Source organism: Faecalibacterium faecis, from assembly GCF_040096475.1.
GTDB lineage: Bacteria > Bacillota > Clostridia > Oscillospirales > Ruminococcaceae > Faecalibacterium > Faecalibacterium taiwanense.
The window spans coordinates 1-54236 of record NZ_JBBMEP010000019.1; the positions used below are offsets into that span (position 1 = coordinate 1).

General features: G+C 58.1%; 45 protein-coding genes and 3 tRNA genes. 21 read left to right on the plus strand and 27 right to left on the minus strand.

The features are described 5' to 3' along the window. Positions 1-224: 224 nt before the first annotated feature. The 3 genes from WMO17_RS10135 to WMO17_RS10145 form a co-directional block, all read right to left on the minus strand. The gene (locus WMO17_RS10135; RefSeq protein WP_112122115.1) at positions 225-476 is read right to left on the minus strand and encodes a DUF6061 family protein; all 252 of its coding nucleotides are present in this window, start codon (positions 474-476) and stop codon (positions 225-227) included. Between the two features lie 153 nt (positions 477-629). Further along, positions 630-705 (minus strand) — tRNA-Pro (locus tag WMO17_RS10140). Positions 706-791: 86 nt separating this feature from the next. Next, complete coding sequence (locus WMO17_RS10145; RefSeq protein ID WP_097781295.1) at positions 792-1676, minus strand: YitT family protein; 885 nt, start codon at positions 1674-1676, stop codon at positions 792-794. Positions 1677-2083: 407 nt separating this feature from the next. Here WMO17_RS10145 and WMO17_RS10150 point away from each other — a divergent pair, with 407 nt between their 5' ends. The 3 genes from WMO17_RS10150 to WMO17_RS10160 all read left to right on the plus strand — a co-directional run bounded on the left by WMO17_RS10150 (position 2084) and on the right by WMO17_RS10160 (position 5693). Beyond that, complete coding sequence (locus tag WMO17_RS10150) at positions 2084-3742, plus strand: glutamine--tRNA ligase/YqeY domain fusion protein (RefSeq protein WP_005942643.1); 1659 nt, start codon at positions 2084-2086, stop codon at positions 3740-3742. Positions 3743-3778: 36 nt separating this feature from the next. Next, positions 3779-4165 (plus strand): FMN-binding protein, encoded by a 387-nt coding sequence (locus WMO17_RS10155; RefSeq protein ID WP_154259546.1) that lies wholly within the window; start codon positions 3779-3781, stop codon positions 4163-4165. A gap of 76 nt (positions 4166-4241) precedes the next feature. Beyond that, on the plus strand, positions 4242-5693 hold the full coding sequence (locus WMO17_RS10160; protein WP_349138004.1) for an aminoacyl-histidine dipeptidase: 1452 nt from the start codon (positions 4242-4244) through the stop codon (positions 5691-5693). 191 nt (positions 5694-5884) lie between these two features. On the opposite strand, the gene WMO17_RS10165 is transcribed toward WMO17_RS10160, so the two are convergent. Beyond that, positions 5885-6982 (minus strand): dipeptide epimerase, encoded by a 1098-nt coding sequence (locus tag WMO17_RS10165; protein WP_337679198.1) that lies wholly within the window; start codon positions 6980-6982, stop codon positions 5885-5887. Positions 6983-7115: 133 nt separating this feature from the next. Here WMO17_RS10165 and WMO17_RS10170 point away from each other — a divergent pair, with 133 nt between their 5' ends. Beyond that, on the plus strand, positions 7116-8279 hold the full coding sequence (locus WMO17_RS10170; RefSeq protein ID WP_298638682.1) for a DUF819 family protein: 1164 nt from the start codon (positions 7116-7118) through the stop codon (positions 8277-8279). Positions 8280-8342: 63 nt separating this feature from the next. Here the strand turns inward: WMO17_RS10170 and WMO17_RS10175 are convergent, their stop codons facing one another. The 6 genes from WMO17_RS10175 to WMO17_RS10200 form a co-directional block, all read right to left on the minus strand. Next, positions 8343-9056: an ABC transporter ATP-binding protein gene (locus tag WMO17_RS10175; RefSeq protein WP_005942657.1), complete on the minus strand. Its 714-nt coding sequence runs from the start codon at positions 9054-9056 to the stop codon at positions 8343-8345. Positions 9057-9059: 3 nt separating this feature from the next. Then, complete coding sequence (locus tag WMO17_RS10180; protein WP_097774466.1) at positions 9060-9899, minus strand: ABC transporter ATP-binding protein; 840 nt, start codon at positions 9897-9899, stop codon at positions 9060-9062. Next, entirely contained in the window at positions 9892-10917 is a 1026-nt protein-coding gene (locus WMO17_RS10185) for a branched-chain amino acid ABC transporter permease (RefSeq protein ID WP_097774467.1), read from the minus strand. The genes WMO17_RS10180 and WMO17_RS10185 overlap by 8 nt, the downstream gene beginning before the upstream one ends. A 13-nt stretch (positions 10918-10930) precedes the next feature. Next, a complete protein-coding gene (locus WMO17_RS10190) occupies positions 10931-11809 on the minus strand; it encodes a branched-chain amino acid ABC transporter permease (protein WP_349138005.1) in 879 nt (292 codons plus the stop codon). 171 nt (positions 11810-11980) lie between these two features. Further along, on the minus strand, positions 11981-13198 hold the full coding sequence (locus WMO17_RS10195) for an ABC transporter substrate-binding protein (protein WP_097781300.1): 1218 nt from the start codon (positions 13196-13198) through the stop codon (positions 11981-11983). A 266-nt stretch (positions 13199-13464) separates the two neighbouring features. Then, positions 13465-14886 carry an MATE family efflux transporter gene (locus WMO17_RS10200; RefSeq protein ID WP_349138006.1) on the minus strand — a complete coding sequence of 474 codons (1422 nt, stop codon included), beginning with the start codon at positions 14884-14886 and terminating at the stop codon, positions 13465-13467. Between the two features lie 388 nt (positions 14887-15274). On the opposite strand from WMO17_RS10200, the gene eno reads away from it, so the two are divergent. Together eno and asnA are read left to right on the plus strand one after the other, a co-directional pair. Then, on the plus strand, positions 15275-16573 hold the full coding sequence (gene eno / locus WMO17_RS10205; protein ID WP_097781302.1) for a phosphopyruvate hydratase: 1299 nt from the start codon (positions 15275-15277) through the stop codon (positions 16571-16573). Positions 16574-17016: 443 nt separating this feature from the next. After that, positions 17017-18030 carry an aspartate--ammonia ligase gene (asnA, locus tag WMO17_RS10210; protein WP_005942692.1) on the plus strand — a complete coding sequence of 338 codons (1014 nt, stop codon included), beginning with the start codon at positions 17017-17019 and terminating at the stop codon, positions 18028-18030. A gap of 155 nt (positions 18031-18185) precedes the next feature. Here the strand turns inward: asnA and WMO17_RS10215 are convergent. Together WMO17_RS10215 and WMO17_RS10220 are read right to left on the minus strand one after the other, a co-directional pair. Beyond that, a tRNA-Val gene (locus tag WMO17_RS10215) sits at positions 18186-18261 on the minus strand. Between the two features lie 67 nt (positions 18262-18328). Further along, the gene (locus tag WMO17_RS10220) at positions 18329-18931 is read right to left on the minus strand and encodes a TetR/AcrR family transcriptional regulator (protein ID WP_349138007.1); all 603 of its coding nucleotides are present in this window, start codon (positions 18929-18931) and stop codon (positions 18329-18331) included. Between the two features lie 249 nt (positions 18932-19180). On the opposite strand from WMO17_RS10220, the gene WMO17_RS10225 reads away from it, so the two are divergent. Both WMO17_RS10225 and WMO17_RS10230 read left to right on the plus strand, forming a co-directional pair. Continuing rightward, a complete protein-coding gene (locus WMO17_RS10225; RefSeq protein WP_044953801.1) occupies positions 19181-21280 on the plus strand; it encodes an efflux RND transporter permease subunit in 2100 nt (699 codons plus the stop codon). 7 nt (positions 21281-21287) lie between these two features. Next, positions 21288-23198: a hypothetical protein gene (locus WMO17_RS10230; protein WP_349138008.1), complete on the plus strand. Its 1911-nt coding sequence runs from the start codon at positions 21288-21290 to the stop codon at positions 23196-23198. 280 nt (positions 23199-23478) lie between these two features. Here the strand turns inward: WMO17_RS10230 and WMO17_RS10235 are convergent, their stop codons facing one another. Together WMO17_RS10235 and WMO17_RS10240 are read right to left on the minus strand one after the other, a co-directional pair. After that, positions 23479-24624, minus strand: a complete 1146-nt coding sequence (locus tag WMO17_RS10235; RefSeq protein ID WP_097777231.1) for a glycoside hydrolase family 88/105 protein — start codon at positions 24622-24624, stop codon at positions 23479-23481. Positions 24625-24628: 4 nt separating this feature from the next. Continuing rightward, on the minus strand, positions 24629-26185 hold the full coding sequence (locus WMO17_RS10240) for a glycoside hydrolase family 28 protein (protein WP_337679186.1): 1557 nt from the start codon (positions 26183-26185) through the stop codon (positions 24629-24631). Between the two features lie 223 nt (positions 26186-26408). On the opposite strand from WMO17_RS10240, the gene WMO17_RS10245 reads away from it, so the two are divergent. After that, positions 26409-27227: an AraC family transcriptional regulator gene (locus WMO17_RS10245; protein WP_154256274.1), complete on the plus strand. Its 819-nt coding sequence runs from the start codon at positions 26409-26411 to the stop codon at positions 27225-27227. Positions 27228-27311: 84 nt separating this feature from the next. Here the strand turns inward: WMO17_RS10245 and WMO17_RS10250 are convergent, their stop codons facing one another. The 5 genes from WMO17_RS10250 to WMO17_RS10270 all read right to left on the minus strand — a co-directional run bounded on the left by WMO17_RS10250 (position 27312) and on the right by WMO17_RS10270 (position 32815). Beyond that, positions 27312-28163, minus strand: coding sequence for a carbohydrate ABC transporter permease (locus WMO17_RS10250; RefSeq protein ID WP_431732975.1), 852 nt, complete (start codon positions 28161-28163; stop codon positions 27312-27314). A gap of 16 nt (positions 28164-28179) precedes the next feature. Then, positions 28180-29109 (minus strand): carbohydrate ABC transporter permease, encoded by a 930-nt coding sequence (locus tag WMO17_RS10255; RefSeq protein ID WP_120079897.1) that lies wholly within the window; start codon positions 29107-29109, stop codon positions 28180-28182. A 204-nt stretch (positions 29110-29313) separates the two neighbouring features. Beyond that, positions 29314-30705 carry an ABC transporter substrate-binding protein gene (locus WMO17_RS10260; RefSeq protein ID WP_097773807.1) on the minus strand — a complete coding sequence of 464 codons (1392 nt, stop codon included), beginning with the start codon at positions 30703-30705 and terminating at the stop codon, positions 29314-29316. A gap of 599 nt (positions 30706-31304) precedes the next feature. Then, positions 31305-31922: a thymidine kinase gene (locus tag WMO17_RS10265; protein ID WP_005942920.1), complete on the minus strand. Its 618-nt coding sequence runs from the start codon at positions 31920-31922 to the stop codon at positions 31305-31307. A 251-nt stretch (positions 31923-32173) separates the two neighbouring features. Continuing rightward, a complete protein-coding gene (locus WMO17_RS10270) occupies positions 32174-32815 on the minus strand; it encodes a redox-sensing transcriptional repressor Rex (RefSeq protein WP_005942917.1) in 642 nt (213 codons plus the stop codon). A 261-nt stretch (positions 32816-33076) separates the two neighbouring features. On the opposite strand from WMO17_RS10270, the gene WMO17_RS10275 reads away from it, so the two are divergent. The 6 genes from WMO17_RS10275 (at position 33077) to WMO17_RS10300 (ending at position 43369) form a co-directional block, all read left to right on the plus strand. Beyond that, positions 33077-33757 (plus strand): ClpP family protease, encoded by a 681-nt coding sequence (locus tag WMO17_RS10275; RefSeq protein WP_223388636.1) that lies wholly within the window; start codon positions 33077-33079, stop codon positions 33755-33757. Positions 33758-33859: 102 nt separating this feature from the next. Further along, positions 33860-36787 carry a DNA translocase FtsK gene (locus tag WMO17_RS10280; protein WP_349138009.1) on the plus strand — a complete coding sequence of 976 codons (2928 nt, stop codon included), beginning with the start codon at positions 33860-33862 and terminating at the stop codon, positions 36785-36787. Between the two features lie 50 nt (positions 36788-36837). Then, a complete protein-coding gene (locus tag WMO17_RS10285; protein ID WP_207698504.1) occupies positions 36838-38904 on the plus strand; it encodes a YgiQ family radical SAM protein in 2067 nt (688 codons plus the stop codon). Further along, a complete protein-coding gene (locus tag WMO17_RS10290) occupies positions 38877-40025 on the plus strand; it encodes a ComEC/Rec2 family competence protein (protein ID WP_349138010.1) in 1149 nt (382 codons plus the stop codon). The genes WMO17_RS10285 and WMO17_RS10290 overlap by 28 nt, the downstream gene beginning before the upstream one ends. A gap of 232 nt (positions 40026-40257) precedes the next feature. Next, positions 40258-40944 (plus strand): methionine synthase, encoded by a 687-nt coding sequence (locus tag WMO17_RS10295; protein WP_097773801.1) that lies wholly within the window; start codon positions 40258-40260, stop codon positions 40942-40944. Continuing rightward, positions 40931-43369, plus strand: a complete 2439-nt coding sequence (locus tag WMO17_RS10300) for a homocysteine S-methyltransferase family protein (RefSeq protein ID WP_349138011.1) — start codon at positions 40931-40933, stop codon at positions 43367-43369. Before WMO17_RS10295 ends, WMO17_RS10300 begins: the two co-directional genes overlap by 14 nt. Positions 43370-43981: 612 nt before the next feature. On the opposite strand, the gene WMO17_RS10305 is transcribed toward WMO17_RS10300, so the two are convergent. Continuing rightward, positions 43982-44530 (minus strand): phosphatase PAP2 family protein, encoded by a 549-nt coding sequence (locus WMO17_RS10305; protein WP_349138012.1) that lies wholly within the window; start codon positions 44528-44530, stop codon positions 43982-43984. A gap of 213 nt (positions 44531-44743) precedes the next feature. Beyond that, positions 44744-45703 carry a carbohydrate kinase family protein gene (locus WMO17_RS10310; RefSeq protein ID WP_349138013.1) on the minus strand — a complete coding sequence of 320 codons (960 nt, stop codon included), beginning with the start codon at positions 45701-45703 and terminating at the stop codon, positions 44744-44746. A gap of 205 nt (positions 45704-45908) precedes the next feature. On the opposite strand from WMO17_RS10310, the gene WMO17_RS10315 reads away from it, so the two are divergent. After that, complete coding sequence (locus WMO17_RS10315) at positions 45909-47210, plus strand: MATE family efflux transporter (RefSeq protein ID WP_349138014.1); 1302 nt, start codon at positions 45909-45911, stop codon at positions 47208-47210. Between the two features lie 3 nt (positions 47211-47213). On the opposite strand, the gene WMO17_RS10320 is transcribed toward WMO17_RS10315, so the two are convergent. Next, positions 47214-48059 (minus strand): helix-turn-helix domain-containing protein, encoded by an 846-nt coding sequence (locus WMO17_RS10320; protein WP_005942868.1) that lies wholly within the window; start codon positions 48057-48059, stop codon positions 47214-47216. Between the two features lie 124 nt (positions 48060-48183). On the opposite strand from WMO17_RS10320, the gene WMO17_RS10325 reads away from it, so the two are divergent. Continuing rightward, a complete protein-coding gene (locus tag WMO17_RS10325; protein WP_097773796.1) occupies positions 48184-49299 on the plus strand; it encodes an ABC transporter ATP-binding protein in 1116 nt (371 codons plus the stop codon). A 116-nt stretch (positions 49300-49415) separates the two neighbouring features. Here the strand turns inward: WMO17_RS10325 and WMO17_RS10330 are convergent, their stop codons facing one another. From WMO17_RS10330 to WMO17_RS10345, 4 genes are read right to left on the minus strand one after another with little or no spacing between them, the layout of a single operon-like run. Beyond that, the gene (locus WMO17_RS10330) at positions 49416-50315 is read right to left on the minus strand and encodes a LysR family transcriptional regulator (RefSeq protein WP_349138015.1); all 900 of its coding nucleotides are present in this window, start codon (positions 50313-50315) and stop codon (positions 49416-49418) included. 12 nt (positions 50316-50327) lie between these two features. Continuing rightward, complete coding sequence (tsaA, locus tag WMO17_RS10335; RefSeq protein WP_294648864.1) at positions 50328-51026, minus strand: tRNA (N6-threonylcarbamoyladenosine(37)-N6)-methyltransferase TrmO; 699 nt, start codon at positions 51024-51026, stop codon at positions 50328-50330. Positions 51027-51038: 12 nt separating this feature from the next. Beyond that, on the minus strand, positions 51039-51257 hold the full coding sequence (locus tag WMO17_RS10340; RefSeq protein WP_005942855.1) for a hypothetical protein: 219 nt from the start codon (positions 51255-51257) through the stop codon (positions 51039-51041). 48 nt (positions 51258-51305) lie between these two features. After that, positions 51306-51923, minus strand: coding sequence for a LexA family protein (locus WMO17_RS10345; RefSeq protein WP_294648863.1), 618 nt, complete (start codon positions 51921-51923; stop codon positions 51306-51308). A 196-nt stretch (positions 51924-52119) separates the two neighbouring features. On the opposite strand from WMO17_RS10345, the gene WMO17_RS10350 reads away from it, so the two are divergent. Beyond that, the gene (locus WMO17_RS10350) at positions 52120-52482 is read left to right on the plus strand and encodes a helix-turn-helix domain-containing protein (RefSeq protein WP_005942847.1); all 363 of its coding nucleotides are present in this window, start codon (positions 52120-52122) and stop codon (positions 52480-52482) included. After that, entirely contained in the window at positions 52454-52690 is a 237-nt protein-coding gene (locus WMO17_RS10355; protein WP_097773792.1) for a hypothetical protein, read from the plus strand. Before WMO17_RS10350 ends, WMO17_RS10355 begins: the two co-directional genes overlap by 29 nt. A gap of 55 nt (positions 52691-52745) precedes the next feature. Here the strand turns inward: WMO17_RS10355 and WMO17_RS10360 are convergent, their stop codons facing one another. Next, positions 52746-52913 carry a FeoB-associated Cys-rich membrane protein gene (locus WMO17_RS10360; RefSeq protein ID WP_044953787.1) on the minus strand — a complete coding sequence of 56 codons (168 nt, stop codon included), beginning with the start codon at positions 52911-52913 and terminating at the stop codon, positions 52746-52748. Between the two features lie 179 nt (positions 52914-53092). Between WMO17_RS10360 and WMO17_RS10365 the strand changes: the two genes are divergently transcribed. Next, positions 53093-53169, plus strand: a tRNA-Val gene (locus tag WMO17_RS10365). Positions 53170-53615: 446 nt separating this feature from the next. Further along, positions 53616-54134, plus strand: a complete 519-nt coding sequence (locus tag WMO17_RS10370; RefSeq protein ID WP_349138016.1) for a ClbS/DfsB family four-helix bundle protein — start codon at positions 53616-53618, stop codon at positions 54132-54134. Positions 54135-54236: the final 102 nt, after the last annotated feature.

Consider the following 54236-nt stretch of genomic DNA (forward strand, 5'->3'; position numbering starts at 1 on the left):
AGCACATCCATATTAAGTATGATGGGCTGGGGTATATCCCTCTGGATGAACTGGAAGCAAAAGAAAAGGCGTGACCGAAGTCACGCCAAATCTGCCCCATTGCGGGAACTTTTGCAAATACTGTTTTATGGGAACTCTGCTACGGGGAACGCCCTGTTGTACATATCGTTGTCGTAGGTGGATTTTTCAGGGTGCGTCCGGGTGGGCGCACCCTGTTTTTACGTTTAGTCCTCTAGTCCGTGACTACCAGCCGCATTCTTCAGATACTCCTCTGGCTCACCGTTCAGAATCAACTCAGCATACGCCAGCGGGTCATTATAGATGAGGTAGTCCAATTCAGTCCGCTGTGCCATAGTGACATCCAGTGCATCCTCGACCCCGGTGCAGTTGATGGAAATTTTTCTCCCATCCCGGAGCAGCAGCTCCACACAGCCGGTGTCCATGTTAAAATGACAGGCTCTTGCATCGTACTTCATAATCGTGTCCTCCTGAAATCACTGTCTGGCTTGTATCGGTCAATCTATGATTTCGGATTTCGTCTTCTGTCGGAAACCGCTATTGAGCTTTCCGAAGAAAACAAATAATCCGAACCCATCTCCTATTGGAAATAAGTTCGGATTATTTTTGTCTGGTCGGAGTGGCGAGACTCGAACTCGCGGCCTCCTGCTCCCAAAGCAGGCGCGCTACCAACTGCGCAACACCCCGGCATCCGGCGGCACTGCTGCACCGCCGGAATATAGTATATCGTTTTTGGAGCGGTTCGTCAATAGCGGCGTGGCCCTGCCGTGCCTTTAATTAAAGGAGCGGAAGCCCTTGCCGATGATCTCACTGGAATTGACGATGGTGATAAAGCTCCGGGGGTCGTTCTCCCGCAGGAAGTTGCGCAGCTGCAGGGCCTGACGGCGGGTCAGCACCGTCACCAGCACGCTCAGCTCGTGGTGGGTGTAAGCGCCGTAAGCCTTTTCCACGGTAGCGGAACGGTTCATTTCCTTGATGATGAAGTCCAGAATGGGCTGCGGGTTGGACGTCACGATGGTGCACACCTTGCGCAGGCGGATGTTCTCGATGGCACCGTCCACCACAAAGCTCTTGCCGATCAGACCAAGGATGCAGTAAAGGCCGGTGCCCATGCCGAACCGCCATGCCGCCGCCAGCACGATGAGGATATCGCTGGCCATCAGGGCTTTGCCGATCTCCATAGAGGTATATTTTGCCAGAATCAGGGCCACAATATCCGTACCGCCGGTGGATGCACCGATGTCGAACACGATCGCCGCACCCAGAGCCGGCAGGAACACGGCGAACACCAGATCCAGCATGGCATCGCCGCTCATGGAAACGTTGACGGGATAGAGCCACTCGCACACCGACACAAAAAAGGACAGCGCAAAGGAAGAATAGATCGTCCAGCCCATGGTCTTGATGCCCAGAAAGACGAAGCCCAGCACCACCAGAATCAGGTTGATGATCCACATAAAGCCGCCCACGTTGATCTTAGGGAACAGGTCTGCCAGCAGAATGGACAGGCCCGAGGTGCCGCCAAATGCAAAATGATTGGGATTTTTAAAGTAAACGATGCCGACCGCCGTCAGGATCAGGCCGAGATTCAGCTCACCGAAGAAATTTAAATTCTTCAGCATATTTTTCCTGCTGAACGCTTCTTTTAAACTGTTCATGGGGTTCCTCCTATTTTAAACACGGCAAAATGCGCTGTATGCCATGCAAAAATATACTCTCCTTGCACGGCGGTGTCAAGGGATAGGGAAAAAGTTGTGGAAAACAACATGAATTGGGGATTTTTCGGATGGGAGAACTCCTTCAGTCAAAGCCTGACGGCTTTGCCAGCTCCCTCGGGGAGGGAGCCTTTGGCAAAGAGGAAAAGCTTTACCGTACTGCCAAGGGCCCCATCTCTGAGGGGGCTGTCACCGAAGGTGACTGGAGGAGTTAAGCTCCCCCTCTCGGGGGAGCTGGCGAGCGTATGCGAGACTGAGAGGGTTTTCTCTTGAAGAAATCGGCAGAATAGTGTATTATATAGTATTATGGAATATATAGGCACTTTGTGCCTTTGACAGGGGGAAAACATATGGCAGATAAAAACTTTCTGACCGACATCATCGACGCTGATCTGGCCGAGGGCAAGATCAGCGAGATCCATACCCGCTTCCCGCCCGAGCCCAACGGCTACCTGCACATCGGCAGTGCCAAGGCCATCTACATCAACTGGTCCATTGCAAACCAGTACGGCGGTAAGTTCAACCTGCGTCTGGACGACACCAACCCTGCCCGCGAGGGTGAGGAGTACGTGAACAGCATCATCGAGGATCTGCACTGGCTGGGTGCCGACCCCAACGGCGGCATCTTCTACGGCAGCGACTACTTTGATAAATGCTACGAGTATGCCGAAAAGCTCATCATGGAGGGCAAGGCCTACGTGGACGACCTGACCCGCGACGAAATGCGCGAGTACCGCGGTGCCGATGCCGGCAAGCCTTCCCGTCCCTCTCCGTGGCGCGACCGCACCCCGGAAGAGAATCTTGACCTGTTCCGCCGGATGCGTGCCGGTGAGTTCCAGGAGGGCGAAAAGACCCTGCGTGCCAAGATCGATCTGGCCAGCCCCAACATGAACATGCGTGACCCGGCTATCTACCGCATCAAGTACGCCGAGCATCACCGTCAGGGCAGCAAGTGGTGCATCTACCCGATGTACGACTTCGCACACCCCATTCAGGATGCCATTGAGGGCATCACCCACAGCATGTGCAGTCTGGAGTTCGAGAACCACCGTCCGCTGTACAACTGGGTCATCGAGAACATTTTCGGCACTGCCTTCCCCAAGCAGCGTGAGTTTGCACGCCTGAACATGACCAACACCGTCATGAGCAAGCGCTATCTGCGTGAGCTGGTGGAAATGGGCATTGTGGACGGCTGGGACGACCCCCGTATGCCCACCCTGTGCGGCCTGCGCCGCCGCGGCTACACCCCCACCTCCATCTTCACCTTCGTGCGGGAGGCCGGTATTTCTAAATCCGACAACCTGATCGACATGCGCCAGCTGGAAGCCTGCATCCGCAGCGAGCTGGACCTGACCGCTCAGCGCCGCATTGCCGTGCTGGACCCCGTAAAGCTGATCGTAGACAACTACCCGGAGGACAAGACCGAGTACTTTGATGTAGCCAACAACCCCAACCGCGAAGCCAACGATACCACCACCCGCAAGGTGGCCTTTACCAAAGAGCTGTGGATCGAGAATGAGGACTTTGCCGAGGTGCCGCCTCCCAAGTTCAAGCGCCTGACCATTGGCGGTGAGGTGCGTCTGATGGGCGCTTACATCGTCAAGTGCACCGGCGTGGAGAAGAATGCCGACGGCAGCATTGCCGCCATCCACTGCACCGCCGACCTTGAGACGGGCAACGGCAATCCCGCCGACGGCCGCAAGGTCAAGGGCACCATCCATTGGGTGAGTGCCGCCCATGCTGTGGATGCCGAGGTGCGCCTGTACGACAAGCTGTTCACCGAGGCCAACATGAACGCCATCCCCGAGGGCAGCGATTACAAGGACTACCTGAACCCGGAAAGCGTTGTTGTGTGCAAGGGCTGCAAGCTGGAAGAAAGCCTGAAGGACGCAAAGCCCGGTGAGAAGTTCCAGTTCGTGCGCACCGGCTTCTTTACGCCGGACTCCAAGAACCCCGGCGTTTACAACCGCGTCGTCACCCTGCGCGACAGTTTCAAACCCGCAAAGTAAAAATATATCACGTCAAAAGGGAGCATTTGATCTTTTATGAAGAAACTCACCCGGAATGTTATCATCATGGCTGTTGTCACTGTCATTATGGCAGTTGTGCTCGGCCTGTACATCAAGTACACCGGCACTGTGCCCGCTGCCGACAACGCCGCCAGCCTGACGGATGGCATCTATACGTCCAGCGCTCAGGGCTGCCTGAGTGATGTGACCGTGACCGTCACCGTCACCGGCGGCCGGGTGACCGGTGTGGAGATCGATGCATCCGGCGAGACTCCCGAACTGGGCGGAATCGCTGCTGAAACTCTGGCAGACCAGCTGACCAAGGCTGGTTCCACCAGCGGTGTGGACGCTGTTGCCGGTGCTACCATGACCAGCGACGCTGTGTTCACCGCCATGGACGACTGCCTGAGTCAGGCAGAGTAAAGACCCGAAAGACCGGCATGGTTCACAGCTTTGCCGGTCTTTTTTCTTAAAATACAGCACAAGGAGAGGGAACATTATGGGCGTATTATCCAATCTGGAACCAGCTTCGGTTTTTTATTACTTTGAGGAGATCTGCAGCATTCCGCACACCTCCCACCACGAAAAGGCACTGAGCGACTACTGCGTGCAGTTCGCCAAGGCCCACGGCCTTGCCTGCCGTCAGGACGAGATGGGCAATGTGCTCATCAAGGCACCGGCCACACCCGGATACGAGAAGGAGCCGGGCCTGATCCTGCAGGGCCATCTGGACATGGTGGGCGACAAGACCGCCGACTGCCCGCTGGATCTTGAGAAGGATGCCATCCACCCGGTCGTAGACGGCGGCTATGTGTGCGCCGAGGGCACGACCCTTGGCGGCGACGACGGCATTGCCGTGGCCTATGCGCTGGCTGTTCTGGATGCAAAGGACATTCCCCACCCTGCGCTGGAGGTCGTGCTGACCGTCTGCGAGGAGGTGGGCCTGCTGGGTGCGTCTGCCATGGATTTTTCCGACCTTGAGGGCCGCCTGCTCCTCAACATCGACTCCGAGGAAGAAGGCGTGCTCACCGCAGGCTGTGCGGGCGGACGCCGCGTCGAGTGCCATCTGCCCATCACCCGTGCGGCTGTGACCGGCACCGCCGTGAAGGCGGACATCGCGGGACTTGTGGGAGGGCACTCCGGCACCGAGATTCACAAAGGCCGCGCCAACGCCATCGCTCTGCTGGGGCGCTGGCTGACACTGCTGACCGAAAATGGCGTGGACTACGCCGCTCTGGCACTGTCCGGCGGCGCAAAGGAGAATGTCATTCCCAAAGAAAGCAGCATCACGCTGGTGCTGCCCGCAGGCATCACCGAGGGCGTGCACACTGCTGCCGCTCAGTTCGCCGCACAGGTGCAGGCCGAATATGGCACGGCAGACCCCGCCATCTGCCTGCAGCTCACGGAACAGGGCTGCGGCGCGTTCAGCGCATTAGATGCCGATTCCACCCAGCGCCTGCGCAAGGCCCTGCTGCTGATGCCATGGGGCGTGCAGGCCATGAGCATGGATGTGCCGGGCCTTGTGGAGACCTCGCTGAATCTGGGCGTTGCCGAGATGGACGAGCAGGAAGCCATTCTGCGCTTCTCCCTGCGCAGCTCGGTGCCCTCGGCGAAGGAGCTGCTGAGCTGCAAACTGCAGACCCTGACCGAGCTGCTGGGCGGCAGCGTGCGGTTCCACGGCGACTATCCCGCTTGGACCTACGCCCGCAAAAGCGCCCTGCGCGACCGCTGCGTTGCTGTGTACGAGGCACAGTACGGTGCAAAGCCCCAGATCGTTGCCATTCATGCGGGCCTGGAATGCGGTATCCTCTCGGGCAAGATCGACGGGCTGGACTGCATCTCCTTTGGCCCGAACCTGCTGCATGTCCACACCCCCAATGAGCGCGCCGACATTGCATCGGTGGCCCGTGTGTGGGAATACCTGAAGACTATTCTGGCTTACAAAGCATAACGGCCCAAAACACAAAACGGCACCTGCGGAATTGGCAGGTGCCGTTTTTGCATAACTCCCTCAGGCACGGCTCACGCCGCGCCGGAGGCTCCCTCAATGAGGGAGCCTCCGGCGAAAAGATAAAGTTTTCCGCTCGGCCAAAGCCTCCCTCCTTGAGGGAGGTGGCATTGCGAAGCAATGACGGAAGGAGTTTAGTCCAGATACTTGATCTTGCCCGGCTCAATGCCCTTGATGCCAAGGCCCGGCTCGTTGGAAACCGTGATCTCCTTTTCGTTGAACACTGCACCGCCGAGGATGGGGTCCTCACTGCACAGCACGGGGCCGTCCAGATCCACGCGGGTGATGATCTGCTTTGCGCAGGCCAGATGCACGGCGGCATTCACGCTGATCTTGGCTTCCAGCATACAGCCGATCATGCACTCCACGCCGTACACCTCGGCAGCGGATGCGATCTTGAGGGCGTTGTACAGGCCGCCGCACTTCATCAGCTTGATGTTCACGAGGTCTGCGGCTCCCATCTGCATGATGGTCAGTGCGTCCTGCGGGGAGAACACGCTCTCGTCGGCCAGCACCGGCACATAGGAGCGCTCGGTAACATACTTCAGGCCTTCAAAATCGTGGGCCTTGACCGGCTGCTCCACGAATTCGAGATCAAGGCCCTTCTCCTGCATTCCGTTCAGGATGCGCACGGCTTCCTTAGGAGTCCAGCCCTGATTTGCGTCGATGCGGATGCAGGTCTCCTTGGGCACAGCACCGCGGATGGCGCTCAGGCGTGCGATATCCTTTTCCGGCTCCTTGCCCACCTTGACCTTCAGGCAGTCGTAGCCGCGGTCGATGGCGTTCAGGGCATCGCGCACCATCTCTTCGGGGTCGTTGACGCTGATGGTGATGTCGGTGACGATGGACTTCTTTGCGCCGCCCATCAGCTTGTACACAGGGATTTTGTACAGCTGGCCGTACAGATCCCACAGGGCCATATCCACAGCAGCCTTGGCGCTGGTGTTCTTCTGGATGCAGGCATTCAGTGCGATCATCAGGTCTTCAAAGTCGTCCACATCGCGGCCGATGATGGTCTTTGCGATATGGTCGCGGATGGCACCGATGATGGCACCGGTGGTGTCGCCGGTGATCACACCGGTGGGAGGTGCCTCACCATAACCCACAGCGCCGGTGTCGGTGTGGATCTCTACGATCACATCCTCCACGCTGCTGACCGAGCGCAGAGCCGTCTTAAAAGGCACGCGCAGCGGCACGGAGATCAGACCGAGACGTACTTCCGTGATTTTCATGCAAAAACCTACCCCTTTCGATAAAAAAATATTGCCAGATTATGAAATCTATGGTAGTATTGTATACGAAATTGTCGATATTGTAAAGACAATTGTCCGCAAAAATTGCACAAAAAGAAAGGGGATTGGGTTCATGATCACAAACGGTTTCACCTACATCGCCGTGCTGGTGTTCATTGCCGCACTGCTGGTGTGGCTGCAACGCTACACGAAGTCGAAATTCTTCGACTATGCACCACCTATCGTTCTGCTGTACCTCATTACCATGATTCTCTGCACGCTGGGTGCATGGGACATGGAGGCCACCAAGCCTGCCTACTCCGTGCTGAAAAACAACCTGCTGTATGCAATGATCTTCCTGATGCTGCTGCGCTGCGACATCCGCAAGATCATCAAGCTGGGTCCCAAGATGCTGGGCGGCTTCTTTGCCGCTTCCGTCTCCATCTCGCTGGCCTTCATTGCCACCTTCGCCATCATGAAGGGGCCCCTTGGCTCCGAAGCATGGAAGGCACTGGGCGCTCTGTGCGGCAGCTGGATGGGCGGCTCCGGCAACATGGTCGCCGTGCAGGCTGCGCTGGACATCGGCGAAGCTGACATGGCCTACGCACTGGTGGTGGACTCCATCGACTACTCCATCTGGGTCATGTTCCTGCTGTGGGCCATCAACCTTGCTCCCAAGTTCAACAAGTGGGTCAAGGCCGACACCACCACGCTGGATGAAGTGTCCCGCCGTCTGGAAGAGGACGCAAAGGGCAACGAGGACAAGGCCAGCTTTGTCAACCTGATCTTCCTGCTGGGTCTGGCTCTGGTGATCTCCGCCTTCGGTCAGGACATCGGCGCAGCCCTGAACGGCGCAATGCCCTTCCTGGACAAGGCCACCTGGACCGTCCTGCTCATCACGCTGTCCGGCCTGATCGGCGCTGTCACCCCCGTGGGCCGCATGGCAGGCAGCACCGAGCTGTCCAACCTGCTGCTGTACTCCGTGGTGGCATTGCTTGCCTCCCGCGCAAGCTTCCTGGAGCTGACCGATGCACCCGCATGGATCCTGGCGGGCTTTATGATCCTGGCCATCCACGGCATCATTCTGGTGCTGCTGGCAAAGATCTTCCATCTGGATATGTTCACCTGCGGTGTTGCATCTCTGGCAAACATCGGCGGTTCCGCATCCGCTCCCATTCTGGCTGGTGCCTACAGCGGCGCTCTGGTGCCTGTTGGCGTTCTGATGGCTCTGATGGGCTACGTCATTGGCACGGCAGGCGGCCTGATTACCGCAAATATCATGGCTCTGCTGGCATAACAAATACTGCAAAAAAGGGGCTGTTGCATGTGCAACAGCCCCTTTTCTTATACGATTTTTTGCTTAGCCGCCCAGATATGCGCTGCGCACGCGCTCGTTGGTCAGCAGTTCAGCACCGGTGCCCTCCATGACCACACGGCCCGTCTCAAGGACGTAGGCACGGTCTGCCACGGAAAGAGCCATCTGTGCGTTCTGCTCCACCAGCAGGATGGTCATGCCTTCCTTGTGCACGTTCTGGATGATGTCGAAGATCTCCTGCACCAGCAGCGGCGAAAGGCCCATGGAAGGCTCGTCCAGCATCAGCATGGAAGCGTTGCTCATCAGTGCACGGCCCATAGCCAGCATCTGCTGCTCGCCGCCGGACATGGTACCGGCCAGCTGCTTGCGGCGCTCCTTCAGGCGGGGGAACAGCTCAAACACCTTTTCCTTGTTGGGTGCAATGGTGGAAGCAGGCTGGGTGTATGCACCCATGTCCAGATTTTCTTCCACGGTCATGTGCAGGAACACATGGCGGCCTTCCGGCACATGGGCAAGGCCTGCTTCCACGATCTTGTGGGCGCGCATGCCCTTGATGCTGCTGCCCTTGTACAGGATGTCGCCGGTCTTGGGCTTCAGCAGGCCGGAAATGGTCTTCAGGGTGGTGGATTTGCCAGCACCGTTGGCACCGATCAGGGTGACGATCTCGCCCTGATCCACCTCGAAGGAGATGTCCTTGACGGCGTGGATGTTGCCGTAATAGACGTTGATGTTATCAACTTTCAGTAACGTATCAGCCATGGCTTAGCCCTCCTTCTTGCCCAGATAGGCTTCGATGACCTGCGGGTTGTTGCGGATCTCATCCGGCGTGCCCTTGGCGATGATGCGGCCGAAGTTCAGCACGGCAATGCCCTCGCAGATGCCCATGACCAGGCTCATATCATGCTCGATCAGCAGCACGGCGATGTTGAACTCGTCGCGGATGCGGCGGATGGTCTCGGTTAGTTCTGCAGTCTCAGAGGGATTCATACCGGCAGCAGGCTCGTCCAGCAGCAGCAGCTTCGGGCTGGTGGCCAGTGCACGCATGATCTCCAGACGGCGCTGTGCGCCGTAGGGCAGGCTGCCTGCCTGCACATTGGCGAGGTCTGCCATGTGGAAGATATCCAGCAGCTCCAGAGCACGTTCGGTGCACTTCTTCTCTTCCTTCCAGTAGTTGGGCAGGCGGATCAGCGAAGATGCCAGATTGTACTTCATGGACTCGTGCAGGCCCACCTTGATGTTATCGATGACGCTCAGTTCCTTGAACAGGCGGATGTTCTGGAAGGTACGGGCCACGCCCATGCGGTTGACCTGATAGGTCTTTTTGCCGGCGGTGGGCATACCATCGATCAGGATGGAGCCGCGGGTGGGCTGGTAGACGTTGGTCAGCAGGTTGAACACGGTGGTCTTACCGGCACCGTTGGGGCCGATCAGACCGGTGATCTCGTTGCGGCCGATCATCAGGTTGAAGCCATCCACGGCGGTCAGACCGCCGAAGTCGATGCCCAGCTCACGCACGTCCAGAATGGGCTTTTTGTCCATGTCGCGGTCGGTCAAAAAGCCGCCGGAGGGCACACTGTGCAGCTTAGTCTGGTATTCACTCATGGTCTTTGCCCTCCTTTGCTTTCTTCTGGAACAGTTCGCCGTTCATGATCTTTTCCACAATGCGGCTCATGGAGAAGTCGTAGCTGCCAAGCAGGCCGCCCGGACGGAAGATCATCATGAGGACCAGCACCAGCGAGTAGACTACCATGCGGTAGCTGTCAAAGCTGCGGGTCGCCTCGGGCAGGATGGTAAGCACGGTCGCGGACAGGATAGAGCCCAGCATGGAGCCCATGCCGCCCAGAACCACCATGACCAGAATTTCGATGGACTTCATGAAGCCGAAGGTGGAGGGGTCCAGAACGCCCAGATAGCAGGCGTACAGGCCGCCGGCCAGACCGGCAAAGGCGGCGGAGAATGCAAAGGCCATGACCTTATAATAAGTAGTCTGGATGCCGCAGCTTTCGGCAGCAATCTCGTTATCGCGGATGGCCAGCACGGCACGGCCGTGGCGGCTCTTCATCATGGCGTGGATGGCAAAGCAGGTAATGACCACGCAGATGAACACATTGGCGAAGTTGGAATACTTGGGGATGTTCTTCAGGCCCTTGGCACCGTAGAACAGCTTGAAGCCCAGCACATCATCGATGTTGTTCAGGGTGATGCGGATGATCTCGCCAAAGCCCAGCGTCAGGATGGCCAGATAATCACCGGTCAGGCGCAGAGCAGGAATGCCGATCAGCACGCCGAACAGGCCCGCCACGATGCAGGCCAGCACCAGACCCACGACAAAAGCGACACCGGAGGGCAGATTGCTGTATTTCGTGAACAGGGCACAGGTGTAAGCACCCACGGCCATGAAACCGGCATGGCCCAGCGGCAGCTGGCCCAGATAACCGGTGGCAACGTTCAGCGAGACAGCCAGAATGATGTTGATGCCCACGGTGAGAAGCACCTTGTTCTGGTAGGTGGACAGCACGTTCTGGGTGAGGAAGGACAGGCCCACGAACAGCAGAGCCACCAGCACGGCGTTCATCAGGTAGCGCACGGGCATTTTGAGCGTTTTGCGTTTGGTATTCATCTTCATGCCCTCCTTACACCTTTTCCTGAACCTTGCGGCCAAGGAAGCCGGTGGGCTTGACCAGCAGCACGATGATCAGGATCGCAAACGTGACGGCATCCTTCCATGCGGAAAGGCCGATGGCGGAAACAAAGCACTCGCACAGGCCGATGGCGATGCCGCCGATCATGGCACCGGGAATGGAGCCGATGCCGCCCAGAACGGCTGCAACGAAGGCCTTCAGGCCCAGCATGGAGCCCATGGTGGGGGTCGCCTGCGGGTAGCTGCAGCAGTACAGCACCGAGCCGATACCGGCCAGTGCGGAGCCCACCGCAAAGGTAAAGGAAATGGTGCTGTTGACGTTAATGCCCATCAGACGGGCAGCGTCCATATCCTCAGACACGGCACGCATGGCCTTGCCGAGCTTGGTCTTCTGCACAAGGAAGGTGAGCGCCAGCATGGACAGCACCGTGACCAGCAGGGTGATGACAGAGGTGAGGCCCAGCGGCACAGAGCCGATGTGGAAGGTCTGGTTGGTGTAGTAGGCCGGAATGACCTTTGCACCGGAACCAAGGATCAGCTCTGCAGTGTACTCCAGGAAGAAGGACACGCCGATTGCCGTGATCAGCAGGGAGATACGGGGTGCGTTGCGCAGCGGGGTGTAGGCGATCTTCTCGATCACAACGCCCAGCAGCGTGCAGGTGATGATGGTGGCGCATACAGCAGTGACCGGGCCAAGGCCCAGCTGATTCATCACGAACCAGGACATGTACGCACCAACCATAATGACATCGCCATGGGCAAAGTTCAGCAGCAGGATGATGCCGTACACCATGCTGTAACCCAGTGCGATCAGTGCATAGATGCTGCCAAGGGACAAGCCGTTGATCAGCTGGCTAAAAAACACTGTCATGGACTGATACTTCCTTTCTTTGCGGCGTTTGCACGCCTTTTGGGGAATGCACTTTTTTACCAAAAAAGCGGAGACGGCCGAGCAAAACCTGTTCCGGCGGTCTCCGCAATGGGTCTTTTATTTCTGAGTGCTGCCTTTATGCCGCACACCGGTGCGCAGAATCAAAGCAGATCAGAACATTTCCTTCAGAACGGGGGTTGCACCGTCGAAGCACAGGATAGCGGTCTGCTTGACGGGGTTGTGGTGCTCATCGAAGGTGAAGGTGCCGGTGATGCCATCGATGGTGCCGCCTGCGATAGCATCGATGACGGCCTGCTTATAGTCGTCATCACCGGCGGCCAGACCGGCATCCTCAGCAGCCTGAATGCCGTAGACGACGGTCATGGCAGCATCGTAGCCCAGAGGAGCGAAGCCGTTGGGGTACTCCTCACCGTACTCAGCCTTGTAGGCATCCTCAAAGTCGGGGTTGGAGCCCTTTGCGTAGTTTGCGCAGAAGTAGGCATCCTTCAGCTGGTCGGCAGTTGCGTAGCCTTCCAGACCATCCCAGCCGTCGCCGCCCAGGAAGGGAACTGCCAGACCGATGCTCTCAGCCTGAGCCAGGATCTGACCGACTTCCTGATAGTAGTTGGGGCAGAACACCACTTCGGGAGCCTTGCCCAGAATGGTGGTCAGCTGGGTCTTGTAGTCCACATCGCCCTCAGAGTAGGTCTCCTGATCGACGATGGTGCCGCCCAGGCTCTCGAACTCGTTGACGAAGTTCTCTGCCAGACCCTCGTTGTAGTCAGCGCCCTTCTGGAAGATGACGGCTGCCTTGGTGTAGCCCAACCGCTGGTAAGCGTAGTCAGCCATCTTGATGCCCTGGAACGGGTCGGTGAAGGTTGCGCGGAACACATTCTCGTTCACGGTGTCGGTCTCGGCATCGTAGGTGACAGCCTCAGCGGTAGCGGAAGCGGTGACCATGGGCATGTTGTAGTCTGCGCTCTCGGCAGCAAGTGCCAGAGTCGGGGTGGTGGTAACATCGCCCACCAGAGCGGTGATGCCCTGATCGCACATCTTGGTGAAGCAGGTAACAGCCTGAGTTGCATCGCCCTGCTCATCCATGGCGATGATCTCCAGCTGCTTGCCGTTGATGCCGCCCTTTTCGTTGACCTGCTTCAGGTACAGGGTAGCGCCGTTGACAACGGCCTGACCGTAAACGGAAACATCACCGGTCAGAGGTCCAAGAACGCCCACCTTGATTGTGTCGCCGGAAGCAGCGGCACCAGAAGCTGCGGTAGAGGCGGAAGCAGCAGTGCTGTTGGAAGAACCGCCGCATGCAGTCAGAACGCCGGCTGCAGCAACAACACCTGCAGCGGCCAAGAAATTACGACGAGAAATCATCTTTTTCATAGTGAATATCCTCCTTAGGAGCATTCGTGCTTCAGTATAAAAACGGAAGCAAGGCCCTCTTTCCCTCAAAGCGACCTTGCTTCGTTATCAATATTATAGACCTGTGAGCCAAAATCCGCAATTCACAAACCGTCCATACTTTCAGGGGCATTTTGTGGACTTTGTTGCCAAAATAGCCAAAAGCAGTGGGTCTGTTTTGTGCACTATTTCAATTGCTTCATTTTGTTTGTGTGTCAGGTGAACACAATTCACAAGTTGCAAAAGGGTTACAGGGTCTCCATTTCGGCATCTGCGGCGAACTCGGCCTCTGCACGTGCCTCGGCAGCTTTGCCCTCTGCTTCCGCTTTGGCCGGAGACTCTGCAAGGATCTTGCGGATAGCGGTGAAGTAGAACACCAGCGACAGGCCGGTGCCGATGCACCAGCCCACGGGCCATGCCATCCAGATGCCCGTGCTGCCCAGAGCAGTGCTGCTCAGCACAATGGCGATGCCCACGCGCAGGATCAGGTCGGAGAAGGTGGCGATCATAAAGCGCACCATCATGCCGCAGCCGCGCAGGATGCCGTCAGTGACCAGCTTGAGCGACACCACAAAATAGAAGGGAGACAGGATGCGCAGGAACAGCATACCGGTGTCGATGGCCGGACCCTGCGGGTCATTCATGAACAGCAGCAGCAGGAAGCGGCCGAAGAAGAAGTACAGGAGCACGATGGGCACGCAGATGATCCACACCAGATTGCGGCCTGCTCCAAAGCCCTTGTGCACACGGTCCATCTTGCCCGCGCCCATGTTCTGGGAGGTGTAGTTGGAGATGCCGTTGCCCAGCGTGGTAAAGGAAGTGATGACCATGTTGTTCAGCTTGACGGCTGCAGAGTAGCCTGCAATGACGCTGGCACCAAAGGTGTTGATGACGCTCTGCAGGATGATGTTGCCCACAGAGACGAAGCTCTGCTGCAGGATGCTGGGGATGGCGACCATGGCTACCTTGCCCAGCATGTTCCAGGAGAAGAGCACCACCTTGTGGGTGGACTTGAAGGCGCTGATGCGGCGGAACACCACCACCATGGCCAGCACGCAGCTCACACCCTGACACAGGAAGGTGGCCCATGCCACACCGGCTACGCCCATCTTGAGACCGGCCACGAACAGGATGTCCACGCCGATGTTGGACAGGGACGAGACTGCCAGAAAATAGAAGGGCGTTTTGCTGTCGCCCAGAGCGGAGAAGATGCCGGTGGCGATGTTGTAGAAGAACATGAAGGGCAGGCCCAGCACGTAGATATCCAGATACAGCGAAGAATCCGCAAGAATCTCCTCCGGGGTGTTGATGAGCTCCAGCAGGCTGTGGCAGCCCACAAGGCCGATCAGCATCAGCACGGCGCACAGCACGGCAGAGCCAATCAGGGAAGTGTAGACCGAAGTCTTCATCTCATCGTAGTCCTTTGCGCCAAAGTAGCGGGACACGATGACCGAGCAGCCAATGTTGCAGCCAAAGGCAAATGCAATGAAGATCAGGGTGATCTCGTAGCTGTTGCCCACAGCAGCCAGTGCATTCTCGCCGATGAACTTGCCTGCAACGAGGCTGTCGGCAATGTTGTACAGCTGCTGGAAGATGATGCTGCCGAACATGGGCAGGCAGAACTTCCACAAAACCTGTGACGGCTTGCCGACCGTCAGATCCTTATTCATATAGAAAATCCTCCTCTATCTACCATAAAGAAACATATTAGAACCAAAAACAGTATAGAGTCGTCCTGACAAAAAGTAAAGAAAAATTTTAGTATATCTGCCATATGAAATTAACATGATAGGCATGACGCATCCCCGCTGCTGCCAGTGGGCAGACTGTAAAGACCAGCTGTTTCCTGCTTTGCCGGAATGTTCTGCCCCATCAGCTGCCGTTTTTTGCCCCTTAAAAAGTTTACATCCGCAAACATGCGCATCGGCTCTTGCACCGGGCCGGAAAGCGTGGTAGGATACTGTTGGTTAGTTAGACACAACTATCCTAATTGGCCGTCACCCGTCTGCCCGCCCCGGGCAGCACAGGGATGGAAATGATATTCAGGAGGTTTTCGAGATGAACGATCTGGAAATTGAATCTGTTGTTGGCCGCGAAATTCTGGACTCCCGCGGCAACCCCACCGTGGAAGCGGAGATCACTCTGGCCGACGGCACTGTGGCACGCGGCTGCGCACCTTCCGGCGCATCCACTGGTGAGTTTGAAGCTCTGGAGCTGCGGGACGGCGACAAGGGCCGCTATCTGGGCAAGGGCGTGACCAAGGCTGTTGAGAACATCAACACCGTCATTGCTGATGCTGTTGTGGGCATGGATGCCTCCGACATCTACGCCATCGACGCTGCCATGATCAAGGCCGACGGCACCAAAGATAAATCCAATCTGGGCGCAAACGCCATTCTGGCCGTGTCCATTGCCGCCTGCCGTGCAGCCGCTGCTTCTCTGGATATGCCGCTGTACCGCTTTCTGGGCGGTGTGAACGGCAACCGCCTGCCCGTGCCCATGATGAACATTCTGAACGGCGGCGCACACGCCACCAACACGGTGGATACGCAGGAGTTCATGATTATGCCGGTGGGTGCACCCTCCTTCAAAGAGGCGCTGCGCTGGTGCGCTGAGGTGTTCCATGCTCTGGCTTCCATCCTGAAGGCCAAGGGGCTGGCTACCTCCGTGGGCGATGAAGGCGGCTTTGCCCCCAACCTGTCCAGCGACGAGGAGACCATTGAGACCATTCTGGCCGCCATCGAAAAGGCCGGTTACGTGCCCGGCAAGGACTTCATGCTGGCTATGGATGCCGCGTCCTCCGAGTGGAAGAGCCCCAAGGGCAAGGGCTTCTACAAGCTGCCCAAGGCCGGCACCGAGTTCACCTCCAGCGAGCTGATCGCACACTGGAAGAGTCTGGTGGAAAAATACCCCATCATCTCCATTGAGGACGGTCTGGATGAAGAAGACTGGGAAGGCTGGCAGGAGATGACCCGCGAGCTGGGCGGCAAGGTCCAGCTGGTGGGCGACGACCTCTTTGTGACCAACACCGAGCGTCTGGCCAAGGGCATCGGGCTGGGTGCAGGCAACGCGATCCTGATCAAGCTGAACCAGATCGGCTCTGTTTCCGAGACGCTGGAGGCCATCAAGATGGCTCACAAGGCCGGTTACACCGCCATCAGCTCTCACCGCTCCGGCGAGACCGAGGACACCACCATTGCCGATCTGGCCGTGGCTCTGAACACCTGCCAGATCAAGACCGGTGCTCCCAGCCGTACCGAGCGTGTTGCAAAGTACAACCAGCTGCTGCGCATTGAGGAGCAGCTGGGCGGCAGCGCCGTTTACCCCGGCATGGCAGCTTTCAACGTAAAGCGCTGAAGCTGTTGAAAACCAATTGATCTTCCGGCACCCGTACTGCTTTTGCAGCGGCACGGGTGCCGTTTTGTTTTCTCCCAATTTTTTCCTGCAATCCGCTGCTCTGCCCAGCCGTATTCCATGCATGCCGGGCATTTTGACCCGAAATTGCAAAAAAAGGAGCAAAACATTCATGTTATCTACTCTGATCTCTCTGCACAAGCTGCTGGGCACCGGCGATTTTGTAAAAGTGCTTCTGATCCTGCTAAAGGGGCTTTTCGGCTGATGCAAAGCCGCCCTTCTCACTGCGGAAACGGGACTGCCTTACCGGCGGTCTCTTTTTTTGCCTTCTCACTTTACTTTCTTAAAAAAATATGCCATAATGAAACCAGTATTTTTCGGTTCAAAAGCCGTGCCCTGTACTGGGAAATCAGGGCCAGAATCCAACAGAAGAGGGGTATTTTGATATGAGCAAAACCATCATCCCGGCAAACTATACGCCCGCGCTGAACCTGTACGACACGCAGCGCGCCATTGGTACGGTCAAGCGTCTGTTTGCCGACACCCTGTGCGCCACACTGAACCTGTACCGCGTGTCTGCTCCGCTGTTTCTGGAAGCATCCACCGGTCTGAACGACGACCTGAACGGCGTCGAGCGCAAGGTCACCTTTGATATCAAGGAAAGCGGCATTGAGGCACAGGTGGTGCAGTCACTGGCAAAGTGGAAGCGCAAGGCCCTGAAGGACTACGATTTCCGTGTGGGCAAGGGCCTGTACTGCGATATGAACGCTATCCGCCGCGACGAAGATCTGGACAACCTGCACTCCATCTATGTGGACCAGTGGGACTGGGAAAAGGTGATCCGTCTGGAAGACCGCAACGAGGCTTACCTCAAGAGCGTGGTGCGCTCCATCGTGTCCGCTGTCTGCGCCACCGAGATGAACCTGCACGCCATGTTCCCCCAGCTGCAGGAGCTGCCGCTGCACAGTCCCAACGTCACCTTCATCACCACGCAGGAGCTGGAGGACCAGTACCCGGACCTGACCCCGAAGGAGCGTGAGAACGCCTTTGTGAAGGAGCACGGCACCACCTTCCTGATGAAGATCGGCGCTCCGCTGAAGAGCGGTAAGCCCCATGACGGCCGTGCCCCCGACTATGACGACTGGGATCTGAACGGCGATCTGCTGTTCTGGAACGACCCGCTGCAGTGCAGCTATGAGCTGAGCAGCATGGGCATCCGCGTCAGCCCTGAAAGCATGGACAAGCAGCTGACCATGGCTGGCTGCGACGACCGCCGCGCCCTGCCCTTCCACAAGGCCGTACTGAACGGTGAGCTGCCTTACTCCATCGGCGGCGGCATCGGCCAGAGCCGCCTGTGCATGCTGCTGCTGGGCAGCGCCCACATTGGCGAAGTGCAGGCCAGCGTCTGGGACGCAGCCACCCGCGAAGCCTGCGCCAAGGCAGGCATCCCGCTGCTGTAAGCAGGTTTTCCACACAAAGATTCAAAAGGCAGGATACCACCCTCATGGTGATACCCTGCCTTTGTTCGTTTTCTGCCCGTATCCGGGGAGAAATAGTTCGAGTCCTGTACCGCCCACCACGAAAAAAGTCCCCAGACCAAAGGTCTGGGGACTCGTGGTGGACGGTACAGGACTCGAACCTGTGACCTCCTGCACGTCAAGCAGATGCTCTACCAGCTGAGCTAACCGTCCATAAGTCATATCGACTTGAATAGTTTACCACAGCCTGTGCAAAAAAGCAATACTTTTCTGTGATTTTTTATTTTTCCGCCTTCAGCGACCTGTGGACGATATCGTACAGCACCGGCTTCATGGCTTCAATATCATCGGGTTTGCCCTCCAGCACGCTGGAATAGCACACCGACATGCACATGCTGCCCAGTGCCGTGATGCGCTGGTAGATCTCCCGCTCGGTGCGGCCGGCCATTTCCGGGCTGGTCAGCACCACATTCAGCAGCTTGCGCATCAGAGGCTCGGCTTCGCGGCTGGCCTCGATCTGATCCAGCCCCGGCCATATGAAGTTGTGCTCCAGAAACTTGAGCACCAGCGTATCCTTCCGCAGTGCTTCGATGATGTGGTCGATCACCGCCACCATCTTGTCCGGGAAGTTTTCGAGCTCTGTCTGCTTTTCCACCGCTTCGCACGCATCGCTCAGCAGCTGGTAACTCACCCGGCCCAGCAGCGCCTGCATCACCGCACCTTTATCCTGAAAATACAGATAAAAGGTGCCCTTGGCCACCTTGGCCCGGCTGGTGATATCCTCTACGCTGGTTTTTGCGGCACCTCGCTCCAGAAACAGATCATAGGCTGCTTCCAGCAGCGCCCGGCGCTTCTCCTGCTTTTTGCCCTCCACGGTACCCATATTCCCTGACGATTCCTCTTTTCCGCTCGTTTTCATTCGCTCATTTGTGTTGTCTCAATCATTTTAGCAGTCCTTTTCCGATAGTGCAAGTCAAAAAAGCTATACAATTTCAGGCAGTTGATAAGAAAACTGACTTCTGGTCATTTTTGTACTTGACACCTGGTTTGTCATGGTTATAATAGTGTTTGCTTGGAAATGACCGCCAGTCATTTTACTAAGATTTTTAACCATTTTCTATGGAGGGTTCTCATGAAAAAGATCGCACAGGGCATTGTGCGGCTGCGCAAGCTGATCCTGACAGTAGCATTCCTGCTGTTGATCCCTTCCGCAATCGGCGCAATTGCTACCCGAATCAACTATGACATCCTCACCTACCTGCCGCAGGATCTGGACTCCATGATCGGCGAGGTAGCCCTTGAGGACGATTTCCATCTGGCCTCCACCGGTATGATCACGGTAGAAGGCTTACCCACAAACGAACTGATCGCCATGAAGAAGGACATCGAGGCTGTTCCCGGCGTGACCCAGACCTTCTGGCTCAGCGATGTGATCGACCCCAGCATCCCCACCGAGATGCTGCCCGCCGATGTACAGCAGTTCATGTTCGGCAAAAACGATTCCACCATGCTGATCGTCCGCTTTGACGCCCCCAGCGCCAGCGACGAGACCATGGAAGCCGTCGCTCAGATCGAAAAGCTGCTGCGCAAGGACTGCTTCTTCGGCGGTATGAGCGTTATCCTGCAGGACACCAAGGCACTGGTCAATCAGGAAATGCCCATGTACATCCTGATCGCCGTAGGTGCCAGCCTTCTGGTGCTGTTCCTTTCGCTGGAAAGCACCATCACCCCGCTGCTGTTCATGCTGGGTCTTTTGTTCCCCATTGCGTACAACTTCGGCACCAACATCTTTCTGGGCCAGATCAGCTACATCACCGAAGCACTGGCCACCGTGCTGCAGCTGGGTGTCACGATGGACTTCTCCATCTTCCTGCTGCACCGCTATCAGGAAGAGAAGGAGCTGCGCTCTTCCAACGAGGAGGCCATGACCAGCGCCATCTGCAAGACCATGACCTCCATCTCCGCTTCCAGCCTGACCACCATTGCAGGCTTCCTGGCACTGTGTGCCATGCGTCTGACGCTGGGCCGCGATATCGGCCTTGTCATGGCAAAGGGCGTTGCCCTCGGCGTCATCTGCACCGTGGTCATCCTGCCCTCCCTGATCCTTACCTTTGATAAATGGGTGGAAAAGTACAAGCACCGCACCGTGATCCCCAAGCTGAAAAAGCTCAGCTACTTTGTTTCCAACCACTCGGTGCCCATCGTGGTTATCTTTATCCTCATCCTCATCCCCTTTGCCATCGCGCAGAACAAGACCGAGGTGTACTACACTCTGTTCGACTCCCTGCCGCAGGACCTGACCGGCATCGTGGGCACCAACAAGCTGGGCGAGGACTTCGGCATGACCACCAGCCACTTCATTCTGGTGCATGACGACCTGACTGCCACCGAGGTGAGCGACCTGTGCGATGAACTCAAGGACGTGGATGGCATTACGCAGGTGGTAAGTCTGGATTCCATCACCGGCCCGGGCTTCCAGACCGAGCTGCTTCCCGACAGCATCATGGAGATCCTGCAGTCCGGCGGCTACAAGCTGATCCTTGCCAACAGCTCTTATAAGACTGGCACGGACGCCATCAACAACCAGCTGGACGAGATGATTTCCCTCATCAAGACCGTTGACCCCGAGGGCGTCATCACCGGCGAGGGTGCCATGACGAAAGACCTGATCGAAGTGGCAGATGTGGACTTCAAGAACGTCAACGTCTGGTCCATCATGGCCGTTCTGGTCATCATCGCCGTTTCCTTCAAGAGCATTTCCATCCCGGCGCTGCTGGTGGCCAGCATTGAAGCCGCCATCGCCATCAACATGGGCATCCCGTACTTCACCGGTACGCAGCTGCCCTTCATTGCAAGCATCGTCATTGGCACCATCCAGCTGGGTGCTACCGTGGACTACTCCATCCTGATGACCACCCGTTACCACGAGGAGCGCGCCTTTGGGCGCACCCCGAAGGAAGCCGCCCAGCAGTCGCTGGAGCACTGCAGCCAGTCCATCCTGACCAGCGGCCTGACCTTCTTTGCCGCCACCGTCGGTGTGGCTGCCATCAGTAAGATGGAGCTGCTGAAGAGCATCTGCCTGCTGATCTCCCGCGGCGCACTGATCAGCATGGTGGTCATTCTGGTGATGCTGCCCGCAGCCCTGATGCTGTGCGACTGGATCATCCGCCACACCACCCTCAAGTGGATGGTACCCGAATCCGCCAACGCCAAGAAGTCTGAAAAGGAGTAATTACGTTATGAAAAAATCGCTTCGTTTCGCCAGTGCGGCGCTGGCTCTCACCCTCGCCGCAGGCTGTGCAATGCCCGCATTTGCAGCTGGTAAGAGCAGCTTTTCCAAATCCGAGACCGTCTATGCTGTGATGAACGGCGACGGCTCCATCAAGAGCACCACCGTCAGCGAGCACCTGTACAGCGCCTCCGGCCTTGCAAACGTCACCGACAAGACCACCCTGACCGACATCCAGAACACTGAGAGCGATGCCGAGTTCACCCAGAACGGGGAAGAGCTGGTGTGGAACACCAACGACACCGATGTTTATTACAAGGGCAATACCGACAAGGCCCTGCCCATCGATGTGAAGGTGACCTACGCTCTGGACGGTCAGGAAGCCGCCCTTGAGGACATCATTGGCAAGAGCGGCCACCTGACTGTGACCGTCAACCTGAAGAACAACGAGACCGGCACCGTGAACGTGAACGGCAAGGACCGCACCATCGTCACTCCGCTGATCACCGCTGTGGGTGTCATTCTGGGCGGGGATGCTTCCAACGTGACCGCAGAACACGGTATGATCGAAAGCGCCGCCAAAAGCAGCGTTGCCGCCTTTGTTACCCTGCCGGGCGTGAAGGATTCCCTGTCCGGCCTGCTGCCCGATGAGGTGAACAGCATCGAAGACTATCTGCAGGACACCGTGACGGTGGAAGCCGATGTGGAAGACTTTACCTGCCCGCAGGTCATGGTGGCCTGCGCTACCAGCACGGCCGCTCTGGGTACGGACAATGTGTTCGACCTGAGCAGCATTAACGACCTGACCGACGGCATCAACCAGCTGAACGATGCCATGAGCCAGCTCATGGACGGCGCTTCCCAGCTGGTGGACGGCACCTCTCAGCTGGCAGGCGGTGTTCTGGCTCTGCTGGACGGTGCCAACACCCTGAACAACGGCGCTGCCGCTCTGGACGACGGCCTTGGCCAGCTGACCAACGGTCTGGACACCCTGAGCGCCAACAATGCAGCACTGAACGCCGGTGCGCAGCAGGTGGCTGACGGTGTGCTGGCTTCTGCCAACAAGACCCTGAAGGAAGGCGGCCTGATCGACGAGGACATGACATGGTCGAACTACGAGGCTGTGATCGACAACATCCTCACCATGAACGATAAGACCCTTGCTGCCGGACGCCGCAAGATCGTGCGCACCATCTGGGAGCAGGCTCCCAGCTTCAAGGACAGTCAGCTGGATCTGGCCCTGTATCTGTCCGCGACCAAGACGAACCACGATCTGGAAGCAGCCCTGAAGCTGATGCAGAACTTTGACGCTTCCATGCTGACCGGCGCTCTGGAGATGGTGACCAATGCCGATGCAAAGAACACCGCCAAGGCCGAGCTGAAGTATCAGGTGGAGAACAGTCAGGATATGGCCGATGTCCGCGCCCTGAAGACCAGCCTTTCTCAGATCCAGTTCTTTGTTTCCAGCGTGAACCAGTACACCGCAGGCGTGCAGACCGCTGCGGACGGTGCCCACTCCGCAAAGGATGGCAGCGCACAGCTGGCTGCAGGCACCAAGACCCTGTATGACGGCGTGAACACCCTGAACACCGGTGCAGGTCAGTTGAATGACGGCGCAGGCCAGTTGAACGACGGCCTGAACCAGTTCAACGAGGAAGGCATCTCCAAGCTGACCGGCGCGCTGGATCAGGATCAGCTCCATGGCCTGAAGACCGTGCTGGACGAGATGACCGACCGCCTGAACGACTACACCAGCTTTGCCGGTGCACCGGACGATGCCGAGAGCAGCGTGAAGTTCGTCTATAAGACCGCTGAAACCGTGGCTGCTGCCGACACCACTGCAGCCGAGACTGAGACGGTGGAGGAAGGCAACATCTTCACCCGTCTGTGGCAGCGCATCATGAACCTGTTCAAGTTCTGATAAGACATCTTCGAGAATTCATGTTGAACCTCTTTCCATAGAGAAGGGGCTGTTGCAAAACAGCCCCAACGAAAAAATGAGATAGACTTCCCCGAAAGGGGCTGCCTATCTCATTTTTTTTTGAGATCTGCCTTTGAGTTTTCAGCGTTCTGCCCGTTTTGTACGGTGAATGCGGCTGTTTTCAACATTTTAAAGAGACGCTGTTTTGCAACAGCCCTGCGGGCGATGGAATGGCCCGACTCGTGTCCGGCAAGAAAGCTGCCCGCCCACGATATGCAGGTTACTTGCGTGCGATCATTTCGGTGTAAGCCAGCACCAGCGGGCCGACACCCTTGGCATCGTTGCAGACCACCGGCTCGCTGAAGTAGTAGGCCAGAGAGCCGTCGCGGTGATCCTTGCCGCCAAGACCCGCCACCAGGCAGATGCCGTCCAGCTGCAGACTGCCATCCGGGTTCTTGGAGAGGTACTTGTCGCAGGTGCCGTAGAAGGCCTTTTCGGCCCATGCGGCCATGCGTTTCGGCAGGTAGCCCAGACGCACGCCTTTGAGCACCGCGTAGGCAAACAGAGCGGTGCCGCTGGTCTCGAGGTAGTTGCCCTCCACGCCGGGGTGATCCATCACCTGCCAGAACATGCCGGTCTCCTCGTCCTGGAATTTATGCACATCCTCAATGGTCTGCTTGAGCATTGCCATGATGCCGCGGTACTCGTTGTACAGCTGCTCGTCCATCCGCTCCAGCACGTCCACCATGGCTACCATGAACCAGCCCATGGCACGCAGCCAGAAGTTGGGGCTGCAGCCGGTGACGGGGTCGGCCCAGTACATCTGGCGGCTCTCATCATAGCCGTGGTAGTACAGGCCGGTCTTTTCGTCCCGCATGTGCTTTTTGATATTCATGAACTGTTTGTAGCTGTCGATGCAGCCCTGCATCTTGTTAAAGCGGGTCTCGTACTCCATGTAGAAGGGCTGGGCCATGTAGGTGCCGTCCAGCCACACCTGCCACGGGTAGATGTCCTTGTGCCAGAAATTACCCTCTTTGGTGCGGGGCTGGGTGGCCAGCTGGCTGCGGATGGTCTCGATGGCCTTGCGGTACTTTTCATCCCCAAAGATATCGTACAGGGTGAACAGGTTCTTGCCCTGATTCACGTTATCCAGATTGTACTCCTTGGGGTCGTAGGTCTTGATGGAGCCATCCTCCTGAACAAAGTAATCAATGAAGCTCTTGGAGAAGTTCAGATACTTCTCGTCGCCGGTGGTCTTGTACAGGCTCAGGCAGGCCGTGATCATGCAGCCGTCGATGTAGTTCCATTTGTTGGGCTTGCCGCTGCGCACCTTCTCGATGTTCCACATGGGTGCTTCGGCGCTGGAATTGGCGATCAGATAGTCCACGTAATCGCCCAGCATGGCAAGAATTTCTTCATGGGTCATGGTATCAGTCCTCCTCAAAATGGCCGACATTTGCAAAGTGCAGGCGTTCGCCCTCGTAGCCCTCGATCTTCACGTTGTGCAGGTCGATCTCTTTGACGTTCTCGGCGTAGATGGCCAGCTTCTTCACCAGAGGGCGGTTATCCGCCATAGCGGCCTGACCGGCCTCGGCATTGGGGTCAAAGGTGATCGTGACGTTCTTCATGGAAACGCGCTCAATGGGCTGCTCCGGCAGGCCGTCGAAGTAGCATCCCGCGAACTGAGCGTCGGTGGCGACGATGTCCTCCATGGTCAGGCTGCCCAGCTTCGGGGTGTACTCGTCCACGGGCATGGCATCGCGGCACTGCACATAGGGGCCGTGGCCGTCCGGGTCGCAGAAGTAGAACATGTTGATGACGAAGGGTGCCTTGACACCGCGCATCTCCACGTTGCGGAACACCAGCCCGTCGATGACGGCGGTGTTGCCGCGGCCACGGCGGGTCTTGACGCGCAGGCCGCGGTCGGTGTGGTCCATCAGGCACTGGGTGACCACCATATCCTTCACACCGCCGCTCATCTCGCTGCCAATGACGATGCCGCCATGGCCTTTGTCCAACAGGCAGTTGCGGATAACGGTGTGCTCACAGCTCTTTTTCAGCTTCATGCCAAGGAATACCTTGCTGGCCTTCATGGCAATGCAGTCGTCGCCCACATGGATGTTCACGCCGATGATGCGGATATACTCGCAGCTTTCGGGGTCGATGCCGTCGGTGTTGGGGGCATTGTAGGGGTTGTTGATGTTGAAGTTCAGCAGGTCAAGGTGCTTGACAAAGATGGGGTGGATCGTCCACGAATAGCTGTTCTGCACCGTGATGCCGTGCAGGCAAATGTTCTCGCTGTCCACAGCAGCCACAGCGCGGGGCCGCCATGCGATGCGCTTGATCTTGGGAGTCACCCACCAGTCGCCGTTCTCGGCATCGCAGTCCAGCGTGCCCTCGCCGGTCACAACGACATCGTGCACCTGCGTGATGTTCAACAGACCCGCAAAGCTGTCCAGCGGGTTGCCCTCCCAGCCGGTCAGGTAGTATTCATCCACTTCGTTCTCGCTGGGGATCACGCCGGGCAGGATGGGGTAGTGGGTGCGGTCATTGTCGCCCAGCAGCACAGCGCCCTTTTCAAGATAGAGGGTGGTGTTGCTTTTCAGGAACAGGCTGCAGGTGCGGTAGCGGCCTGCGGGCACATACACCGTGCCGCCCTTGGGGCAGGTGGAAAGAGCCGCCTGCAGCTTGAGGGTGTTGTCCGTGGTGCCGTCGGCCACCAGACCGTAGCGGGAAGCATCCACAAAGAAGGTCTCGGCCTCGGTGGTAAAGGTGCAGGTCAGGCTTTCGCCCTCGGCCTGCACACCCACCGTGTACTCCGTACCGGGCAGCAGGGAGAACAGGGAGAACACGTTGGTCTGGCAGGCTTCGTAGACGGTCCTTCCGTTCAGGGTAACGGTGAACGGGTGGGCCGGACGATAGCACAGGCCGTTTTCCAGCTCGAAAACAGCGCTGCGCGTCATGGAACGGATAAGCGACAGATTCATGGGAGAACCTCCTGATGGTTTTGTCTTGCCCAAATGCCTTGGGCATGGTATGATGAAAAAGAACCCTCTCAGTCAAACCCTTTGGGTTTGCCAGCTCCCCCGAAGGAGGGAGCTTTTATGGAGCGGAACGGTCAAATGCATAAAACCTCGCCCTTTGGGAGAGGTGGCATCGCGCAGCGATGACGGAGAGGGTTTTCCCTCGGAAGATGATGAGAAGTGTATTATGAGATCAGAACGTGAAAAGATCACCGGCAAGGTGGCCGCTGCCACCCTGCGTCTGAATGCGAACCGCTACGAGCTGCCGCCGGATGAGGACACCTGCTATCTGCTGCTGGTGTCGGAGGGCAGCGTCACGCTGGAATACGAGGGCGGGAATGTGCTGGTAAACCCCGGCAGCGCCGTGCTGCTTGGCCCCGGCGGCTGCCGCTTTGCACAGACCGGCAGCGCCGTGCCGCAGATCGTGGGGTGCCACTTTCCGCTGGGGATGCTGCATGATTTGAAAAACACAGCCGGGCGGGATTTCGGCCGCCTGTTTGCGCCCGGGGAGCGCACAGTGCTGTATGCACCGGTGCAGTGGCAGAGCCGCATCCGTACCCTGCTGGAAATGATGGCCAGCGCCAGCACCGAGCAGGATTACCCCGGCCCGCTGTACCTGCTGCTGATCCTGCACTATGTGGAGCAGGAGTGCATTGCCGAGAGCAGCGCTGTGGCGCGTCCCCACAACGAAACGGTGGAGCAGATCTGCGCCTACCTTGCGGCCAATTACCGGCAGAAGTTTTCCCTCACCGAGGTGGCGGCGCAGTTTTATCTTTCGCCCTACTACCTGAGCCGTTTGTTCCGGCGGGTAACGGGCCAGTCCATCGTGGATTACATCAACAACCGCCGCATCGAAGCGGCCCAGAAGCTGCTGGAAACAACTGAGCTTTCCATCAGTGCGGTGGCCGAGCAGACCGGCTTTGCCAGCGCCGCCCATTTCCGCCGGGTGTTCCGCGAGGTGATGGGTACTGGCCCACTGCAGTACCGCAAAGGACATAAGAAATAAGAAACACCCCCTGCGCCATCTACGGGAACGGCACAGGGGGTGTTTGTTTGTATCAGATAATCTTATGCTGTGCGGGGAAAGGGCTTAGCCCTTGACGGCACCGGCAGAGATACCTTCAACGAACTGGTCCTGTGCACAGAAGAAGACGATCAGCTGCGGCAGGATGGAGATGAGGGACAGAGCAAGGATCTTGTTCCAGGCGAAACCGGTATCACCGTCCATGGACAGCTTGACGAACAGGGACATCGGGTACTTACCGGGAGTGCTGACGTAAAGCAGCGGACCCATGAAGTCGTTGCAGCTCCACATGAACTGGAACAGTGCGCAGGACACCAGAGCGGGGCCAAGCATGGGCACGATGACCTTGTACAGGGTCTGGAAGGAGGAGCAGCCGTCGATGGCAGCGGCTTCGTCCAGATCACGGGGGACATTGCGCATGAACTGCACCAGCTGGTAGACGAAGTAGGTCTCGGTCGCAAATGCGCAGTGCACCCAGATAGCCAGATAGAAGGGGCTGTCCAGCCAGCCGAACTTGTTGTACAGCAGGTACTGCGGCACATTCAGAACGACCTGCGGCAGGAACAGGGTGGCCAGCATGATGTTGAACATCAGCTTACGGCCGGGGAAATCGAAGCGGCCAAAGCCGTAGGCAGCCACACAGGCGGAGACCACCGTGCAGATCACCTTGGGGATGACGTAGCTGTAGGTGTTCAGCATGGCCTGCAGGATGTTGATGGAACCGCCGAAGTTGTTCAGAGCGCCGCGGTAGCCATCCAGAGTGGGGTGCTTGATCCACAGGCTGATGCCTGCAAAGATCTCGCTGTTGTCCTTAAAGGTAGCGCTGATCATCCACAGCAGGGGATAGATCATGATGACGCCGACCAGGATCAGGACGAAATACTTGAAGAAGGTCGCGATTTTGTTCGATGCTTTCATTCCCATACTGGTCACCTTACCTTTCGTCAGAGTAGTAGACCCACTTCTTCTGGCTGGTGAATGCAATGATCGTCAGGATGCAGACGATGATGAACATGATCCATGCCAGAGCGGATGCCATACCCATGTCATAAGACTTGAATGCGTAGTTGTAGACCAGCAGAGAGATCAGCGTGGTGGAACCACGGGGGCCGCCGTTGGTGATGATGTAGGGGCCATTGAACTCCTGGAAAGCCTGGCAGATCTGAGTGACCAGATTGTAGAAGATGATGGGGGTGATCATCGGAACGGTGATGGAGAAGAACTGACGCCACTTGCCGGCACCATCAATGGTAGCGGCTTCGTACAGGTCTGCAGGCACGCCCTTCAGAGCGGCCAGGAACAGCACCATGGCAGAACCGAACTGCCAGATACGCAGGAAGCAGATGATCCACAGCGCGTAGCTGGGGTCAGACAGCCACTCGGGGCCCTGCACCAGACCAAAGGTGACAGCGCGCAGAACGGTGTTGAGCAGGCCGTCCACACTGAATACAGCCTTCCACAGAACGGCGATAGCAACAGAGCCGCCCAGAATGGAGGGGATGTAGTACACAGTACGGAACAGGTTGACGCATGCGATCTTGAAGTTCAGGATGTATGCGATGAACAGCGCAAAGACCAGCTTCAGAGGCACGGTGATGAAAGCGTACTTGAAGGTGATGAGCAGTGCCTTGGTGATCTTGGTGGTGGTAAAGGCCGTGATGTAGTTGGCCAGACCAACGAACTGGGTGCCGCTCTTGAAGAAGTTCATATCGGTGAAGCTGTAGTACAGCGACTGACCGAAGGGAACTGCCTTAAAGACGACGAAGCCGATGATCCAGGGGATCAGATAAAACAGACCCTGATATTTGTCCAGCCATTTCTGGAACGGGGTGCGCCCGATGGCGGGAGCATTGCTTTCTTTCATCTGGGAAATCCTCCTTTTTAAGGAATTTCGGAGCATGAGACGGACGAAGGGGTAACAGACTGGATACAGCTTTGTCAAGATTTTGTAATATATCTCTGACAAAAAAGGGGCATCTGCCGGTCGGGCGGCAGGTGCCCCTCAGGTTCAGTCAAAGGGTGCCCTTTTCTGTGCGTGACCGCACACGGCGGCACTCAAAAATGGAACTTAGCCGATGGTGTAGCCAACAGACTCCATGCCGTCCAGCAGGGTGTCAACAACGTCTGCGCCGGCAACGCCGTCGTAGTCAACGGTATCGAACACTTCCTGATAGATGCCGGTGCCGGAAGCCTTCAGGTCGTTGTTCTCGAACAGGGGATCCAGCTTGTTGGTGGTGAAGGCCATGACCTTGGCGTTTGCCTCAGCCACCAGATCCTTGACAGCGCCGGCAGCCTGAGCAGCAGCCAGACCAGCCTTGGAAGCGGGGATGCCGCACTCGGAACCCATGATGGAAGCGCCCTTCTCCTCGTTCAGCAGGAAGTTGATCAGGGTAGCAGCCTCGGCAACGCACTTGCTGGTCTTGGTGATGGCCAGACCCATGGAGACCTTGGAGAAGCCGCCGTTGTTGTCGCCGAACTTGATCTCTTCGCCAACGGTGAAGCCGTCCTTGTTGGCATCATCCAGAGCGGAGGAGTACTTGGAAGCAGCGGAATCCCACTCGAAGATGCCTGCGATCTTACCGGTGATCCACTCGTTGGACTGGTGGGTAGCGGTATCAGAGTTTGCGGAGTAGTAGGTCTTCAGGTTCATCATGACGTGGCCATCCACCAGGCTCTTGATGAAGTCGATGCCCTCAGCGATCTCGTCCTCGGTGTAGTTCAGGGTAGAGGTGACGGGGTCAGCCCAGTCCTTGCCGTACTTGGACTCGAGGTAGAAGACCATCAGTATCATACGGTCGTATGCGCCCAGATGCATGGGGTAGTAATCGTCGCCCAGCTTCTCCTTGAATGCCTTGCCGGCAGCCATCAGATCATCCAGAGACTTGGGAACTTCGGTGATGCCAGCCTTGTTGAAGGTGGTCATGTTCCAGAAGAAGATACGGCCGGTCATGGAAACGGGCACGCACTGCTGGCTGTTTGCAACGTAGCAGGCGTCCATGGCAGCGTCATCCCACTGGGTCAGATCCAGGAACTTGGAAACAGTGTTCAGGTCCACGAACTTGCTGCCATCAGCAGAGTAGTTGTACAGCCAGTTCCAGTTCACCTGGCACACATCCTGTGCGTTGCCAGCGATGAAGGCAGCTGCCATCTTCTCTTCCCAGCCGGACCATGCGGCGAAGGTGGGCTCGATGGTGATGTTGGTGTGCTCAGCCTGGAACTCCTTGATGGCGTTCTGGTAAGCCTCGTGACGGCTGTCGCCGCCCCACCAGCTGATGGTCATGGAAACAGGGCCGTCAGACAGTGCCAGGCTCTCGTCTGCAGAAGCAGCGGGAGCGGAAGAAGCGGTGGAAGCAGCAGAGCCGGATGCAGCAGAGTTGCCGCCGCAGGCAGCCAGAAGGCCGGCAGCGCCCACAGCGCCGGTGACCTTCATGAAATCACGACGAGAAATTGCCTTGCTCATTTTTGTTCTCCTCCTAAATACAGAAAACATCATCTCGAACGGGGGTCTGCACATACCCCGTTGTATACAATTATGATAACAAAACAACAACCAAAAAGAAAGACGCAAATTGCAGATATCTAAACAAAAAACGTACAAATATTGCTCTTGTTTCCGCGCAAGAATTGACGCCTTCGCTGAAATGAATAAACTTGGCTCGAAAAACTGTGCAACATGTATACTTCGCTATTTTGCATAGAAAACTGGGATGCATCATAGGAGGAACGTCGAATTTTGCAATAATTTTGTAAACATTCCGTTTCAGAACGTGGAAACGTTGCATACATTGTGGACGAACAACAGCTTAAAAAGCCCGGATGGGAGTCTTTGAACTGATATATCAATAGCGCAAAAAATGTGCACTCTGATATATCAATTGTTTGCGGCGGGCATCCGGCACCGGTCTTCGGGCATGGAAATCGGTGCTTTTTCGCCCTTTGGGGGGGTGAAGAAGCACCGACAGCGACATATTTTGCGCTGTTGTGTGGACTGCGCCTGTGGGCCGGGAATAAAAAAGAAAGGCTGCCGTGTCGTTGAACACAGCAGCCTTGTATACAAGTTTATTCAACCCGCGAAGCAGCTTTTTCGGCGTAGAACGCGCGCTTTGCCTTGAAATAGCACTGGGGGCACATGCTCACGTACTGCACATCGTTTTCCAGATCGATGGCCACCTGCTCGCCCTCAAAGACGAATCTGCCGTTCACCCTGCGGCAGTTGCAGATGGCCTTGCGGCCGCAGGTGCAGATGGTCTTCATCTCCTCGATGGTGTGGGCCAGCTCCAGCAGGCGGGTAGAGCCGGGAAAGCCCTTAAGCGAAAAATCTGCCCGCAGGCCGTAGCAGATCACCGGAATGTTCAAATCCACCGTTACCATGAACAGCTGTTCTGCCTGCTGCGCAGTGAAAAACTGGCTCTCGTCGCACAGCACGCAGGCCAGCGGCGCACCGTCAGCGTTGGCCGTGCGCACGGCCTCGAACACGTCCGTCTCCGGCGGGATCAGCAGATCAGCCTTGCGGCGCACGCCCAGACGGCTCACCAGCTCACCGCCGCCCTTGGTGTCCACCTGTGGCTTGAGGATCAGCACCCGCATCCCCTGTTCTTCGTAGTTGTGGGCTACCTGCATCAGGGCGGTGCTCTTGCCGCTGTTCATCGCGCCGTAACGGAAATACAGTTTTGCCATTTGAAAAACTCTCCTTACAGAACGAACCCTCTCAGCCAAAGCCTGACGGCTTTGCCAGCTCCCCCGATGGGGGAGCTTTTCTGTATCTTCCGGGCAGGCTGTCCCTGCGCCGGAGAAGCAGAAACTTTCCCGTCCCCACTCACAAAGCTCCCCTTTCGGGGGAGCTGTCGAGCGTATGCGAGACTGAGAGGGTTCAGCGGCATCTCAGGCTTTAACTGAGAGGGTTCTCTTATTACTTATAATAGGTACGTTCAGTCCTGATTGCGCAGGCGGTAGCCAAGGCTCATCAGGCTGTCGCCCAGATGGACGTTCTCCACCACCACATCGGGATACGGCACAGAGAGGTCATAGTGGGAGAAGTTCCAGAAGCCCTCGATGCCCAGATCCACCAGACGGCCGCTGACCTGTTCCGCACCGTCGCGGGGCACACAGAGCACTGCGACCTTGGGGTGATGCTCGGCACAGAAAGACTCCAGCTCGTCGATATGGCGGATCTGGATGCCGCTGATCTCCTTGCCCACCTCGCTCTGTGCCACATCAAAGGCGGCGATCAGGCGGTAGCCGTTGGTATCGGTGGTGATAAAGCGGCTCACTGCCTTGCCCAGACGGCCGCAGCCGATCAGGATGGTGGGCAGGCGGTCACCGTTGCCGAACAGCAGGCCTTCCAGAATGGAGAGCAGGTTTTCCACCGAGTAGCCAATGCCCTGCCGGCCATTCACATCGCCGATGCAGTTGAAGTCCTGCCGTACCTGCGAAGCGGTGGTGCCCATCTGAGCAGCCAGCTCGCGGGAAGAAATGCTGTTGATGCCGTCCGCCTGCAGAGAGCACAGATAGCGGTAATATTTGGGAAGACGCTTGATAACGGGAAGCGAAGCCCTTGCAGGAGTGTTCATAGAATACTTTCTCCTTTCGCTCTATCGCAGTACTTGCCGCAGCTGCCTGCTTTACAGATGCGGCACAAAGAAACCCCGATCCGTTTACGGGTTCATATTGCAGATATTACAGTCAATTATTTAAAGTATACTGCACCGATGGAGAATGTCAAATCATTCTCAAAAAATTTTTATGAAATGTTACCGCTTTTTTGCTGCAGCGGGTCTGCATAGCCCGGCACAGGCTGGGGAATGCTGACAAAAAACGCAGGAGGAAAGCACATGAATGATGAAACGCAGCAGACCGACGCGCGTCGGCTGGAAAAGGAAGAGATCGAGGATCTGGGCACGGTCACGCTGGCCCGCGGCGGGCATGTGATCCACTGCCTGACCGTCATCGGCCAGATCGAAGGCCATTCGGAAGCGCCGCAGGGCCAGAAGACCACGAAGTATGAGCATGTCATCCCGCAGCTGGTGGCCGCGCAGGAGGACCCCCGCATCGAGGGCCTGCTGGTGTTGCTGAACACGGTAGGCGGGGATGTGGAAGCGGGCCTTGCGCTGGCAGAGCTGATCGCCAGCGTGTCCAAACCCAGTGCAACGCTTGTGCTGGGCGGCGGGCACTCCATCGGTATCCCGCTTGCCGTCAGCGCCCGGCGCAGCTTCATCGTGCCCACGGCCACCATGACCGTGCACCCGGTGCGGCATTCCGGTGTCATTCTGGGGGTGCCGCAGACCATGCGCAGCTTTGAGCAGATGCAGCAGCGCATCACCGGCTTTGTGGCGGCCCACAGCGGCATGACCGAAAAACGCTACACCGACCTGATGCTCCACACCGGCGAGCTGGTGATGGACATGGGCACCGTGCTGGATGGACGCCGGGCCGTGAAGGAAAAGCTCATCGACGAGCTGGGCGGGCTTTCGGATGCGCTGGCGTGGCTGTATAAAGAGATTGAACGCAAATGAAGGCCGATTTTGTACAACAATAGGTTTGCCATTTTCTTCCCTGCGTGGTACAATAATAAAATCAAATAGTGTGTCTACTACAAACGCGGGGAACAAAGAAACATGGCAACAAAAAAACGTAAAACGACAACACGGCGCGCAGCATCGCGCAAAAAACGCGCAGAACAGCGGCTTCCGGCGGGGCTTGGCACCCTGTTTGCAGGCCTTTTGCTGGTGGTGCTGGCCTTTGTGGAGGGAGATTCGGCATGGAAGGCCCTGCACGATGTGCTGTTCGGACTTTTTGGCTGCGGCAGCTTTGTGCTGGGCGCGGCAGTGTGCTGCCTTGCTGTGCAGTATACCCGGGGCGAAGACCTTCTGCCCAAGATCTTCAAGCTGGTTCTTGGGCTGGTGTTTGCCTGCGGCACGATGATCGTTTTTTCCGATATCCAGCCGCAGGGCATGTCGGCATTCCAGATGACAGCTGCCTGCTACGCAAACGGCGTGAATGCATGGATCGGCGGCGGTGCGCTGGGTGCACTGCTGGGCGGCAGCCTGCTGCTGCTGTGCGGACGGCCTGCGGCAACCCTTATCATGATCGTGCTGGCACTGTGTGTCAGCCTGTACATTTTTGATTTGACCCCGGCAGAGGTGTGGCAATGGCTGTGCGCTGCGTTTGGCGGCGTGCACGCAAAGGGTGCGGCCATGGCGCAGCAGAGCGCAGCCCGCCGCGCTGAACGTGCCGCTGCCCGCGCGGCAGAAGCCGAGGCTGAGGAAGACTACGACGAAGCAGAAGATGAATACCGGGATGAGGAAGATGCCGAAGAGGAGATGGAAACTCCGGCTTTCCGCATCGGTGTGCCGGACTGGCTGAACGGCATCCGCCACTGGGGCCACAAGGTGACCGAAGAGATGGAGGCGGAGGAGCCGGAGGCCGCCCCGCAGCCGGAGCCGCCCGCAGATACTTCCGGCCAGCCGCTTGCCCAGCCGGAGCCTGCCGCCCCGGCCATCACGCCGGTGCAGGTACGGGTATCCCGGCCCCGGGCTTCCTTTGACGTAGACCTTGGCCCCGACCACACTGAGGTGAAGGAGGGCGGCAGCGAACCCATCGAGCCGCTCATCGTGGGCCCGGGCGGCACCTTTGGGCAGAACCCGCTGCGCCCGGCCCCCAGACCTGCCCCGCAGCCCATCGTACAGGACGCGGTGGAGACCGATGCATCCGATTTCTTTGCAAAAGCTGCACAGCCGGTGCAGCCTGCGGCAGCGGAAAGCTTTGATACTCCGGTCATGACCCCGGCAATGCCGACGGCCCAGCCGGAAAGCCCGGCAGCGGCAGTCACGCCGGAGATGCCCGCCGTGCCCATCCAGCCCGCAGTCCCGGCGGCACCCGCCCGGGTGAGCGCCGAAAACGCCGTTGCCATGCGCGGCACACCCGACGAGGACGGCTGGATCAGCATTACCAGCGAACCGGTGGAGGAAAAGGATATTAGCACGCTGGTGGCAGCGGCAATGGAAAAGCCTGCCGCTTCCGAGCAGGCCGCGGCAGCGGCCCCTGTGGACGAGACCGAACCGGTGGATACTTATCAGTACCAGTATCCGCCCATTGAGCTGTTTGAAAAATCGCAGGACGAGACCGACCCCGGCGCGCAGGAAGAGCTGAAAGCCAACGCCCAGAAGCTGGTGGACACGCTGGAAAGCTTTGGCGTGCGCACCCGTGTGCTGGATATCTCCCGCGGGCCGTCCGTTACCCGGTACGAGGTGCAGCCCATGGCGGGTGTCAAGATCAGCCGCATCACCTCGCTGGCAGACGATATCGCCCTGAACCTTGCGGTGGCGGACGTGCGTATGGAAGCACCCATCCCCGGCAAGCCTGCCGTGGGCATTGAGGTGCCCAACCACAAAAAGACCCCGGTGTATATTCGCAGCGTGTTCGAGAGCCAGAGCTTTTTGCGCATGACCTCACCTCTGGGCATTGCGCTTGGTAAGGACATTGCCGGTGTGGCACAGGTGGCAGACCTGTGCAAGATGCCCCATCTGCTCATTGCAGGCAGCACCGGCAGCGGTAAATCCGTGTGCGTGAACAGCATCATCATGAGCCTGCTGTTCCGCTCCAGCCCGGAGGACGTGAAGCTGCTGCTGATCGACCCCAAGGTGGTGGAGCTGGCCGAGTACAACGGCATTCCCCACCTGCTGATGCCGGTGGTCACCGAGCCGAAAAAGGCCGCAGGTGCCCTTGGCAGCGCGGTGCAGGAGATGGAGCGCCGCTATCATCTGTTTGCAGAGAACAATGTGCGCGACATCAAGTCTTTCAACAAGCTGGCCGCAGAACGGCCTGATCTGGAAAAGATGCCCTACATCGCCATTATCATCGACGAGCTGGCCGATCTGATGATGGTGGTGGGCAAGGATGTGGAGGACTCCATCTGCCGCATCGCCCAGAAGGCCCGCGCTGCCGGTATGCACCTGATCGTAGCCACCCAGCGCCCCAGCGTGGACGTGATCACCGGCCTGATCAAGGCCAACATCCCCAGCCGCATCGCATTTGCAGTGTCCAGTCAGGTGGACAGCCGCACTATTCTGGACGGCTCCGGTGCCGAAAAGCTGCTGGGCATGGGTGATATGCTGTTCATGCCCGTGGGTGCGCCCAAGCCTACCCGTATTCAGGGCACTTTCGTGCGGGATGAGGAGATCAGCCGTGTGCTGGACTTCATCAAGCAGAGCGGCACCGTGCAGTATGACGAAGCCATGATCGAAGCCATGGAAAAGCACGCCATTCAGGACGGCAAGAAAGGCAGCGGCGGCGCGGACTCCGACGAGGATCCCGATACCGACCCGATGTTCAAGCAGGCCGTGGAGGTGGTCATCGATGCCGGTCAGGCCTCCACCAGCCTGCTGCAACGCCGCTGCAAGCTGGGCTACGCCCGCGCGGCCCGTATCATGGACGAGATGGAACAAAAAGGCATCATCGGACCCTACGAGGGTGCCAAGCCCCGCGCTGTGCTTATCAGCCGCCAGCAGTGGCTGGAAATGCAGATGAACCAACCGGAGGAATAAAAATAAAAGAGCACTCGCCCGTGTTCAACCAAGAATGAGGATATTAGCAAATGGACAACTCTTCCCCTAAGATCTACACCGAATTTCTTCCCATCAGCCGGGCCGATATGGAGGCCCGCGGGTGGGAGCAGCTGGACTTTGTGGTGGTGGGCGGCGATGCCTATGTGGACCACCCCAGCTTTGGCACTGCCATCATCAGCCGTCTGCTGGAAGCCGAGGGCTATAAGATCGGCGTGCTGGCCCAGCCACGCTACACCGACTGCGAGGACTTCAAGCGGTTCGGCAAGCCGAAGTACGGCTTCTTCATCGGCGGCGGCAACGTGGACAGCATGGTCAGCCACTATTCCGTGGCAAAGATCCCCCGCGCCGAGGACGAATACTCCCCCGGCGGCAAGGGCGGCGCACGCCCGGACCGCAGCGCCACCGTGTACACCCGCCTTGCCAAGCAGGCCTATCCCGACCTGCCGGTGATTCTGGGCGGTCTGGAGGCGTCCCTGCGCCGCTTTGCCCACTATGACTACTGGCTGGACACCGTTCTGCCCAGCATCGCCGAGGATTCCGGCGCGGACATCATCAGCTTTGGCATGGGCGAGCACCAGACCGTGGAGATCGCCCGCCGCCTTGCCGCCGGGGAGCCGGTGGAGAGCATCACGGACGTGGACGGCACCTGTTACATGACCGACTTCGACCATCTGCCCGAGCGCTACGTGGAGTGCGCAGGCTTTAAAAAGGTGGCGTCGGATAAGACGGCGTATGCCAAGGCCTGCCGCATCCAGATGGACAATCAGGATGTGGTCAGCGGCCAGATCATCGTGCAGAAGCAGAGCGAAAAGTATCTGGTGCAGAACATCCCCGCAAAGCCGCTGGTGCGCGGGGAGCTGGATAAGGTCTACGCCCTGCCCTACACCCGCCGTTACCACCCCATCTACGAGAGCATGGGCGGCGTGCCCGCCATCCGTGAGGTGCAGTTCTCCATCATCCAGAACCGCGGCTGCTTTGGCGGCTGCAACTTCTGCGCCATCCAGCTGCATCAGGGGCGGCGTGTCACCAGCCGCAGCGCGGACAGCATCGTGGCAGAAGCCGAGCGCATGACCCACGAGCCGGATTTCAAGGGCTACATCCACGATGTGGGCGGCCCCACCGCAAACTTCCGCTTTCCCTCCTGCCGGGAGCAGATGCTGCGGGGCATGTGCACCGGCGGCAAGCACTGTCTTGCCCCCACCACCTGCTCCCACATGATCGTGGACCACAGCGACTACCTGAAGATCCTGCGCCGGGTGCGGGAGCTGCCGGGCGTGAAAAAGGTGTTCATCCGCAGCGGTATCCGGTTCGACTACCTGATGGCCGACCCGGACGACACCTTCTTCAAGGAACTGGTAGAGTACCATGTGTCCGGCCAGCTGAAGGTGGCTCCGGAGCACTGTGCCCCCAACACGCTGGCCTACATGGGCAAGCCGCCCATCGAGACCTTCAACAAGTTCAAGGATAAGTTCTATGAGCTGAGCAAAAAGGCCGGCAAAAAGCAGTATCTGGTGCCCTATCTGATGTCCAGTCACCCGGGCAGCACCCTCAAGGATGCGGTCTATCTGGCAGAATATCTTTATAAAAACCACATGCGCCCGGAACAGGTGCAGGATTTTTACCCCACCCCCGGCACTGTGAGCACCTGCATGTTCTACACCGGCCTTGACCCCTACACCCTGAAGCCGGTGTTTGTGGAAAAGACCCCCGAGGGCAAGGCGCTGCAGCGGGCGCTGCTGCAATACTACGAGCCTCGCAACGCCGAGAAGGTAGTCAAGGCGCTGAAGATGACCCACCGGGAGGACCTGATCCCCCTGCTGGTGCCCGCCGTAGGCCGCCGCGCCGTGCAGCGCTCTGCCCGCCGGGCCGAAGCCGCCGATGTGACGATCCACAATGACGGCACCTATACGGTGCGCCCGAACCAGAAGGGCCATAACGGCAAGCCTGCCCACGGCCAGAGCCGTGCCGCTGCACCGACAGGCCGTGCGCCCAGCCCCGGCGCACGCTTTGCGCCCCATTCGGCACCCGCGCGCAAGCCAAAAAACGATCAACAGAAAGAGAACACAACGTGGAAAACTGGAAAGAAGAAAAAGTAAACGCGCCTAAGAAAGGCCTGTGGCAGCGCCTTGCTGCGCTGGCCGCTGCCGCCGCACTGGTGCTGAGCCTTGCGGGCTGCAGCGGGCTGCCGTCCGTCCCGGGCGGAAGCGCCGATGTAGTGCCGAACCCGTCCGCTTCTGCTGCGGCGGCTGTGGATACGGTGGACGCACCCTTGGAGGTGCATTTCATCGATGTGGGTCAGGCGCTGAGTGTGCTGGTGGAATGCGACGGACAGTTCATGCTCTACGACGGCGGCAATGTGGACGACGGCAGTCTCATCGTCTCTTACCTGCAGAGTCAGGGGGTGGAACAGCTGGAATATGTGTTCTGCTCCCACGCGCATGAGGATCATGTAGGCGGCTTGGCTGCCGCACTGGCCTACTTCCCGGCGTACCATGTGTACAGCCCGGTGACCGATGCCTCCACCAAGTGCTTTCAGGATTTTGTTAAATACACCCAACAGCAGGGCCTGCAGGTAGAGGTGCCCGCCGTGGGCACGATGTGGCCGCTGGGCGGCGCTACCGTGACCATGCTTGGCCCGGTGGCACAGTACAGCGACACCAACGATACCTCCATTGTGCTGCGCATCGACTACGGCTCCACCAGCTTCCTGCTGACCGGCGACATGGAAAAGACTGCGGAGACCGACCTTGTGAACAGCGGCGCGAACCTCAGGGCCGATGTGCTGCAGGTGGGCCACCACGGTTCCAGCACCTCCACCAGCTACCTCTTCCTGAACGCGGTGCTGCCGGAAATGGGCATCATCTCCTGCGGCGTGAACAACAAGTACGGCCACCCGCACGAGGAAACGCTGAGCATCCTGCGGGATGCCGGGGTGGATGTGTACCGCACCGACCTGCAGGGCACCATCACCATTGGCAGTGACGGCCAGAACTACACCGTGGGCACCGAGCACTTTGCGGCAGATTCCGCGCTGAACCCCACCGACCCGGCGGCATCCAGCACGGCCCAGCAGGCGTACATCGGCAATGTGAACAGCAAAAAGTTCCATCTGCCTACCTGCCCGAACCTGCCGGCAGAGAAGAACCAGATCCTCTTCTCCAGCTATCAGGAAGCCGTGGAAGCAGGCTATACGCCCTGTTCCAGCTGCATCAAATAAAGAACGAACTCCCCCAGTCTGCTTCACAGACAGCCCCCTCTGGGATGGGGCCTTTGGCAAAACCGAAAAGCTTACCTTTTCGACAGAGGCTCCCTCCTTGAGGGAGCTGGCACGGCGTGAGCTGTGACTGAGGGAGTTTTCTTTTATCCGCCGCTCTGCGGGATTGATAAAATCCCACAGGTGCGGTATACTTAAGACCACTTTATTTCAAAAAAGCAAGGAGGTGTGGCGGATGATCGGTGCACCGCAGCCGCTGGTGCTGGCAAAACCGGCGGCGATCGATACAGCACAGGCAGCGCGGTATTTCGGGGCCAGAGGGGAACCGGACGACCGCACCATGACCCTGTTGGAAACATGCGCCATGCCGCTGCTGGCGGCGGCAACGCCCCGGGCGGTCTGGCTGGAAGCGGACACGGCTGCCCTTGCCGAAGCAGGCATCCTGCGGGGTGGGGATGTGATGAAGCATCTGGAAAACTGCCCGCAGGCGGTGCTGCTGGCCGTGACCCTTGGCCCCGGCGTGGATGCACAGATCCGCCGTGCCGGTGTGGGAGATATCGCGGCGGGCGTTGCGTCCGACGCACTGGGCAGCGCGCTGGCCGAGCAGGCCGCAGACGCAGCCGAAGCAGAGCTGCGCCAGTGGGCCGCAAAAGAGGGAAAGTATTTGACCGGGCGGTTTTCGCCCGGCTACGGTGACTGGGATATTGCAGTACAGCCGCTGGTGGCAAACGCGCTGGATACGGTGCGCCGGGCGGGCCTGTGTGTGACCGATACCAACCTGATGACCCCGCGCAAGAGCGTGACGGCCATTCTGGGGGTCAGCGGCCACCCGGTAAAGGGAAAACTGGCCGGGTGCGGCCACTGCGTGCTGCGCACCCGGTGTGAGTATAGAAAGAGGGGAAAGACCTGTGCAAGCGAGTGAACTTTTCAAGCAGAGCAATACCGTCCTGCTGGACGGCGGCATGGGCACCATGCTGCAGGCTTCGGGCCTGAAGCTGGGTGCAAAGCCGGAGGAGCTGAACATCACCAATCCGGAGCTGATCGAGAGCATCCATGCCAAGTATGCCGCTGCGGGCAGCCGCATCGTCAACGCCAACACCTTTGGCGCATCGGCCCACAAGCTGGCGGGCAGCGCCTACAGTCTGGAAGAAATCATTGCGGCGGGCATCGCCAACTGCAAGCGCGCCTGTGCGCCCTACGGTGCCCTGACCGCGCTGGATGTCGGCCCGCTGGGAGAACTGCTGGAACCCAGCGGAACGCTGGCCTTTGAGGATGCGGTGAGCGAGTATGCGCGCATCGTCCGGGCAGGCGCTGCCGCCGGGGCCGACCTCATTTTCTTTGAGACCTTTACCGATCTGTACGAGCTGAAAGCCGCTCTGCTGGCAGCAAAGGAAAACAGCGGCCTGCCTATCTTAGCCAGCATGAGCTTTGAAGCCGGCGGGCGCACCTTTACCGGCTGCACGGTGGAAAGCTTCGGCGTGACCGCCCGTGGCCTGGGTGCCAACGCGGTGGGCATCAACTGCTCACTGGGCCCCAAGGAGATCTTTCCCATGGCAAAGCGTCTGGCAGAGGCTGTGCCCGGCGACTTTCCGGTGTTCGTCAAGCCCAATGCGGGCCTGCCCCGGGCCGACGGCAGCGGCTACGATATCACTCCGCAGCTCTTCGCCATGGAAATGAAGCCCTACCGGGACCTGCACCTGTTTGCGGCGGGCGGTTGCTGCGGCACTACGCCGGAGTTCATCAAGCTGCTGAACAGCGTTTTTGCAGGCTGCGTACCCGGCCGTTCGGCCCACAAAATGCCCTCGGTGCTCTGCACGCCGGTGGATTTCGTCAACGTGGACGGCATCACGGTGGTGGGTGAGCGCATCAACCCCACCGGCAAAAAGCGCTTCCAGCAGGCACTGCGGGAAGAGGATATGAACTACGTTCTGGAGCAGGCGGTCAGTCAGGTGGAAGCCGGTGCTCAGGTGCTGGACGTGAACGTGGGTGCACCCGGCGTGGACGAGCCTGCCCTGATGCCCAAGGTGGTCAAGGCCCTGCAGAGCGTCACCAGCCTGCCGCTGCAGCTGGATTCCTCCAATGTGGAGGCGCTGGAAAACGGTCTGCGCGTGTACAACGGCAAGCCCATCGTCAACTCTACCAACGGCGAGCAGGAAAAGCTGGACGCGATCCTGCCCCTGTGCAAAAAGTACGGTGCGGCCATCGTGGGTCTTGCCATCGATGAGCGGGGCATTCTGCCCGCCGCCGAGGACCGGGTGGCCATTGCCCGCCGCATCACGGAGGCGGCCCTTGCCGTCGGCATCCCGCGGGAGGACATCTACATCGACTGCCTGACCCTGACCGCCAGCGCCCAGCAGAAGGACGTTCTGGCCACCGTGCAGGCACTGGAAGCCTGCAAAAAAGAGCTGGGGGTGCGCACCATTCTGGGCGTGTCCAACATCAGCTTCGGCCTGCCCTGCCGCCCCTATCTGAACACCACCTTCCTCACCATGGCGATGTATGCGGGCCTTGACCTCGCCATCATGAACCCTTCCAGCGAGGACATGATGGCGGCAGTGTACGCTTACAATGTGCTGACCAACCGCGACCCGCAGAGCACCAAATACATTGAGCGCTATGCCGACCATGTGCCCGCCTCGGTGGCCCTCAAGCAGGCCGCGCAGGCGGTGCCTGCGGCTTCGGCATCCGCATCCGGTGAGAGCGCAGAGCTTACCGGCCCTTACGCTCCACTGATGAAGGCAGTGGAAAAGGGCCTGAAGGGCGATGCCGCCGCCCAGACCAAGGCACTGCTGGCCGAAAAGCAGCCGCTGGAAGTGGTGGACGAAGCACTGATCCCGGCGCTGGACATCGTGGGTGCCAAGTATGAGAAGGGCACGCTGTTCCTGCCGCAGCTGCTGCAGGCCGCAAGTGCGGCCCAGAGCGCCTTTGAGGAGATCAAGAACGTCATTGCCCAGAAGGGCGAGGGCAGCGCCAGCAAGGGCCGCATCGTGCTGGCCACCGTCAAGGGCGACGTGCACGACATCGGCAAGAACATCGTCAAGGTCATTCTGGAAAACTACGGCTTTGAGGTGATCGACCTGGGCCGTGATGTGCCGGTGGAGACGGTGGTGAACACCGTGCGGGAAAAGAATGTGCATCTGGTGGGCCTTTCCGCCCTGATGACCACTACCCTCAAGAGCATGGAGGAAACCATTGCCGCCCTGCACGAAGCAGGCTTGGACTGCAAGATCATGGTGGGCGGTGCGGTGCTCACGCCGGAATATGCCGAGAAGATCGGCGCGGACTGGTACGCCAAGGATGCCAAGCGCAGCGCGGACATCGCCAAGGAATTTTTCGGGGCGCAGTAAAAGCATGAATGCAGGCCAGTAGGAAGCTTTCTCCGCGAACAGCCCGGGACTCCAGTCCCGCCCCAACGCTTATGCGCGGGGCCTCCTTTGACAACACCTGAAAATCTATTTGCAAATTGTTCAAAAACTCCACAAAGAAATGCCACGATTGTCTGGTAGTATAAGGGTGCAGTCAGGGAGATGCAAAGACACCTCCCAAAAGCCGACAAGGGCTTTCACCTGCGGGGGCTGGTGCATCTTGCACAGCTCAGCAGGTACTTATTAAAACACTGTCCCCCGCCTATGCCAGGCAATCGCCAACGACGGCGGACAGACTACCAAATCCCTCCTGATCCGCCGCAAAGTTCGGGAGTTCTCATACCGCAGCCAGCACCGCTTTATCCTCCTTTCCACGGTGCTGGCTGCTTTTGTTTTTACCTGAATGCAAGAGAACGATTGGGAATAGCCGCCGCGTGCGCTTTGGCTGTTTTAGCGGAAATTCTATTATAATTAGTTGAGCCTCGGAAAAATCTGCGGATTTTTCCGAGGCTCTTTTTCACGAATAGGATCGAAGCGATATACTTCATCTGAATGTAAAAAGCAAAGCGAGAACGAGTGCGAGGCGAAATTGGTTTATACAGTTCGTTTTACTTCACTGCGTTTCGCCCATTTGTTGCTGATCTTATCTGACAGCAGGGAGCCGCAGGCCCCCAATGCAAGGCCCAGTGCCACGCCGCCCAGAATGTCGGTGGGGAAATGCACATACAGGTACATCCGCGTGAAGCCGATGAACCCGGCCAGCACAAGAGCCGGGACGCCGAGCCTGCGGTTCTGTAGCCAGAGCGCAAAGGCAGCGGCAAAGGCGGAGGATGTGTGTCCGGAAGGGAAGGACCAGCCATGGGGCCGAGCCACCAGCGTGAGCATCTCCGGCCGGAGGTCGCAGGGGCGTGGGCGTGCGAACAGCGGCTTTAAGGCGCAGTGGCCCGCCAGCATATAAAGGCCCAGCGCCAGCGCCATGGCCAGCCCGGCCCGGCGGGTGCGCCGGAACGCCAGCAGCACCGCCGTGAAGGCAATCCAGATCTCGCCGCGGGCACCGGCCTGATCGAAAAACACCGCCAGTGCATCCAGCACCGGACAGCGCAGAGCCTGCAAGGCATCCAGAAGGGTAAATTCAAAGGACATGGATAAAGCCTCCCTGCTTGTTGTTCTTGCCCTTATGGTAACATGGAACCGGGCAGAGAATAAGAACAAGGCTTGTACAAAGGATAAACAAATCTTAAACCGGCAGAAAAGATGTCGGAAACAGGACAAAACTGGAATATGATGGTGTAATACTACAGATAGTAAATAGAAAAGAGACCCTGCGGTTTTGTGACGTAGGGCATATTGTATGTTTTACTGCATCTGGTCAAGGGTGGGGTAGCTGTCGATGGCACCATTCGTCTGCACGCTGATGCCGCAGAACTGGTTGGAAAAGGCAAGGTATTCGTTCAGCTTTGTTTTGCTGAGCTTTGCCAGTTTTTCCAGTGTCACGCCGTCACGTTCCAGCTGCCACAAAAACGAGCCGATGAAGCCGTCGCCTGCGCCGGTGGTGTCCACAGCCCGGACTTTCCGGCAGGGGGCAAAGCCGTGGGCGGTGCGGGTATAGGCGTGGGCACCGCTGCTGCCGCAGGTGTACAGCACCAGCTGCACATCACCCACGAACAGCTGCGGCAGGGCGGATTCAATGTCCGCAGTGCCGGTGAGAAATTCCAGCTCTTCGTCCGAAATTTTGAGGATGTTGGAAAGCGGCAGGAACTGCAGCACCGTCCCGCGCAGCATGTCGCGGTCCGGCCAGAGGGGAAAGCGCAGGTTCGGGTCAAAGCTGACGATAGCACCAGCTTCGCGTGCGGAGGCAATGGCCGCAAGGTGAGCGTAGCGCATGGGGCTGTCCGCCAGCGAGACACTGCAGAAATGCAGGGCAAAGGCATCGGCGAACCATGCCGGGTCGATCTGCTCCGGAGAATAAAGCAGGTCCGCCGAGGGTTTGCGGTAGAAGCTGAAGGTACGGCTGCCGTCCTCTTCCAGACTGACGAAGGCAAGGGCCGTGTTGGCCTTGTCGGTAAAGGCCAGATGGGAGAGGTCGATGCCGCAGGCTTCCAATTCCCGGGCGATCTTGTGGCCGAAGGGGTCGTCGCCCAGCTGGCTCAGAAAAGCACTTTTGCCGCCCAGCCGGGCAAAGGCCGCGCACACGTTGGCCGGTGCGCCGCCAGTGCGCGGGCTGAACGAGGGGACCTCGTCAAAAGAACAGCCCACCCTGGACGGGATCATATCGATGAGTGCTTCGCCAATGGAAAACAGTGTGCTGCCGGACATAGAGAACCTCCCAAATTAAGATGCTGGTAATAAAAGACTTCCCCCGGCGAGGGGGATGATTTTGTGACCGCTCCCAGTGTAAGGGCCAGAGCCCGGGCTGTCAATGCTTTTTTGCACGGTACAGGGCGTTTTTGTGTTGACTTGCATTTTGGGGTGTGCTAAAATATGCCGGTATGCGTAAAAAATGCCATGAAAGGGAACTTGGATGAACCTGACAAAACAGTTCTTTAAATATGTATCACAGAATATCTTCGGCCTGCTGGGTACCTCGTGCTACATTCTGGCCGATACCTATTTCATCTCGCAGGCGGCGGGTACCGACGGCGTGACCCTGCTCAACCTCTGCCTGCCGGTCTACAACTTCATCTTTGCCGTCGGCTCCATGGTCGGCCTTGGCGCGGCCACCCGCTATGCCATCCTCAGGGCGCAGGGAGACGAGCGCTGCCAGCGCTATTTTTCCAATGCCATCTTCTGCGCCTGTGTGCTCAGCGTGCCGTTCCTGCTGGTGGGCATTTTTGCGCCCGGCGGCCTTCTGCGGCTGATGGGCGGTGATGCGGGGATCATGGCGCTGGGCATCCCGTATGCCCGTATCTTCCTTATGTTCACGCCCTTCTTCATGTGCAACTATATCGTGTCGGCCTTTGTGCGCAACGACGGCGACCCTTCCCTTGCCATGGTGGCTACCCTGAGCAGCAGCCTGTTCAATGTGGTGTTCGACTATATTTTCATGTTTCCCATGGGGCTGGGGCTGGCCGGTGCGGCGCTGGCCACCGCCGTGTCTCCCATCATCAGCATTTCCATCTGCAGCCGCCACTTCTTTAAAAAGGAGAACAGCGTGCAGTTCGTGCGCCAGCGCCCCTCGGCAAGGCTGCTGGGCCAGAGCTGCCAGCTTGGCATCTCCGGCTTTGTGGGTGAGATGTCCTCCGGCGTTACCACCACCGTGTTCAACTTCCTGCTGCTGGGTCTGGCGGGCAATGTGGCCGTGGCGGCCTATGGCGTGGTGGCGAACTTTGCGCTGGTGGCAACGGCCATCTTCAACGGCGTAGCACAGGGTGCACAGCCGCTGGTGAGCGAGTGCTACGGCAAAAGCGACAAGGCCGGTGCCAGAAAGCTGCTCATCCTGGGCAGCTGCACCGCACTGGTGCTGGCAGCGGTGCTGTACGGCATCATCTTTGGTGCTACCGATGCACTGGTTGACGTGTTCAACAGCGAAAGCTCCGCCCGGATGGCCCAGTTTGCCCACATGGGCATGAGGCTGTACTTTGTGGGCTACTTCTTTGCCGGGTTCAACATCGTGGCGGCGGGCTATCTGAGTGCGACCAACCGCCCGGTGGAAGCCTCCGTCACCTCCATCTGCCGCGGCATGGTGGCCATCGTGGCCTGCTCGCTGGTGCTGAGCCGCCTGTTTGGCATGAATGGTGTGTGGGCAGCGTTCCCGGCATCGGAACTGCTCACCGCAGTGCTGACCCTGTTTTTGCTGCTGCGCGGTAAAAAGCAGACCGCATAGCCCTTAAATATAAAGCTCCTGTTCGCGCAGAGATTCCTCGGGCGAAAGCCCACTCTGCGCGGCGTGACCGGCCATTGCCCGCCACTGTGCGGGGGATTGGCCGGTTTCTTTTTTGAACACCCGGCACAGGTAGTTGGCACCGGAAAAGCCGCACAGGCTGGCTACCACGTCCAGTGTGTACTCCCGGTGGAGCAGCAGCCGCTGGGCTGCTTCAACGCGCACCGTGGTGAGGTATTTGCCCGGCGGCACGCCAATGGCTGCGGTAAAGGTGCGCACCAGATGGCTCTTGGACACGCCCAGCCGTTCGCTCAGCTCCTCCACGCCGTAAAGGCCCGCGTAGTTTGCGCGGATGTCCTCAATGGCGGCCTGCACCAGCGGCGGCAGGGCGGACGCGGCACTGTCGGCATCGGCCAGCTCACACAGCAGTGCGTAGGCCAACTGGCTGCGGGCACGGCTGTGGGCGGCCTTTTCCTCAGCAAGGCGGTCCATCAGTTCGGCAGCGGCCGGGCAGGAACCGCCCTTGGCTAGGAAGGGCAGTTCGTGCAGCCCGGCCAGAAACTGGGAAGCCGCCTGCCCGGTAAGCTGGACGCAGAGCAGATGGCAGATGCTTTCCGGCACAAGGGCCAGCGGGGCACGGCTCAGGATCAGGTGCCCGGCAGGCACGGACTGCGGCGGCAAAATGAGCGCTGCACCCAGCGGCAGCGGCCCGGCAGCAGGTACGGATGCAGAGCACTGGCCGCTGGACACAAGGCACACCCACAGTCCTTCGCCGGAGAGGGTGAGGGGGGCAGACAGCTGCAGATCCTGCACTGAAGCGGGAAAAGCGATGGTGTTCCAGTCAAAAAGCAATATCTGACACCTCTGATCAATAAAATGCTATTTTATATCACAAAATTATCTGCTATTATAGTACCAACGAATGAACACGCCGTCAAGAGCGTGGAAACCTTAAAAATTATGGAGGCAAACGACTATGGCTTCGATCAGCTGCCAGCACATCTATAAGATCTATCCGGGTGCTACCGCTCCCGCTGTTACCGACTTTAACCTGGAGATCCAGGATAAGGAATTCATCATCTTCGTCGGCCCCTCTGGCTGCGGCAAGTCCACCACCCTGCGCATGATCGCCGGTCTGGAGGAGATCTCCAAGGGCGAAATGTACATCGGTGGCCGTCTGATCAACGACGTTCCCCCGAAGGATCGTGATATCGCAATGGTGTTCCAGAGCTACGCTCTGTACCCCCACATGACCGTTTACAAGAACATCGCTTTCGGTCTGGAACTGCGCAAGACCCCGAAGGACGAGATCGACAAGCGCGTGCACGAGGCTGCTAAGATCCTGGAGATCGAGCACCTGCTGGACCGCAAGCCCAAGGCTCTGTCCGGTGGTCAGCGTCAGCGTGTTGCTCTGGGCCGTGCAATGGTTCGTAACCCGGCAGTCTTCCTGCTGGACGAGCCTCTGTCCAACCTGGATGCTAAGCTGCGTACCAGCATGCGTACCGAGATCATCAAGCTGCACAAGAAGCTGGCTACCACCTTCATCTACGTTACCCACGACCAGACCGAGGCTATGACCATGGGCGACCGTATCGTTGTTATGAAGGACGGCATCATCCAGCAGGTCGATACCCCGCAGAACCTGTACGATATGCCTTGCAACATGTTCGTTGCTGGCTTCATCGGCAGCCCCCAGATGAACTTCCTGGACGGCACCCTGATCAAGAAGGGGGAGCTGTACGGTGTTGATCTGGGCGGCGACGTGATCCCCCTGCCCAAGGAGAAGACCGCAGACGGCAAGCTGGATGCTTACGTCGGCAAGAAGATCAAGATGGGCGTCCGTCCCGAGGACATCGACGACGAGCCCGAGTTTATGGCAAAGCACGCAGACTGCCAGCTGGATGCTCAGGTGGATGTCTCCGAAATGATGGGTGCTGAGATCTACCTGTATCTGGAGTACAAGGGCAACAAGATGACCGCTCGTGTGGCTCCCACCTCCAAGGCACGCAACGGAGACACCGTCCGCGTTGCATTCGATCCCCACAAGGTCCACCTGTTCGACATCGAGACCGAGCTGACCATCCTGAACTAAAATTTAGCGACGATCATTTTTGATCCTCCTATCATAAGAAAAACCGCCGAAGGGAAGCCTTCGGCGGTTTTTCGTTTGTGTGTTCAGCTTTACGCTTCAATGGACCCGTGCTTCTTTCATTTGCTGGCAGTGCCGGGCGCGGGCTGGCGCACCAGCTCGATAAAGGCTTTCATCTGAGGGGTCAGCCATTTGTCACGGTGGTAAAACAGCTGACGGTGCATCTCCACGGTGCAGTCCGGCACATTCAGCCGGGCAAGACGACCTGCGGCCAGCGCCGGACGCACGATGTACTCCGGCAGGAAGGAAAGACCCATGCCCTGCTCCACCATCTGGCACAGCAGCGCAGCGCTGCCCAGCTCCAGATAAGGGTGGATGGCAAGGCCGCGGGCGGCAAGGCACTGATCCAAAGCGTCGCGGTAGCTCATGCCGCGCTCAGTGAGCAGAAATTCCTGCCGGGGCAGCTCTTCCAGCGTAACGGCTTCCTGCCCGGCAAGCGGGTGAGCGGACGGTGCAATAAAACACACCGGCTCCGGCACATCCGCCGCAAGCACCAGATTGGGCTGCAGCAGGGGCTGGTCCAGCGTATAGGCCAGATCGATCTGATTTGTGCCCAGCATCTGCAGCATCCCGTCGGCAGTGGCGGTGCACAGCACCAGCTCCACCTGCGGGCACAGGGCGTGGTAGCGTTTGAGCAGACCGGGCAGGAAGGTGGAGCACACCGAATCCGCCAGAGCGATGCGCAGACTGCCGCTGATCTGCCGGGCGGGCTGCAGGGCAGCCTGCGCCTGCTGGGCCGTGGCCAGCAGGGTGCGTGCATAGCCTAAAAAGGTCTGGCCCGCATCGGTGAGCCGCACGGTCTTGCCCACGCGGTCGAACAGCGGTGCGCCCAGCTCTGCTTCCAGCTGTGCGATCTGGGAGGACACCGCCGACTGGGAATAGCCCAGCTGCCGCGCAGTGTGGGAAAAGCTGTGCAGCTCGGCGATGTGCAAAAAGGTATTGATGTTCCGCAGTTCCATAAACGCTTCCTCTCAGCGGCGGGCGATGCCGGTCACGGTGAGCACCTCGCCATCCACGGTAAAATGCACCTCTACCGGGCCGAACTCCATGCCGTACACCCGCTGCGGGTCGTGCTGATAGGAGGGGCGCGGGTCACCTGCCAGTACGCCGGTCAGGGCGGCGCGGTCGGCCTGCGGCACCTGTGCCAGCAGTTCGGGCGGGAACTGTACCTGCAGACGGTGGAACTGGGTCTGGCCGGTAAAGCCCTCGGCGGCATCCGGGTGGCAGTCGGCATAGGGGATGTAAGGCTTGATGTCGTAGATGGGGGTGCCATCCATCAGGTCGGCACCGCGCACGATGAGCACCGGGCCAATGTCCGGCCGGTGCTCGATGCCTTCCAGACGCACGCTGGAAAGGCCCAGAGGATTGGGGCGGAACGGCGACCGGGTGGCGAACACGCCCATGCGGGTGTTGCCGCCCAGACGCGGTGGGCGTACAGTGGGGGACCAGCTGTCCCGCACCGCGCCGGAGAACTGCCACACCAGCCAGATGTGACTGAAATCTTCCAGACCGCGCACGGCATCGGCATTGCGGTATTCGGGCGTAAAGATCACCTCGCCGCGCAGCTCGTCCACAAGGCCGCTCTGGCGTGGGATGCCGAACTTGGTGGGAAAGGCAGTATGGATATGGGCAATGACCTTCAGGGTCATCTCTTCAGGTGCAGTGGGCATGGTGAACTCCTTTTAATAGATCTTTTTCAGGGGGCATTCCGGCGGGATGCTGTACCGTGCCCGGAATGCGTCCAGTTCCTGAGGCGTGCGAATGAGCTGAACGTCCTCAAAATGGCCATCCGGGGAGATGAAACCGGCCACCTGCTCCCCGGTGCAGATGCTGCACCGCAGTGCAGGCTGCTGGGTGGCGGGGTCGTAAGAACGGGCAGGCTTTTTGCGGGAGAAAAACATGAGAAGCCTCCTTCTTTTATGAAACGTGCCTGAAAGACTGCAGGCGGCTCACAGCCCCCGGCACAGGCCGACAGCGCGGCCCTCAATGTGCAGCTCTTCCAGCTGCAGGCCGGTAAAGATCATGGGTGGGCAGACGGCGGCATTGTCCGCAAGCAGCATCACAGCATCACCCTGCCGATGGAAGTGCTTGAGGGTGGCCTCGCCGCCAATGCGCACTGCGGCGATCTCGCCCTGCTCCACCTCCGGCTGGCAGCGAATGCATACGATGTCGCCGTCGCAGATGGTGGGGGACATGCTGTCACCGTGGCAGGTCAGGGCAAAGTCAGCGCGCCACGCGGCGGGAACGCCGATATAGCGTTCAATGTTCTGCTCTGCCGTGATAGGAGTGCCGCAGGCAATGGAACCGATCAGCGGGACCTGCGTCATGACAGGCAGCGGCTCAAAGCCCGGCGGCGGACAGGGTGTGTCCAGCCCCAGCAGATAGGCAGGGGTGGTCTCCAACGCGGCTGCCAGCTCTTCCACCTTGGACTGCGGCAGGTCGTTGATGCCTTTTTCCAGCTTGGTAATGGAGGATTTGGACCGATAGCCCATGCGCTGGGCAAGCTCTTCCTGCGAAAGGCCCAGTTCTTTGCGGCGCAGATGCAGACGGGTAGAAAGCTCAGACATGCGAAACCTCTCTAAAAAAACGTATGGTTGTTCTGTAAAAAGAATGCTGTTACCAGAAGTATACCAAAAAATTGCATTAAAATCAACTTTTTTCTGCGAATTTGCAAAAATGGGTTGACACTGAATCAATGCAGGAATATAATACAACTAAAGATTGTGGAACGGCATTGCCGATACGAAAAAAGGAGAGCGGAATATGGCAAATACTGAAATGATCCGGGATTATATTCGCGCCAGTGGGTACAAGATGCAGTATGTGGCACGAGCCTTGAAGATCAGCCCCAATGCACTGAACCTGAAACTGCAGGGGCGCACACAGTTCAAGCTGAGCGAAGCAGAACGGCTGAGCGCGGTGCTTGGTCTGAGCATGTACGAGCGGGATCTCTGCTTTTTTGAAGAGCAGAACCGCCGCGAAGTGCTGGCACGCCGCGCGGATGAAAAGAGGAGGGCAGAACATGACAAGCGAGCAGAGAAATCAGACGCGGCTGGCACTGTACCGGTATGGGATGCGGCAGCGTGCACGAAGCCCGGTGGAGCGCAGCTGGTGCGCCGCCATTGAGGAGGGCCTTGCCTATTACCGGCAAAACGACCCGCTGCGTGCGGATCTGTTCGAGCTGCGCTATGTACAGCACCGCACGGAGGACGATGTGATCGATCAGCTGCACATCGGCCGTACTACTTACCAGAAAGCCCATCAGGACCTGCTGAGCACCATTGCCGTGTACGCGGCAGAGCGCGGGGTGTTTTACCGCGAGACGGAAAGCTGAAAGCAGAATGCCCCCGGACGCTGCCAGCAGGCAATGTCCGGGGGCATTTTTGAACTCAGGCTTTTTTGTTCGGGTCCTGTTTTTCGCAGTGGCTGTGGCAGGATGCACAGTTGCCGCCGCAGCCCTCGCCCTTCCAGCCGCCCTGCTTGGAGATCCACACAACGGCCAGTGCAAACAGAACGATCAGAACGATCAGCGTAATGATTCCACGAAGTGTCAGCATTTTTTGTACCTCTTTTCCCGGTGGGAAAGTTTCTGTGTTCAGTATACACGATTTGGCATCAAAGGGCAACCGGAAAGCGGATACAAAAAGTGTGATTTTTTTAAAATTAGGGCTTGCATTTTGGAAAAGGCCGTGCTATAATAATCACGTTCCAGTTCGGAACGCACAAAACAAAATATGGAGGATTAGCTCAGCTGGTTAGAGCACCTGCATCACACGCAGGGGGTCTGGGGTTCGAGTCCCTAATTCTCCACCATACAGTTCGTACTCGAACCCGATTCTCTATGAGAAAGGGTTCGGGTACGTTTTTTGTTTACAGGAAGTTCTGAGAAGGCACTACTCGGAACAGTGAGCAGGAACGAACAAAGGCAGGGTATCACCATGGCGGTGGTATCCTGCCTTTTGCTTTGCGGAATCAAGTTCGCTTTGTGCGAACTTGGTCGTCCCCCTATATGGCGCGTTTGGGGGTAGTCGCTGCGTACGTGCGTACCGGGAGCCTGTACACCTCTGACAAGGTGTAACACACTAGACTTTGTGCCAAAGTCTGTGTGCCAAGGGGCCAAGCCCCTTAGAATCCCTGCGGAGCGTGTACGCACGTACGCAGAAAAATGGCAAAATTTCACTATATCGGGGTGTTCTTTCATTGGAGAGTATGGTATACTCGGCTTAGTTCAACAAATAAGAATTTGAGGAGATAGAATCGTGAGAACATATGAGAATAAGGATGAACTTAAAAACGAGATAAATAAAAGCTTTGCAAAGTATATATCAGAATTTAATGATATTCCGGAACCTTTAAAAGATAAGAGGATTGATGAGGTTGATCGAACTCCAGCAGAAAATCTTGCTTATCATGTTGGATGGACAACGCTCATTCTTAAATGGGAAGCAGACGAAAGAAAGGGTCTTCAGGTCAAAACTCCCTCCGATAATTTTAAGTGGAATCAGCTTGGTGAATTATATCAATGGTTCACAGATACATATGCACACCTGTCACTGCAAGAGCTGAAAGACATGTTGAATGAGAACATTGATTCTATTTATGCAATGATCGATTCACTAAGTGAGGAAGAAGTGTTTAAACCACATATGAGAAAATGGGCCGACGAGGCAACTAAAACAGCCGTCTGGGAAGTATACAAATTCATACATGTTAACACAGTGGCTCCGTTTGGAACCTTTAGAACGAAGATCAGAAAATGGAAAAAGATGGCACTATAACTTCCAGTTTGCTGTACTCGTTCCTAGCAGGGTTTGGGGCAGGCACGCCCCAACAAGAAGCTGTCCCAAAGGGGCAAGAATTTTCAAGAATTGAAAATTTGT

Excerpts from the sequence above, each read along its gene's own strand:
- WMO17_RS10330 (WP_349138015.1), bottom strand. The coding sequence starts at position 50,315 with ATGGAACTGCGGAACATCAATACCTTTTTGCACATCGCCGAGCTGCAC.
- asnA (WP_005942692.1), top strand. The coding sequence starts at position 17,017 with ATGAGCAAAACCATCATCCCGGCAAACTATACGCCCGCGCTGAACCTG.
- WMO17_RS10175 (WP_005942657.1), bottom strand. The coding sequence starts at position 9,056 with ATGGCTGATACGTTACTGAAAGTTGATAACATCAACGTCTATTACGGC.
- WMO17_RS10220 (WP_349138007.1), bottom strand. The coding sequence starts at position 18,931 with ATGGGTACCGTGGAGGGCAAAAAGCAGGAGAAGCGCCGGGCGCTGCTG.
- WMO17_RS10150 (WP_005942643.1), top strand. The coding sequence starts at position 2,084 with ATGGCAGATAAAAACTTTCTGACCGACATCATCGACGCTGATCTGGCC.
- WMO17_RS10185 (WP_097774467.1), bottom strand. The coding sequence starts at position 10,917 with ATGAATACCAAACGCAAAACGCTCAAAATGCCCGTGCGCTACCTGATG.
- WMO17_RS10160 (WP_349138004.1), top strand. The coding sequence starts at position 4,242 with ATGGGCGTATTATCCAATCTGGAACCAGCTTCGGTTTTTTATTACTTT.
- WMO17_RS10180 (WP_097774466.1), bottom strand. The coding sequence starts at position 9,899 with ATGAGTGAATACCAGACTAAGCTGCACAGTGTGCCCTCCGGCGGCTTT.
- WMO17_RS10345 (WP_294648863.1), bottom strand. The coding sequence starts at position 51,923 with ATGTCTGAGCTTTCTACCCGTCTGCATCTGCGCCGCAAAGAACTGGGC.
- WMO17_RS10275 (WP_223388636.1), top strand. The coding sequence starts at position 33,077 with ATGAATGATGAAACGCAGCAGACCGACGCGCGTCGGCTGGAAAAGGAA.
- tsaA (WP_294648864.1), bottom strand. The coding sequence starts at position 51,026 with ATGCCCACTGCACCTGAAGAGATGACCCTGAAGGTCATTGCCCATATC.
- WMO17_RS10325 (WP_097773796.1), top strand. The coding sequence starts at position 48,184 with ATGGCTTCGATCAGCTGCCAGCACATCTATAAGATCTATCCGGGTGCT.
- WMO17_RS10250 (WP_431732975.1), bottom strand. The coding sequence starts at position 28,163 with ATGAAAGCATCGAACAAAATCGCGACCTTCTTCAAGTATTTCGTCCTG.
- WMO17_RS10350 (WP_005942847.1), top strand. The coding sequence starts at position 52,120 with ATGGCAAATACTGAAATGATCCGGGATTATATTCGCGCCAGTGGGTAC.
- WMO17_RS10135 (WP_112122115.1), bottom strand. The coding sequence starts at position 476 with ATGAAGTACGATGCAAGAGCCTGTCATTTTAACATGGACACCGGCTGT.
- WMO17_RS10280 (WP_349138009.1), top strand. The coding sequence starts at position 33,860 with ATGGCAACAAAAAAACGTAAAACGACAACACGGCGCGCAGCATCGCGC.
- WMO17_RS10265 (WP_005942920.1), bottom strand. The coding sequence starts at position 31,922 with ATGGCAAAACTGTATTTCCGTTACGGCGCGATGAACAGCGGCAAGAGC.
- WMO17_RS10310 (WP_349138013.1), bottom strand. The coding sequence starts at position 45,703 with ATGTCCGGCAGCACACTGTTTTCCATTGGCGAAGCACTCATCGATATG.
- WMO17_RS10145 (WP_097781295.1), bottom strand. The coding sequence starts at position 1,676 with ATGAACAGTTTAAAAGAAGCGTTCAGCAGGAAAAATATGCTGAAGAAT.
- eno (WP_097781302.1), top strand. The coding sequence starts at position 15,275 with ATGAACGATCTGGAAATTGAATCTGTTGTTGGCCGCGAAATTCTGGAC.
- WMO17_RS10170 (WP_298638682.1), top strand. The coding sequence starts at position 7,116 with ATGATCACAAACGGTTTCACCTACATCGCCGTGCTGGTGTTCATTGCC.
- WMO17_RS10245 (WP_154256274.1), top strand. The coding sequence starts at position 26,409 with ATGAGATCAGAACGTGAAAAGATCACCGGCAAGGTGGCCGCTGCCACC.
- WMO17_RS10240 (WP_337679186.1), bottom strand. The coding sequence starts at position 26,185 with ATGAATCTGTCGCTTATCCGTTCCATGACGCGCAGCGCTGTTTTCGAG.
- WMO17_RS10295 (WP_097773801.1), top strand. The coding sequence starts at position 40,258 with ATGATCGGTGCACCGCAGCCGCTGGTGCTGGCAAAACCGGCGGCGATC.
- WMO17_RS10200 (WP_349138006.1), bottom strand. The coding sequence starts at position 14,886 with ATGAATAAGGATCTGACGGTCGGCAAGCCGTCACAGGTTTTGTGGAAG.
- WMO17_RS10340 (WP_005942855.1), bottom strand. The coding sequence starts at position 51,257 with ATGTTTTTCTCCCGCAAAAAGCCTGCCCGTTCTTACGACCCCGCCACC.
- WMO17_RS10260 (WP_097773807.1), bottom strand. The coding sequence starts at position 30,705 with ATGAGCAAGGCAATTTCTCGTCGTGATTTCATGAAGGTCACCGGCGCT.
- WMO17_RS10225 (WP_044953801.1), top strand. The coding sequence starts at position 19,181 with ATGAAAAAGATCGCACAGGGCATTGTGCGGCTGCGCAAGCTGATCCTG.
- WMO17_RS10230 (WP_349138008.1), top strand. The coding sequence starts at position 21,288 with ATGAAAAAATCGCTTCGTTTCGCCAGTGCGGCGCTGGCTCTCACCCTC.
- WMO17_RS10270 (WP_005942917.1), bottom strand. The coding sequence starts at position 32,815 with ATGAACACTCCTGCAAGGGCTTCGCTTCCCGTTATCAAGCGTCTTCCC.
- WMO17_RS10285 (WP_207698504.1), top strand. The coding sequence starts at position 36,838 with ATGGACAACTCTTCCCCTAAGATCTACACCGAATTTCTTCCCATCAGC.
- WMO17_RS10190 (WP_349138005.1), bottom strand. The coding sequence starts at position 11,809 with ATGACAGTGTTTTTTAGCCAGCTGATCAACGGCTTGTCCCTTGGCAGC.
- WMO17_RS10195 (WP_097781300.1), bottom strand. The coding sequence starts at position 13,198 with ATGAAAAAGATGATTTCTCGTCGTAATTTCTTGGCCGCTGCAGGTGTT.
- WMO17_RS10305 (WP_349138012.1), bottom strand. The coding sequence starts at position 44,530 with ATGTCCTTTGAATTTACCCTTCTGGATGCCTTGCAGGCTCTGCGCTGT.
- WMO17_RS10360 (WP_044953787.1), bottom strand. The coding sequence starts at position 52,913 with ATGCTGACACTTCGTGGAATCATTACGCTGATCGTTCTGATCGTTCTG.
- WMO17_RS10155 (WP_154259546.1), top strand. The coding sequence starts at position 3,779 with ATGAAGAAACTCACCCGGAATGTTATCATCATGGCTGTTGTCACTGTC.
- WMO17_RS10165 (WP_337679198.1), bottom strand. The coding sequence starts at position 6,982 with ATGAAAATCACGGAAGTACGTCTCGGTCTGATCTCCGTGCCGCTGCGC.
- WMO17_RS10315 (WP_349138014.1), top strand. The coding sequence starts at position 45,909 with ATGAACCTGACAAAACAGTTCTTTAAATATGTATCACAGAATATCTTC.
- WMO17_RS10235 (WP_097777231.1), bottom strand. The coding sequence starts at position 24,624 with ATGACCCATGAAGAAATTCTTGCCATGCTGGGCGATTACGTGGACTAT.
- WMO17_RS10255 (WP_120079897.1), bottom strand. The coding sequence starts at position 29,109 with ATGAAAGAAAGCAATGCTCCCGCCATCGGGCGCACCCCGTTCCAGAAA.